Annotated in this window: 44 protein-coding genes and 1 pseudogene (2 of these 45 running past the window's edge); 25 read left to right on the plus strand and 20 right to left on the minus strand. The window is 54.5% G+C overall.

Going from position 1 to position 57,671, the window contains the following annotated elements:
- From AC0JZ1_RS16710 to coxB, 9 genes are all read right to left on the minus strand, one after another.
- Window positions 1-153: the start of a DUF1304 domain-containing protein gene (locus AC0JZ1_RS16710; protein WP_471883580.1), read on the minus strand. It extends 213 nt beyond the left edge of the window; only the first 153 of its 366 coding nucleotides appear in the window; its start codon is at window positions 151-153; the stop codon falls past the left edge of the window.
- Between the two features lie 48 nt (window positions 154-201).
- Window positions 202-963, minus strand: a complete 762-nt coding sequence (locus AC0JZ1_RS16715; RefSeq protein WP_471883581.1) for an SURF1 family protein — start codon at window positions 961-963, stop codon at window positions 202-204.
- The gene (locus AC0JZ1_RS16720) at window positions 932-1,312 is read right to left on the minus strand and encodes a DUF983 domain-containing protein (RefSeq protein ID WP_471883582.1); all 381 of its coding nucleotides are present in this window, start codon (window positions 1,310-1,312) and stop codon (window positions 932-934) included. The genes AC0JZ1_RS16715 and AC0JZ1_RS16720 overlap by 32 nt, the downstream gene beginning before the upstream one ends.
- 61 nt (window positions 1,313-1,373) lie before the next feature.
- Window positions 1,374-2,252, minus strand: coding sequence for a cytochrome c oxidase subunit 3 (locus AC0JZ1_RS16725; protein WP_471883583.1), 879 nt, complete (start codon window positions 2,250-2,252; stop codon window positions 1,374-1,376).
- 55 nt (window positions 2,253-2,307) lie between these two features.
- Entirely contained in the window at window positions 2,308-2,922 is a 615-nt protein-coding gene (locus tag AC0JZ1_RS16730; protein WP_471883584.1) for a cytochrome c oxidase assembly protein, read from the minus strand.
- A gap of 25 nt (window positions 2,923-2,947) precedes the next feature.
- On the minus strand, window positions 2,948-3,082 hold the full coding sequence (locus AC0JZ1_RS16735; protein WP_471883585.1) for a hypothetical protein: 135 nt from the start codon (window positions 3,080-3,082) through the stop codon (window positions 2,948-2,950).
- Window positions 3,082-4,038: a heme o synthase gene (locus AC0JZ1_RS16740; protein WP_471883586.1), complete on the minus strand. Its 957-nt coding sequence runs from the start codon at window positions 4,036-4,038 to the stop codon at window positions 3,082-3,084. Before AC0JZ1_RS16740 ends, AC0JZ1_RS16735 begins: the two co-directional genes overlap by 1 nt.
- Before the next feature lie 63 nt (window positions 4,039-4,101).
- A complete protein-coding gene (ctaD, locus tag AC0JZ1_RS16745; RefSeq protein WP_471883587.1) occupies window positions 4,102-5,787 on the minus strand; it encodes a cytochrome c oxidase subunit I in 1,686 nt (561 codons plus the stop codon).
- A 15-nt stretch (window positions 5,788-5,802) separates the two neighbouring features.
- Window positions 5,803-6,687, minus strand: a complete 885-nt coding sequence (gene coxB / locus AC0JZ1_RS16750; protein ID WP_471883588.1) for a cytochrome c oxidase subunit II — start codon at window positions 6,685-6,687, stop codon at window positions 5,803-5,805.
- 295 nt (window positions 6,688-6,982) lie between these two features.
- Here coxB and AC0JZ1_RS16755 point away from each other — a divergent pair, with 295 nt between their 5' ends.
- The 6 genes from AC0JZ1_RS16755 (at window position 6,983) to AC0JZ1_RS16780 (ending at window position 12,192) form a co-directional block, all read left to right on the plus strand.
- A complete protein-coding gene (locus AC0JZ1_RS16755; protein WP_471883589.1) occupies window positions 6,983-7,573 on the plus strand; it encodes an invasion associated locus B family protein in 591 nt (196 codons plus the stop codon).
- A 111-nt stretch (window positions 7,574-7,684) separates the two neighbouring features.
- Entirely contained in the window at window positions 7,685-9,100 is a 1,416-nt protein-coding gene (gene tldD / locus AC0JZ1_RS16760) for a metalloprotease TldD (protein ID WP_471883590.1), read from the plus strand.
- The gene (locus AC0JZ1_RS16765; RefSeq protein WP_471883716.1) at window positions 9,100-9,516 is read left to right on the plus strand and encodes a bleomycin resistance protein; all 417 of its coding nucleotides are present in this window, start codon (window positions 9,100-9,102) and stop codon (window positions 9,514-9,516) included. The genes tldD and AC0JZ1_RS16765 overlap by 1 nt, the downstream gene beginning before the upstream one ends.
- A gap of 12 nt (window positions 9,517-9,528) precedes the next feature.
- Window positions 9,529-10,209, plus strand: coding sequence for an HAD family hydrolase (locus tag AC0JZ1_RS16770; RefSeq protein WP_471883591.1), 681 nt, complete (start codon window positions 9,529-9,531; stop codon window positions 10,207-10,209).
- Between the two features lie 49 nt (window positions 10,210-10,258).
- On the plus strand, window positions 10,259-11,032 hold the full coding sequence (locus tag AC0JZ1_RS16775; RefSeq protein WP_471883592.1) for a sulfite exporter TauE/SafE family protein: 774 nt from the start codon (window positions 10,259-10,261) through the stop codon (window positions 11,030-11,032).
- 104 nt (window positions 11,033-11,136) lie between these two features.
- Window positions 11,137-12,192 (plus strand): polysaccharide deacetylase family protein, encoded by a 1,056-nt coding sequence (locus AC0JZ1_RS16780; RefSeq protein WP_471883593.1) that lies wholly within the window; start codon window positions 11,137-11,139, stop codon window positions 12,190-12,192.
- On the opposite strand, the gene AC0JZ1_RS16785 is transcribed toward AC0JZ1_RS16780, so the two are convergent.
- Window positions 12,179-12,946 carry a 4'-phosphopantetheinyl transferase family protein gene (locus tag AC0JZ1_RS16785; RefSeq protein ID WP_471883594.1) on the minus strand — a complete coding sequence of 256 codons (768 nt, stop codon included), beginning with the start codon at window positions 12,944-12,946 and terminating at the stop codon, window positions 12,179-12,181. The two genes, AC0JZ1_RS16780 and AC0JZ1_RS16785, sit on opposite strands and share 14 nt — an antisense overlap.
- A 220-nt stretch (window positions 12,947-13,166) precedes the next feature.
- Window positions 13,167-25,598 (minus strand): T1SS-143 repeat domain-containing protein, encoded by a 12,432-nt coding sequence (locus tag AC0JZ1_RS16790; RefSeq protein ID WP_471883595.1) that lies wholly within the window; start codon window positions 25,596-25,598, stop codon window positions 13,167-13,169.
- 394 nt (window positions 25,599-25,992) lie between these two features.
- On the opposite strand from AC0JZ1_RS16790, the gene AC0JZ1_RS16795 reads away from it, so the two are divergent.
- From AC0JZ1_RS16795 to AC0JZ1_RS16830, 8 genes are all read left to right on the plus strand, one after another.
- On the plus strand, window positions 25,993-27,225 hold the full coding sequence (locus AC0JZ1_RS16795) for a type 1 periplasmic-binding domain-containing protein (protein ID WP_471883596.1): 1,233 nt from the start codon (window positions 25,993-25,995) through the stop codon (window positions 27,223-27,225).
- A gap of 269 nt (window positions 27,226-27,494) precedes the next feature.
- Window positions 27,495-28,748 (plus strand): NRAMP family divalent metal transporter, encoded by a 1,254-nt coding sequence (locus tag AC0JZ1_RS16800; protein WP_471883597.1) that lies wholly within the window; start codon window positions 27,495-27,497, stop codon window positions 28,746-28,748.
- Between the two features lie 14 nt (window positions 28,749-28,762).
- Window positions 28,763-29,536, plus strand: coding sequence for a LamB/YcsF family protein (locus AC0JZ1_RS16805; protein WP_471883598.1), 774 nt, complete (start codon window positions 28,763-28,765; stop codon window positions 29,534-29,536).
- A gap of 3 nt (window positions 29,537-29,539) precedes the next feature.
- Window positions 29,540-30,346 (plus strand): putative hydro-lyase, encoded by an 807-nt coding sequence (locus AC0JZ1_RS16810; RefSeq protein ID WP_471883599.1) that lies wholly within the window; start codon window positions 29,540-29,542, stop codon window positions 30,344-30,346.
- A 6-nt stretch (window positions 30,347-30,352) separates the two neighbouring features.
- On the plus strand, window positions 30,353-31,960 hold the full coding sequence (locus AC0JZ1_RS16815) for a 5-oxoprolinase subunit B/C family protein (protein WP_471883600.1): 1,608 nt from the start codon (window positions 30,353-30,355) through the stop codon (window positions 31,958-31,960).
- Between the two features lie 18 nt (window positions 31,961-31,978).
- Window positions 31,979-33,706 carry an acetyl/propionyl/methylcrotonyl-CoA carboxylase subunit alpha gene (locus AC0JZ1_RS16820; protein ID WP_471883601.1) on the plus strand — a complete coding sequence of 576 codons (1,728 nt, stop codon included), beginning with the start codon at window positions 31,979-31,981 and terminating at the stop codon, window positions 33,704-33,706.
- Between the two features lie 321 nt (window positions 33,707-34,027).
- Window positions 34,028-34,828: a WecB/TagA/CpsF family glycosyltransferase gene (locus AC0JZ1_RS16825; protein WP_471883602.1), complete on the plus strand. Its 801-nt coding sequence runs from the start codon at window positions 34,028-34,030 to the stop codon at window positions 34,826-34,828.
- Window positions 34,803-35,933, plus strand: coding sequence for a glycoside hydrolase family 5 protein (locus AC0JZ1_RS16830; RefSeq protein WP_471883603.1), 1,131 nt, complete (start codon window positions 34,803-34,805; stop codon window positions 35,931-35,933). Before AC0JZ1_RS16825 ends, AC0JZ1_RS16830 begins: the two co-directional genes overlap by 26 nt.
- A 50-nt stretch (window positions 35,934-35,983) precedes the next feature.
- On the opposite strand, the gene aztC is transcribed toward AC0JZ1_RS16830, so the two are convergent.
- Genes aztC through aztA form a run of 3 tightly spaced genes read right to left on the minus strand, consistent with a single transcriptional unit; the run spans window position 35,984 to window position 38,612 of the window.
- The gene (gene aztC, locus AC0JZ1_RS16835) at window positions 35,984-36,934 is read right to left on the minus strand and encodes a zinc ABC transporter substrate-binding protein AztC (RefSeq protein ID WP_471883604.1); all 951 of its coding nucleotides are present in this window, start codon (window positions 36,932-36,934) and stop codon (window positions 35,984-35,986) included.
- Between the two features lie 18 nt (window positions 36,935-36,952).
- Window positions 36,953-37,819: a zinc ABC transporter permease AztB gene (aztB, locus tag AC0JZ1_RS16840; RefSeq protein WP_471883605.1), complete on the minus strand. Its 867-nt coding sequence runs from the start codon at window positions 37,817-37,819 to the stop codon at window positions 36,953-36,955.
- Window positions 37,812-38,612 carry a zinc ABC transporter ATP-binding protein AztA gene (gene aztA, locus AC0JZ1_RS16845; protein WP_471883606.1) on the minus strand — a complete coding sequence of 267 codons (801 nt, stop codon included), beginning with the start codon at window positions 38,610-38,612 and terminating at the stop codon, window positions 37,812-37,814. Before aztA ends, aztB begins: the two co-directional genes overlap by 8 nt.
- A 135-nt stretch (window positions 38,613-38,747) precedes the next feature.
- On the opposite strand from aztA, the gene zigA reads away from it, so the two are divergent.
- The 4 genes from zigA (at window position 38,748) to nrdF (ending at window position 43,756) form a co-directional block, all read left to right on the plus strand.
- On the plus strand, window positions 38,748-39,953 hold the full coding sequence (gene zigA / locus AC0JZ1_RS16850; RefSeq protein WP_471883607.1) for a zinc metallochaperone GTPase ZigA: 1,206 nt from the start codon (window positions 38,748-38,750) through the stop codon (window positions 39,951-39,953).
- A 271-nt stretch (window positions 39,954-40,224) separates the two neighbouring features.
- Window positions 40,225-40,623 carry a class Ib ribonucleoside-diphosphate reductase assembly flavoprotein NrdI gene (gene nrdI, locus AC0JZ1_RS16855; protein WP_471883608.1) on the plus strand — a complete coding sequence of 133 codons (399 nt, stop codon included), beginning with the start codon at window positions 40,225-40,227 and terminating at the stop codon, window positions 40,621-40,623.
- Window positions 40,611-42,764: a class 1b ribonucleoside-diphosphate reductase subunit alpha gene (nrdE, locus tag AC0JZ1_RS16860; RefSeq protein ID WP_471883609.1), complete on the plus strand. Its 2,154-nt coding sequence runs from the start codon at window positions 40,611-40,613 to the stop codon at window positions 42,762-42,764. The genes nrdI and nrdE overlap by 13 nt, the downstream gene beginning before the upstream one ends.
- A gap of 17 nt (window positions 42,765-42,781) precedes the next feature.
- Entirely contained in the window at window positions 42,782-43,756 is a 975-nt protein-coding gene (gene nrdF, locus AC0JZ1_RS16865; RefSeq protein ID WP_471883610.1) for a class 1b ribonucleoside-diphosphate reductase subunit beta, read from the plus strand.
- A gap of 12 nt (window positions 43,757-43,768) precedes the next feature.
- Here the strand turns inward: nrdF and AC0JZ1_RS16870 are convergent, their stop codons facing one another.
- Together AC0JZ1_RS16870 and AC0JZ1_RS16875 are read right to left on the minus strand one after the other, a co-directional pair.
- Complete coding sequence (locus AC0JZ1_RS16870) at window positions 43,769-45,130, minus strand: amidase (protein ID WP_471883611.1); 1,362 nt, start codon at window positions 45,128-45,130, stop codon at window positions 43,769-43,771.
- Window positions 45,131-45,217: 87 nt separating this feature from the next.
- On the minus strand, window positions 45,218-45,973 hold the full coding sequence (locus tag AC0JZ1_RS16875) for an IclR family transcriptional regulator (protein WP_471883612.1): 756 nt from the start codon (window positions 45,971-45,973) through the stop codon (window positions 45,218-45,220).
- Window positions 45,974-46,098: 125 nt separating this feature from the next.
- Between AC0JZ1_RS16875 and AC0JZ1_RS16880 the strand changes: the two genes are divergently transcribed.
- From AC0JZ1_RS16880 to pcaF, 3 genes are read left to right on the plus strand one after another with little or no spacing between them, the layout of a single operon-like run.
- Window positions 46,099-46,806 carry a 3-oxoacid CoA-transferase subunit A gene (locus tag AC0JZ1_RS16880; protein WP_471883613.1) on the plus strand — a complete coding sequence of 236 codons (708 nt, stop codon included), beginning with the start codon at window positions 46,099-46,101 and terminating at the stop codon, window positions 46,804-46,806.
- Entirely contained in the window at window positions 46,803-47,492 is a 690-nt protein-coding gene (locus AC0JZ1_RS16885) for a CoA transferase subunit B (RefSeq protein ID WP_471883614.1), read from the plus strand. The genes AC0JZ1_RS16880 and AC0JZ1_RS16885 overlap by 4 nt, the downstream gene beginning before the upstream one ends.
- 12 nt (window positions 47,493-47,504) lie before the next feature.
- Window positions 47,505-48,710, plus strand: coding sequence for a 3-oxoadipyl-CoA thiolase (pcaF, locus tag AC0JZ1_RS16890; RefSeq protein ID WP_471883615.1), 1,206 nt, complete (start codon window positions 47,505-47,507; stop codon window positions 48,708-48,710).
- Window position 48,711: 1 nt separating this feature from the next.
- On the opposite strand, the pseudogene AC0JZ1_RS16895 reads toward pcaF, so the two are convergent.
- The 4 genes and pseudogenes from AC0JZ1_RS16895 to AC0JZ1_RS16910 form a co-directional block, all read right to left on the minus strand.
- Window positions 48,712-50,235, minus strand: a pseudogene (locus AC0JZ1_RS16895) (S10 family peptidase).
- A gap of 60 nt (window positions 50,236-50,295) precedes the next feature.
- The gene (locus AC0JZ1_RS16900; RefSeq protein WP_471883616.1) at window positions 50,296-50,454 is read right to left on the minus strand and encodes a YqaE/Pmp3 family membrane protein; all 159 of its coding nucleotides are present in this window, start codon (window positions 50,452-50,454) and stop codon (window positions 50,296-50,298) included.
- A gap of 58 nt (window positions 50,455-50,512) precedes the next feature.
- Window positions 50,513-51,565, minus strand: a complete 1,053-nt coding sequence (locus tag AC0JZ1_RS16905) for a Gfo/Idh/MocA family protein (RefSeq protein WP_471883617.1) — start codon at window positions 51,563-51,565, stop codon at window positions 50,513-50,515.
- Window positions 51,562-52,548, minus strand: a complete 987-nt coding sequence (locus tag AC0JZ1_RS16910; RefSeq protein WP_471883618.1) for an MDR/zinc-dependent alcohol dehydrogenase-like family protein — start codon at window positions 52,546-52,548, stop codon at window positions 51,562-51,564. The genes AC0JZ1_RS16905 and AC0JZ1_RS16910 overlap by 4 nt, the downstream gene beginning before the upstream one ends.
- A gap of 243 nt (window positions 52,549-52,791) precedes the next feature.
- On the opposite strand from AC0JZ1_RS16910, the gene AC0JZ1_RS16915 reads away from it, so the two are divergent.
- The 4 genes in view from AC0JZ1_RS16915 to AC0JZ1_RS16930 are tightly spaced (at most 29 nt apart) and all read left to right on the plus strand, a layout consistent with a single transcriptional unit that may run on beyond the window.
- Window positions 52,792-53,901: an NAD-dependent epimerase/dehydratase family protein gene (locus tag AC0JZ1_RS16915; protein ID WP_471883619.1), complete on the plus strand. Its 1,110-nt coding sequence runs from the start codon at window positions 52,792-52,794 to the stop codon at window positions 53,899-53,901.
- Entirely contained in the window at window positions 53,898-55,925 is a 2,028-nt protein-coding gene (locus AC0JZ1_RS16920) for an NAD-dependent epimerase/dehydratase family protein (RefSeq protein ID WP_471883620.1), read from the plus strand. The genes AC0JZ1_RS16915 and AC0JZ1_RS16920 overlap by 4 nt, the downstream gene beginning before the upstream one ends.
- Before the next feature lie 29 nt (window positions 55,926-55,954).
- Complete coding sequence (locus tag AC0JZ1_RS16925; protein ID WP_471883621.1) at window positions 55,955-57,028, plus strand: glycosyltransferase family 4 protein; 1,074 nt, start codon at window positions 55,955-55,957, stop codon at window positions 57,026-57,028.
- 2 nt (window positions 57,029-57,030) lie between these two features.
- Window positions 57,031-57,671, plus strand: partial view of a CgeB family protein gene (locus tag AC0JZ1_RS16930; RefSeq protein WP_471883622.1) — the 5' portion only. 490 nt of this gene lie beyond the right edge of the window; 641 of the gene's 1,131 nt are visible here — the first part of the coding sequence; it begins with the start codon at window positions 57,031-57,033; its stop codon lies beyond the right edge, outside the window.

The raw sequence follows: 57,671 nt of genomic DNA on the forward strand, positions 1-57,671 counted from the left end.
AGCAGCCATGACCCGAGTGAGTTCAGCCCTATCTGCCGACATACCAAAGGCCTTACGCCCAGCGGGCTTTGTCCAAAGAAACATTTCAAGGACCAGAATATAAATATGTTCAATTGCAACAAGTGCCACGAGTATAGAGGAAATTTGGCTCACTTAGCCGCTCCAATAGGTAGATTTGAAAACGTGTTATGATGTCCGGTGTTATTTATTCTGACGTCTAGAAAACGCAATGACGACGATGATGAGAGCCGCCGCCAGCCCGTACCATGTGACCGCGTATTGCAAATGATTATTGGGCAGCTCGAACTGCGTGACGCCTGCCTGCGGCCACCCACCCGGCACGTGCACATTCTCATCTGCATCGATGAAGAAGGGTAGAACCTGAGCAGGTTGAAGACCCACGGAAGAAACCATAAGCCCCCAGTCTTTCCAATAAAAAATATTCTTGCCTGCATCGTTATCCGGCACCAACCAGGAAGGCTTTGCCGCAAGTTGACGACGAAAATAGCCCGTCAGCATCACTTCGCCATCAACCTGTCCCGCAGCGCGGCTGGTCGGGTCCTTCAATTCATAGGGCACAAAACCGCGGTTAACGAGGACGTATCTCAGATCGTGCAACTGAAGTGGTGTGTAGACATAAAAGCCGGTGCGGCCGTTAAACGTTGCGAAGAAATGCCGCTCACGACTATGGTCAAACCGACCTGTCAATTGGACACGCAGATATTCCTCGTCCCCACCCTCTCCATTAAGCTTTTCCACTTCGGTGATCGCAACAGGTTCTGCATTTCGGCGGGCGTCGATCTGTTCCAGCAGCGATTCTTTCCAATGTAGCCGCTCCACCTGCCATGTTCCCAGAGACAACAGCGCAACAAGAAGTGCGGTGACCAAGGAAATGCTGATGACCGCCTTCTTACGGGACATCGGCTGAGGATCAGTCAAGGTCCAGCCGCCCTTCACGCGCATTATGCTTATATTGCAGGGCAATCAGTACGCCCTTGATCTCCCTGAGTGCAGCAAGGCAGACGATGGCAGCAAAGGGAACTGTAACAAAGAAGTGTACCCAGATCGGCGGATGGAATGTGAACTCCAGCCACAGCGCGAAACCGACCACAAGAAAACCGAGAAACAGCATCACGAAGACCGCTGGGCCGTCGCCAGCGTCAGCGAACTGGTAGTCCAAGCCACAAGCCTGACACGCAGGTCGCACCTTTAACAGTCCATCAAAAAGCTTCCCTTGCGCGCAGCGCGGGCAGGTACCTGCCAATCCTGTCCTGAGGGAATCCTGCGGCGGATATTGTGCCTCGTCCTGCATACGGCGTCCAATGCTGTCCTTGGCTTGAAAGGGGGCGGACCAGCCGCCCCTATTGGAATTGTCAGCCGTGATGCAGAGGCGCGCCCCAGCCACCCCAGATGTAGATGGCAAAGAAGAGGAACAGCCATACCACATCCACGAAATGCCAGTACCAGGCTGCCGCCTCAAAGCCAAAATGCTTTTGTGGCGTGAAGCCGCCGTTCATGGCTCGGATCAGGCAAACGAGCAGGAAAATCGTGCCGACAAACACATGGAAGCCATGGAAGCCCGTCGCCATGAAGAAGGTTGCGCCATAGATCGAGTTTTTGAAATCGAACGGTGCATGTGCATATTCATAGGCTTGCACGAACGAGAAGAATATCCCGAGCGCCACCGTCAAAGCCAAACCGTTGATGAGGCCCTTACGATCATTATGCAAAAGCGCGTGGTGAGCCCAGGTTACGCAGGTGCCAGACAGAAGCAGGATGATCGTATTGTAAAGCGGCAGGTGCCAAGGATCCAGCACCTCGATACCCTTCGGCGGCCACTGACCACCAGTCGCTGTAACGCGGCTAGCCTGAATGGCCTCATTGGCAAAGAGGCTGGCATCAAAAAACGCCCAGAACCAGGCAACGAAGAACATCACTTCGGAAGCGATGAACATGATCATGCCATAGCGCAGATGTAGGGATACGACACGCGTGTGGTGACCCTCGCGACCTTCCTTGATGGTGTCCGCCCACCATCCAATCATCGTGTAGATGACGATCGCCAAACCGATAAAGAAAAGCCAAGGCGTGGCAAGGTTAAGTCCGAAAATCTTGAACTCACCGCCATGCAAATAGCGCATGTAGCCGACACCACCAAAGGTGAGAATGAAAGCACCGACGGAAGCCAACAGTGGCCACGGGCTAGGGTCTATGATGTGGTAATCGTGTTTCTTTTGATGCGCTTCTGCCATGTCAACAGTCCCCAGTCTCTCCTCAAACCTCAGCCGATGGCGGAGGATGCCACTCTCACAGTTTCTTCCCTTCATCCTGACCTTTATCCTGCAAACCGGCTACCGGCTTGGCCCCCTGGCTTGGATAGAAGGTATAGGACAAAGTGATGGTTCGAATATTCTTAGTTTCTTCGGCCTTGGTGATCTCCGGATCAATAAAAAACACCACCGGCATATCGAGGCTTTCGCCTGGCTTCAGCTTCGTTTCGGTAAAACAGAAGCACTGCACCTTGTTGAAATACGCTCCCGCCTCCATCGGCGTCACGTTGAAGATGGCTGTTCCCGTTGTTTCATAGGGAGAGCGATTTTCCGCTTTGAACGCGATTTGGGTCGTCTCCCCGATGCGCAACTCCACCGACTTCTGAACAGGGGCAAACGCCCAATTCAGACCGGGCGACACATTCGCATCGAATGTTACCTTCATCTTCTGATCGAGAATGGTCTCAGAAAACTGTTCGACGCGTTGAGTCGTGCCATTATAGCCAGTCACCTGGCAAAACAAACGATAAAGCGGAACGGAAGCATAGGCAGCGCCGACCATACCGAAAACGAACATAACACAGCCAACCAAGATCGACGTGTTGTTGACCCGTTTAGCTCCGGCTTGGCTTTTGCTCTCTTGTGTACTCATCGGCTCCCCTCCCTTGCCAATCCGATCAGCCCGTTCCGCCGATTTTGATCAGCGTCACGATATAAAACAGGATGACCAATCCACCCAGAACAAGGCCTAAAGCAATATTGCGTCCGCGCCGGGATTTCTGTTGTTTCTCGTTGAGCTTGACCGTCTCCATTATAGCAAGCCTCCCAAGTGACCAAAGAGGTTACTACCAGCATGCGACACGAGAAGCGCGCAGAAGATGACGAAAAGGTACAGAACCGAATAGGCAAACATCCGCTTGGCCTGCACCATCTTCTCATCGCCATCTGGCATTCGCCAGACGGCGATAGAACAGAGAATGAAAATGATGCCCAACGCGCCGCTGAATATGCCGTAGGCAAGGCCAGCAAGACCGGTAAAGGTCGGCACCACAGCAATGAGTGCTGTTAGCACTGCATAGGCAACGATCTGATGCTTGGTAGCACGTTCGCCAGCCACATTCGGCAGCATCGGAACACCAACAGAACCGTAGTCACGCATCTTGAAGAGGGCGAGTGCCCAAAAATGCGCGGGCGTCCAAAGAAAGATAATAAGAAACAGAACGATGCTGTCCAGTGACACGCCGCCGGTCACGCAAGCCCAACCAATCATCGGCGGAAAAGCGCCAGATGCGCCTCCAATAACGATATTCTGTGGCGTCGAGCGCTTGAGCCACATCGTATAAACGACGGCATAAAAGAAGATTGTGAAGGCAAGCAGAGCTGCGGCAAACCAATTCACTGCCAATCCGAGAATAGCTACCGAGAAAGTGGATAGGGTAAGGCCGAAAGCCAGAGCTTCACGCGGCTGAATACGCCCGGCTGGAATTGGCCGCCGCGCAGTTCTGGTCATCACTGCATCAATATCAGCATCATACCACATGTTCAGGGCGCCAGAAGCACCAGCACCAACTGCAATACAAAGAATGGCAATAGCACCGAGTACAGGGTTGATCGTGCCTGGGGCCAGAATGAGGCCAGCGAACGCTGTAAAAACAACGAGAGACATGACACGCGGCTTCAGAAGCTCGAAAAAATCCCGCGCGCCAGCTTCAGAAAGAAGAAGTTCGCCTTCCTCTCCGAGATTCGCTTGGGTGTCGATTGCAGCCATGTCCAGATCCTGATTTTGAGCCGAGCGGCGCATCGAGATGCGCCGCTCCTTGTGTTCTTGCGCTTACTTGATGCGCGGCAGCTCTTCCCACTGGTGGAATGGCGGAGGCGAAGACAGCTGCCACTCCAGCGTGGTTGCACCTTCACCCCAGGGGTTATCACCTGCCACCCGCTTGCGGGCAAATGCTTCCCAGACGCCGTAGAGGAAGATCAGCACGCCGACGAATGAAATGTAGGAACCGATGGAGGATACGTAGTTCCAGCCAGCGAAAGCGTCCGGATAGTCAATGTATCGACGCGGCATACCGGCCAATCCGAGGAAATGCTGCGGGAAGAACACGAGGTTAACACCTACGAACATAACCCAGAAGTGCAAGTTCGCAATCGCTTCCGAGTACATGTAGCCGCTCATCTTCGGGAACCAGTAATACCAGCCCGCAAAAATTGCGAACACTGCGCCGAGCGAGAGGACGTAGTGGAAGTGCGCCACGACATAATAGGTATCGTGCAGCGAACGGTCGAGACCTGCATTCGCCAGTTGAACGCCCGTCACGCCACCGACCGTGAAGAGGAAGATGAATCCGATTGCCCAGATCATCGGCGTGCGGAAGCTTAAGGAGCCACCCCACATTGTCGCGATCCAAGAAAAAATCTTCACGCCTGTCGGCACCGCAATAACCATTGTCGCGAAGACGAAGTAGCGCTGCGCATCCAGTGACAGACCGACAGTATACATATGGTGAGCCCACACGATAAAGCCGACCGCACCAATGGCAACCATCGCATAGGCCATTCCCAGATAGCCGAATACTGGCTTCTTGGAGAATGTTGACACGATATGGCTAATGATACCGAAACCGGGAAGGATCAGAATGTAGACTTCAGGGTGACCGAAGAACCAGAAAAGGTGCTGGTACAGGATCGGATCGCCACCGCCTTCAGGCGCGAAGAAGGTCGTGCCAAAGTTACGGTCTGTCAGAAGCATGGTAATGCCACCGGCCAAAACTGGCAGAGACAAGAGCAACAGGAACGCAGTCACGAGAACCGACCAGGCAAACAGCGGCATCTTGTGCAGGGTCATGCCCGGCGCGCGCATGTTGAGGATCGTCGTGATGAAGTTGATCGCGCCCAAGATCGAAGACGCACCAGAAACGTGAAGTGCAAATATGGCAAGATCAACTGCCGGCCCCGGCTGACCGGAGGTGGCCAATGGCGGATACATCGTCCAGCCGCCCCCAGCACCATAGGCACCTGCCGGACCTTCTACAAACATGGAAAGAACGAGCAGCAGGAACGCCGGCACAATGAGCCAGAACGAAATGTTGTTGAGCCTAGGAAAAGCCATGTCTGGCGCTCCGATCATGATCGGAATCATCCAGTTGGCAAATCCACCGATAAGAGCTGGCATGACCATGAAGAAGATCATGATGAGAGCGTGCGCGGTGGTGAACACATTGTACATGTGCTTGCCACCATCAATAGCGGCATCACCTTCAAAGCCGTAAACCATCGAAGCGAGGCCATGGAAAATCTGGATTCCCGGCTCCTGAAGCTCCATACGCATGGCGACGGACATAAGTCCACCTACGATACCGGCCATGATCGCGAAGATCAGGTAAAGCGTGCCGATATCCTTGTGGTTCGTCGAAAATAGCCAACGGGCTACGAAGCCGGGCTTGTGATGATCGTCATGCACATGCGCATCGTGAGCGGCATGGTGATGACTGTCGTGTGCTGATGGTCCAGCCATTGTCCCCAATCCCTCTTATTTCGCTTCAGCCGAGGCCAACTTTACGCCGTCCTTGGCGTCGACAGCAGCCATCAAGGCCTTGTTGGCGCCTGGTAAGTCCTTGGAGGCACCTGCAAGCCAAGCCTGATACTGCTGTTCCGAAACAATGCGGATCGCAATTGGCATAAAGGCATGATCCTTGCCGCACAACTCAGAGCATTGTCCGTAATAGAGGCCTTCCTTTTCCGCACGGAACCACGTCTCATTGAGACGACCCGGAACCGCATCAATCTTCACGCCAAACGCTGGCATGGCAAAAGCATGGATTACATCAGTCGGCGCAGCCGTTACGAGTACGCGAACCGTCTTGTTAACCGGTAAAACCAGTTCGTTATCGACGGCAAGCAGATGAGGATAGGTCTTGCGGTCTTCCTTCCCCAAGGAAGCCCGGTCCGTATCTTTCAACAGATAGCTATCATAGGAGACAGCATTCTCCACAGCTTCGTACTCATAGGACCAAAGCCACTGTGTGGCTGTCGCCTTGACGGTCACATCCGGGTTTTCCGGCATTGTGAGCTGTGCGTTCAACAGGTTAAACGAGGGGATGGCGAGGAACAGAAGGATCACTACGGGTCCGAGCGTCCACACCACCTCAATCGCGGTATTGTGGCTCGTCCTCGACGGCACTGGGTTTGCGCTCGCTCTGAACTTTAGAACGACCCACACCAAAAGCGCCAGCACAAAGAGCGTGATCGGCACGATAAACCAGAGGCTGTAATGCGAAAACCAGCGGATCTCATGCATAATCGGTGTTACTGCCTGCTGCAGATCCATCTGCCACGGCACTGGTTGATCCGCCCCCGCCGTGGAGGCGAAGAGCAGACAGATCGTCGCAGCCAAGGCTGCACAAGCTCTGTTCATCGATTTCTCTCCCCTTGCGTTTGATCCAGATCAGATCGCAACGCAACTTCCCTATCTATAGATGGTTGTTTCAACCACAGAATCTTCGGAGTCGCAATATGCCGGAAGACGTCTGTGACTGCTTGTGCGTGCGGCATTTTTGCCGAATGCCAACAATCTAGCCGAAAGCGGCGGTTTTCCGGGCCCTCTCTCCGAACCCTATTTTTGCCGCACTCGATTGAAATGAGGTGAGGGCTTTCATTCCCGCTCCCGAGCGACAAGAATAGCGCGACTGATTCGTATAACAGAGGTATCCATGCGTTTTCCCTCCCTGTGCGCCGCTGCTGTGGCAGCACTGTTGCCGGTTGCACTCGCAGTGTCTCCGGCGCTGTCTCAGACCCCGCAGACGGGAGATAAACAACCGCGGCAAACTGGGCAGGCTCCCGCTCCTGGTCAGCAAAGCTCTCCCGCAGCGCCTGGCACTGTGCGTGAAAGCCATGGGGCGTGGTCTATTCTATGTGACAAGCCTGCCGGCTCCAGCGTTGAGCAGTGCGCCATGATGCAGAACGTTATTGCGGATGATCGGCCAGAAGTGGGCTTGTCTGTTGTTGTTCTCAAAACGGTTGATCGCAAGGCGCGTATTCTTCGTATTCTTGCTCCTCTCGGTGTTCTGCTGAAAGACGGCATGGACCTCTTTGTCGACGGCAATAACATTGGCCGTGCATATTTCACACGTTGCTTCTCCGAAGGATGCTATGTCGAAGTGGAAATTGACGACGAGCTTTTGAAGATTCTACGTGCTGGCAGGAATGCTGTCTTCGCTCTGCGAGAAGCGGTCGATCAGGATCGGGTCGGTATCCCCATTGAGCTGAATGGTTTTGCCCAGGGCTACGACGCGCTACCCTGAACCTGCCATCACTACCGTATCCCTTGCGCCTATGCCGCACTCGGCCTACATCCGCTACAAGGATAAGGGAGTGAACACTCTCCCTTGGCCAGAGCGAAGGAGTTTTGCCGCATGAACACCGATCTGTTGAACCTGTTTGACTGCGACGAAGCACGCCTTCGCACAATGCTGGCGCAGGCGCTTGAAGGTGCAGATGACGGCGAATTGTTCATCGAGCATGCACAGGCAGAGGCGCTAACGTTTGACAATGGCCGCCTGAAGGGCGGTTCATTCAATACGGATCAGGGATTTGGTCTTCGTTCCGTCGCTGGCGAAGCGGTAGGCTACGCCCATGCAGGCGAGCTGTCAGCAGCGGCGCTGGATCGAGCATCAGATGCAGTGCGAGCTGTAACAAGAGGCTATTCCGGCACTTACGCAGCGGCCCCTCAGCGAACCAACAAGAAATTCTACGGAGACGAAAATCCTATCGGCTCCCCGAGTTTTGAAGAAAAAGTCGCTCTACTGACGGAAATTGACGCTTACCTCAGAGCAAAAGATCCTAAAGTGCGTCAGGTAACGGCCTCTGTCGCTGCAAGCTGGCAGGTTGTGAATATTCTGCGGGCCGATGGTCATCTTGTCACGGATGTTCGGCCTATGACGCGCTTGAATATTTCCGTGGTTGTGGGTCAAGGCGATCGGCAGGAAAGCGGTACATCCGGCAAAGGCGGACGCGTTGGTCTTGCCGAATTCATTGTGAACGGCAATTGGCAGAGCGGCGCTGACGAAGCGCTTCGGCAAGCGCTCATCAATTTGGAAGCCATGGAAGCGCCCGCAGGCACCTTCGATGTCGTGCTGAGTTCAGGTTGGCCCGGCGTCATGCTGCACGAGGCAGTAGGCCATGGTTTGGAGGGGGATTTCAACCGAAAGAAAACCTCGGCCTTTGCTGGTCTTCTAGGCGAAATGGTTGCAGCACCGGGCGTAACGGTGGTGGATGACGGCACGATGGATAATCGCCGTGGGTCTATCACCGTCGATGACGAAGGAACACCTTCGGCCTACAATGTTCTGATCGAGAACGGTAAGCTCGTCGGCTATATGCAAGACCGCCAGAATGCCCGCCTCATGGGAATGAAGCCAACCGGCAATGGTCGCCGTCAAGGCTATGCCTATCAGCCCATGCCACGCATGACGAACACCTACATGCTCGGTGGTGACAAAACGCCTGAGGAAATTATCGCTTCCGTGAAAAAGGGCATCTATGCAGTTTCCTTTGGCGGAGGTCAGGTCGATATAACTTCTGGCAAATTCGTCTTCGATTGCACGGAAGCTTACATGATCGAGAACGGCAAAGTCACCGCCCCGATCAAGGGTGCGATGCTGATTGGAAACGGCCCAGATGCGATGAAACGCGTCTCCATGGTTGGCAATGATATGGCTCTCGATACGGGCATCGGCAACTGCGGCAAAGCGGGCCAGTGGGTGCCGGTCGGCGTCGGACAGCCGCACTTGCGCATGGATCAGGTTACGGTTGGTGGCACCAAGGCGTGATCACCAACACCCTCATCCCGGAACTTGCCGTTTCCGATTGGAGACGGAGCCGCAGTTTTTATTGCGAGTTGATAGGGTTTGCCACTGTGTATGAGCGACCGGAGGAGGGTTTCAGCTTTCTCGCGCTGAACGGTGCACAATTGATGATCGATCAAATTGGAGTTGGTCGAACCTTTGATAGCGACATACCACTGACCCCGCCCCTCGGACGAGGTATTAACCTTCAATTTAGAGTTCCAGACCTTTCGTCTCTGGTTGAGCGCCTTTCTTGTGCCGGTCATGCCTTGCTCCTGCCAGCGGAAGATAAGTGGTATCGCCGGGGTGATCATAAGGTGGGAAATCGGCAATGTATCGTAGCCGATCCCGATGGCTATCTCTTGCGACCATCTGAGGATTTAGGTATTCGGCCTTTTTGAAGGCAGAAAATCATGTTCAAGCTTCCTCGCCAGCCTAAGGCCGTCATCTTCGATATGGACGGCCTGCTGCTCGACACCGAGATCCTGCACCGCCAATCCATCATATCCGCCGCCGGTACGCTTAATCTACCCATCGGCCCCTCAATTTATGAGGGAATGCTTGGCCGGCCTTGGGTCAGCATTGCCGAGCTTCTTCGCGAGCATTACGGTGATGAATTCGATGCTGATGCGTTTCGTCAGATTTGGATCGACCACTTTCACGTTTTGGCTGAAGAGAGGCTTTCGCCCAAGCCTGGCGCTCTTGAAATGTTGGAGCTGATGGAAGCCTTGGGCGTACCTCGGGCTTTGTGCACATCCTCCGCGCATTTTCAGGTTGATCATCATCTGGGAAAGCTGGGCATCAAAAGCAGCTTTACACACATCCTTGCCCATGGCGATTACGAGCGCGGCAAACCGCACCCTGATCCTTATCTGGCAGCAGCTAAGCGCCTGGGCGTCGACCCTGCCGACTGCCTGGCGCTGGAAGATTCCTTTAACGGCATTCGAAGCGCTTCCGCCGCTGGGACTATGGCTGTGATGGTTCCGGATATGCTTCAGCCGACTGATGAAATTCGCGCTCTTTGTACGCTTGTAGTGGACAGTCTGCATATCTGCTGCGACTGGTTCAAGGAAAGCGTCACCAAAACAGCTTGAAGTTTCGCGCGATTAGCCGTGATCTGAGTTTTCCAAAGGTGTTTCGGCGATGTTTCCTTCGTTTTCAGATTTACTTGCGTCGTACTCAACGCAACAGCTTGTTTTCCTTATCATTGCAGCATTGGTCGGAGGCTTGGCGCGCGGCTTTTCAGGTTTTGGCGGAGCGCTTATCTTTGTGCCGCTGGCGGGTGCCGTGGCAGATCCTAAGATCGCCCCTCCATTGCTCCTCATTATCGATGGGATCATGACACTGGGTCTACTGCCTGATGCCATTCGACGTTCGAACAAGAGCGAGGTGGGTGTGGTTGTCATGGGTGCTCTGGTCGGCGTTCCGGTTGGAACCGTTCTTCTGGCCTTCGCACCCCCTATTGTGCTTCGCTGGTCCATTGCAGCAATCGTGTTTGGCCTCCTGATTTTCCTGATCAGCGGCTGGCGCTATAACGGACGTCCTACGCATGTTTTGAGTGTCACCACCGGCCTCGTTGCCGGGGTTTTTGGAGGTGTAGCGCAGCTTTCAGGTCCGCCTGTCGTTGCCTATTGGCTCGGTGGAGCAATTCCGGCCGCGCGCGTAAGAGCAAACCTCGTCACCTATTTTGCGATATCAACAATTATAACCACGATGTCCTATCTTGGGGCGGGCCTTCTGACTGGCAGGACGTTGCTGTTGGCCCTTCTCGTCGGCCCCGGCTACGGTATTGGAATTTATTTCGGTTCACGGATGTTTGGCCTCGCCTCGGATGTCACATTCCGTCGCATATGCTTTGCTCTCATCGCGGGTGCCGGGCTTGTCAGCCTGCCTGTTCTGGACGGTTTGATAAGGTAATCACAACTAGCGCCAGTTCGCCGCACGCTTTAGGAGTGATTAAGACTGGCTTGTTATCCTACTCCCCGGGTAGCGTCGGGCCGGGATAGGAAAGTCAGTCTGGTATGAGTGGAGCTTTCGGTGGCCTGTGGCGCAGACGCGTCAAACGCGGCCTCATTTCAGGCGGCCTGAAGACTGCCAATATCATCTCTAAATTAGGCGCTATGCCTGCGGCGCGCGGCTTTGGCGCTATATTCACGCTCCATCATGTGCGGCCACATCGGCCACAGATTGTCGAACCCAATGCGCATCTGGAAATCACCCCCGAATTTCTGGATGCGGCCATCCTCCAGTTGGCAGATCAAGGCTATGAGTTCTTGGCATTGGAAGATATTCCCAAGCGCCTATGCCAAGACACTTCTCGCCCATTTGCCTGTTTCACGCTGGATGATGGTTACAGGAATAATCGTCAGTATGCACTGCCGGTATTTGAGCGGCACGGAGTTCCTTTCACGATTTTTGTCACCAAAGGTTTTGCAGAGAGAACGCACACGATCTGGTGGGAGACGGTTGCCAAGCTTCTAGCGAATGTGGATGAGCTTGAATTCGACTTCGGTGAGGGCCGTGAGCACATTGACCTGCGAACGCCGCTCAACAAGCTGAACGGGTTTGATCGCTTCGCGCGCTTCGTAGAGCATGGAGATGAGGCGGAAAAAGTCGCGGCTCTTGATAATGCAGTACAGAGCCTGGGCATTGAGCCGCTGGACATTACAGCTGACTTGACGATGGATACGCAGGAACTCGTTGAGCTTTCCAGACACTCTCTCGTGTCATTAGGCGGCCACACGATCAGCCATCGTGCACTAGCACGGCTTTCCGCGTCCGCAGCGATGCATGAGATGCAACACTCCATCAATTGGCTGGAAAACGTGACGGGTGAACGTCCCTGCACCTTCGCCTATCCTTACGGAAATTCGATTTCGGTTTCGGAGAGGGAAGAACAAATTTCCAGAGAGCTGGGTATGCGGGTGGCGGTTACGACCCAGCCCGGGACAATTTGCGAACATTCAAAACTGCGGCCAACTGTCTTGCCGCGTATTTCGCTGAACGGTTACTTCCAGAAGGCACAATATGTTTCTGCTCTGGCCTCCGGCATACCGTTCTCACTCATGCGTAGGTGAAAATATACTCATCAAACTGAGGCAAGCTCCATCGGCAAAGCACATCCAGTTCCGAGCTGTCTAAATGTGCGGCAATTGCCATTCTGTGGCTTGATGTCGGCGCAAACTGCCGAAACTGCCATGTTGCCTTACGATTCTCAGGCTCCGAAGCAAATATGATCTGTGGATAGTCTCCACCAAGCTCAAACCAGAAATCGGTCAGAGGCATTGAGAGACCTATACCTTTTGCCTTGATAAAAGCCTCCTTCAATGTCCAGTAGTCAAAGAAGCGTTTCAGACACTCCTGCGAAGATAATGATGTTAGGCTAGCCCTCTCCTGCTTCGCTAAGACGCTCCTTGCCAGGGTCAGGGAATCAATCTCGTGCCTGATCCGCTCAACATCCAGGCCGATGGTAAAGCCTTGAGAGAACGCGCAAGCGATAAGGCCATCCGTATGAGACAGATTGAACTGGATATGCACAAATGGCGAATTCGCGATGTGAGGTTTCCCATATTCATTATAGGCAAAGCGCCATGCTTCCGCTTGCTCTCCCGTGTATCTTGCGAGGCAGGTCCGCACCAAAGCTCGTGCCGCAATAAATTGCGTTCTGGCGTGTTCTACCTTGAAACGCTGCGCACGTTCCCTTTCCTCAAGAGATAACAGCTTCTGACAATTCGATAATAGGTCGGTTGAAACCGCCGACAAATCCAGAAGCCAAACATGCACCTGACCGAGGGACGGAAGCGCCTCGCCTAGTTCGCCAACACTTCTCATGACTATCAAAATTTCAAAAGCGATACATCGACTGACTTCAACAGCTAAAGACGGATCTGTTTAGTCACCCAGATCCTCCTCCTAAAGCGCAAACTGTCAACCCAATAGCTCGATGAGAAGAATTGAACGTCATCCCGCTTGCCAAATAACGCAAAAACCCGCCGGATACCCGGCGGGCTTGGTCAGAAGAGGAGCCTTTGGCCCCTCACCTTTGCAAAGTTTAGCTGTGGATGTTGATGCTGTCGTGCTTGTCGTCGAACAGTATTTTCACGGCTGTCGTATGATCCTGCAGAACCGCAACATCCTTCCAGTTGTCACCGCCCGTGTTCACGCTCAGCGTAGTGTTGCTGCCATCGGTGACCGCACGCACTGCTGAAGCTGCGCTCTCCGCATTGAGCTCTGGTCCAAGGATCTTGTCCAGGAGCGCCGATACATCAACCGCATCCCCCTGTTCGGAGCGATAATCGGTAATGACGTCGGCCACATCCATCTCATGCAAAGCAGACGCATCGAACACGAAGGTGTCAGCACCGGCACCACCTGTCATAATCGAATGGCCGGAGCCCGCATTCAGAACGTCATTGCCATCGGTACCGAAGATCTCGGTGGAGAACTTGTCTTCACCAAATACGGTGTCGAAGCCCATTTCCACGAGATCACCATGCGAACCATCGGTGAAGGTGAAGCTACCATGCGCCAGCACATCCTGACCGTCGATAGTATCTCCGCCAGCCGTGGAAGCAAGCGAGATGCTTTCCACGCCGTGAGAGGCAAGTGAGGAAACCTCGCCAGTATCACTCACGCCATTGTGGTTCGCATCTTCCCAGATCGAAAGTTTGGAGAAGGCGTCGTCCTTGGCGTCGATCTTGCCATCACCATTGCTGTCGAGCGTAGCGAGTGCCGCCAGACCGCCAGCATGGTTGCCACCTGCGAAGCTCGGCGTGAAAATTTCCGAGCCGTTATCGATCTTCCCGTTTCCGTTCACATCGAAAGCCAGAATGCCGTTCTTGCTGGTCCAAGCGACCTGATCCGCTTTTCCATCGGCATTGATGTCGAAGGACACGCCGTCATGCGCACCAGAGAAATGGAAGCCGGTGTGATGAAGATCGAGAACAATCGGATCTGCGCCCGTCACAGGCTTGATGGAGTATGATTTACCATCTGCAATGATCTCCACTGATTTAATTATTGAATTCCCGTTACTCGATACGAGATCTTTCAAAGTATAGATAGCGACGAAGTGGTTGCTTCCGGTCGGATCGACTTTCACGATGAGGTCAGTGCCGTTGTTCACGACCTTAACAAAATTTTCGATGCGATCATTTTTGCTCAGGTTGAGGAGAGTCGACAGATCGATTTTATCAGACGTTCTATAATCGAAGATTATGTCGGCGTTTTCAGGAGACGCGGCCTCAGTATCCCAAGCAAATACGTCATTACCATCACCACCAGAAAGTCGATCCTTGCCGGCACCGCCAATGATAAGATCGTCGCCACTGCCGCCGCTTAAATAATCATCGCCGGTGCCACCGACAAGAATATCGCTTTTGCTGCCGCCCCAGATTGTGTCGTTTCCGGCACCGCCAAGAAGAACATCATTTCCTTGGAAGGGGTCGTCGTTCCCATGTCCATATATGGTATCGTTTCCGGAACCACCATCGATGAAATCGCTATTGCCACCACCGACAAGAACGTCGTCTCCGCCCATACCGTAAATCGCGTCATCGCCTTCACGTCCGTTTAGAGAGTTTTCTTTCAGGTCCGAACCAATCAATACATCGTCGGTCGTGCCAGCTACCTTCAAGCCACCATTAACCTGAACGACCATGCCAGCGGTTACCGCGCTGAACGAAACATAGGTGCTGGAAGAGACACCGCCCTCAGTCGCAGTTACCTTGTAGATATAGAGACCAGCCTCGTTCGGCCACAACTCGCTTGAAACCCCATGCGAAGGATCGCCGGTGACCTTCCCATCCTTGCCGAAATTCAGCCAGCCCGTCGACCAATTATTGGACACTTTCTGGAAGTCGAATTCTGCATTTTTTGTCAATCCTGTGAACAGAGACGCAGCATCGAAGTTCAGTGTCCACGGTGTCTTACCGTCTTCCGTGTACACATATCGACCTACAGGCGAGGTATTTTCATTGACCTCTGGCCGCATGATATCCGTCGCGCCGTTGATGGTGACCGTAACATCCTTGGAGGTGCCATCGATGGTCTTAACCGTGAATGTGTCAGACAGCGTCTTGCCTGAGTTCAGTGCCTCGACATCTTTGTTGTTGTTGTCGAGCTTATAGGTCCACTGGCCATTCTCTGTGATGGAGAACGAACCATATTTAGTCGCTACGTTGCCGACTGCCTGCCATTTATCCGTGTCGTCACGATCAATTGACGTCAGTTGGCCAGTCACCGTATCGGAAACGACGCTGGTCTTGGTAGACTCGGTCACGGAACCGTTTGCGGTACCGGTAATCATTGCCGGATCATTGGTTGCCGTGAGGTTGATGCTCAGCGTCTGCTTTGCCGTCGCGCCAGATTGATCGCGAACGGTCAGCTCAAAGCTTTCCGACGCGCCAGCCTTCAGCGCCTGAATAGCAGCGTTGTTCGGATCGTACTTATAGTCTCCCGAAGTACTATTCAGATAAAGCGTACCATAAGTGCCGGTCTTCACCAGGTTGAAGCCTTCAGCACCCGTCACAGATTTGCCGTCTGTCACGGAATATACAAGCACGCTTCCCGCATCCCGGTCAGTACCTACCAGCTTCCCGGTCTGCGGGAGGAAGGTGTCATTTGCAGCAGTGTCTTGGAGCGTGATCGGAGAGATAACACCAAGTGTAGGCGTATCGTTGGCACCATCGACGACCACTGTCAGTGTCTGGACTGCGGCCACACCATGTTCATCAGTCACAGCGAGCGTGAAGAGCTCACTCTTGCTAGATGTCAGCGCCTGAATGGCGACTGCGTTCGGCACGTATTCGTACTGGCCAGTGATGCTGTTGAGGTAGAGTTTACCATATAGCCCTTCCCTGACCACGTCGAATTTAGATGAATCTGCCGAAGTCTTGCCGCCATCAACACTGAACTTAAGCAAAGCGCCAGCATCGACATCATTTGCGACCAACTGACCAGTTTGGGCTGGCAGCCTGTCGTCTGCGGCCGTGTCCTGGAAGGTCAGCGTGTTAACCGGCTGCAGCGTCGGTGCATCATTGCTGCCTGTGATATTGATCGTTAGGCTCGCTGTGGACGTCATGCCAGCGTGGTCTGTTACCGTGTACGTAAAGACTTCCGCTGCCTTGTCGCCCTGGTTCAACCCATCGCTCTTGGCCGCATCCAGTTTATAGGTGTAAAATCCACCCGACATGATGAAGAGTTTGCCATAAGTTCCTACAAGCTCTGTTCCTGTAGAACTTACGGGCGTTGCAGCATTGAACGGATCGGGTGTTCCGGCAACAACATTTAGGACAACAAGCGTATCGACTATTTTCCCATTGATGTCGACGTTCCCGTCTGTATCGTTGAGGAACACATTGCCCCCGGTTTCCGGGTTGCTGTTCATTGAGTTGTTGAAGCCGCCGGCTTCAACCACGCTTTTTATATCGTCGCCGAGACTTGGTGCCACGTTGACGACGTTATCTGCAAGCATCGTATAGCCTGCAACACCATCTCTACCCGTGAATTCAAACTTTTCCACCTGGCTAGTCGAGCCAAGTAGTTTTCCGCCTTTATCATAGACGGTGTAAGACCCTTGTGCGTCGCCAGCTTGGAACTTGTAATCGATCCAAAGGCCGGAAAGGCGAACCGTATCCGATCCATCCTTGCCGCTTATCGCAAAAATTGTTCCTTTTGCTTCCGACAGGTCAATTACGTCATCACCTGCCCCACCAACTACAGAGAGAAGAGGACCAGACGCCCCTGTCGTATTCTTGACCGTCAGGGAGCTGCCGCCATCACCCAGATTGAAGTTGAAGCCCTCAACCCCGGTTGCCGTAACGTAGCCATCCCCAACCAATGCTTGGGCTACAGTTTCGGAAGGTGAGCCAACCGCAGCGCCAATGGTCAAGCCCATGGCCTGTGCACGACCACCCTCTACGACAACCCAGTCAATCCCCGCACCGCCGGACACAACGTCGCGACCATCGCCTGAAGCATAGACGAAGGTGTCGCTGCCTTCACCGCCTTCAATGCGGTCGTCGCCCGCGCCAGCTTGGATGAAATCATCGCCAGCGCCACCAGAGATGATGTCGTTACCGACGCCGCCATAAATCTCGTCGTTGCCGTCACCGCCCCAGATCGTGTCGTTACCATCTTCGCCGTAGATAATATCATTGCCGCCGAGGCCGGAGATTTTGTCATCTCCGCTACCCCCGTGCAGTTGATCGGAAGCAGCATTGGAGCCCTGAATAACGTCGTTACCCGAACCACCTTCAATGATGGTCCCCTCTACGCCGTATCCGGTGGGTAACAGGATAACGTCATTGCCGTCGGTGCCGACGATTTTTTCCAAACCGTCAAGCGTCATGCCTGATGCATTGGCACGGTCGAAAACGAAGCCGTTTGCGGTCGAATCCTTGATCAGTTGGACGGCATCAAAGCCTGTTCCGCCAATCAGGTTATCGCTTTCACCAGACAAACCGTTGATGCTGACCAGCTCGCTTGTTCCGTCTCCATGCTGGAAGAGACGATCACCAGAGCCTGTGACATCGGCAACAACCTGCAGAATGTCATTGCCGGAGCCGCCATCGAGCGTATCCGCACCCGTGCCGCCGATGAGGATATCGTTGCCTTCGCCGCCTCTCAGCACATCATTGCCAGCGCCGCCCTCAAGCGTGTCGTTACCGCCCATGCCGTTAAGTTCGTCGTCTCCGGCGCCGCCCTTGAGGACGTTGTTTTCCGTGCCGCCGTAGATCACGTCATTACCGGAACCACCGATCACATTGACGATGCCCTGGAGGCTGTCGTGGCCGACGACTTTATGGCTGTCTATATTGGACGGACGATCCATAGCTCTGTCCGAGCTCATCAGAACGCTGCCCTCCACGCCATTGCTGGAAAGGTTAATCGCCACAGGTGCAGACAGGGATTCGTAGCTCAGCGTGCCATCGGGCAGGAGAGTACCAGCCGCATCTACACGGATAGTGAAATTCTGGCTTGCGGGATCCCCATCGGCATCGGTGGCAATCGCCTTGAAAGTCAGATCGAGGAAAGGATTGCTGCCCTGCGGCGCTGTATGGTCGAGCGGCTGCAACAGATGGAAATCATAGCTCGCCGTGGACGCATCTGCCTTCAATGTCATTACAACATTGGAAGCTTCCGCATTTGCTGGCTTTGCGCCTACATAACCCACCAGCATGCCGTTGATCCAGGCGAAGTTAACAGCCTGCGAGAAGGAGCTCAAAGTCACAGCCTGCCCACGATGATCGACCACGCTCACTGGCTTGTCAGCGAAGGTCAAGGTCTTGGACGCGCCGTTATCGGCACCCCAACTCAAGCCGTTGAGGCTCTTGGTTATGGATGTCTGGCCTTCCTCGGAAATCTCGGCTCGCGTGTTCGCATTGAAGACTGGCGTATCGTCGTTGATGGTGACCTTGAAGGTGCCGTTCTGAACCTTGTCGTCACGGTTACCAGCCGCATCGCCATCGGCATCGAAGGCAACGAACTTGAAGTTGAGATCAAGATTGTTCTCGATGCTCTGCTGCACGCCTTTCACAAGTGACTCGGAATGGTCGATACCAGCCAGAAGCTTGAAGCTGTAGGATCCATTCTGGGATGTCGGATCAAGCGTGACCTTGAACACATCGATATGGCTGCCTTGCGTGCTGGCAGTCAGCACGTAGCCGCCGTTCCATGCGCCGTTTTCGCCCGTCGACTTACTGATCGTGTAGACTAGCTTCTCGCCGCCGGACGTCAAATTGCCAAGCCCCAGCTGTTCAGCCGTAACCAGACCGACAGAAAGTGCCTTACCCTCGCCAGCATTTTTGCTGCTGTCGGCAAACGCAACACTGCGACCGAATGTGTCATTGGCCGTGGTGCCCATGACATCACGATCAACACCCCACTCTATACCAAGGGATTTGCCACTGACCTCGCTTGGAGCATTGACATCGCCGGATGCGGCGTTGTCGTTGCTGCCCGCGATCTTCGGGGCACCATCTTCATCCACAACCGAGGTTTCGCTCGTGCCCAACCGAGGCGCATCGTCATTCACGACAACTTTGAAGCCACCATTGGCCGTGTCGCCATCGCTGTCTGTCGCCGTGAACTTGAAGTTCAGGCTGATATTGTCTTCGACGTTCTTGACGGGGTGATCGAGATTGCCGAGCAGCTTGAAGTCATAACGGCCGTGGTCGTCATCGCTCAGCGAAACGCTGAAGATCTTGTTGGACGGAGCTGCGGAGCCTGTCGGATTGTTGCCAACATAACCATAAAGCATGGTGCCATCGGCACTCACCCAAACCTTCACGGGCTGACCGTTAGAGTTCAGACCTTCGGCAAAAACCTCGCCATTTTTATAGCCGTCGAAGGCAACGGAACGGTTGTTGGTGCGGCCGGAGTCGTTGTCGTCTGCACCCCAATTGATGTTCAGGCTATTATTGGTCTGAACATCGCCCTGGATGTCGCCCTTGTAGTCGTGCTCGCGTTCGGTATTGCCGTAGCCGTTGAGGTTTTCCTCATCGACGCTTCTATCGGCAATAGAACCAATCGTCGGCTGGTCGTCCATGATGGTAACGCTGAACGAGCTCGTTGCAGTGTCTCCATCGGAGTCTTTGGCGACAAAGCCGAAGTCCAGCTTCATGGAGTCGCTGTTCGGCGCATGATCGATGTTGCCGTTGAGTGAGAAAGCGTAACCGCCCTTACCGTCATCTGTCAGGGTGACCGTGAAGACGACGCGTTCGCCAGCCAGCGCAACAAGGGTCTTATCGTTATCAAACACCTTGTAGGTGATCTGTTCGCCATCCGAGGTGAGCCCCATGGGAGCCTTCAGGCCGGACAGGAAACCAACGCTGCGGTCTGCTGTTCCGAAGCCATCGCGATTATCGGCACCCCAGTTGATGTCCAGCGAACCCAGCTTCACAGCGGAATCCGGGTGATCGGCAAAGAAGACATCGGCAAGGTTGAGCGGCAATGCAGCTTCGTTGACGGATTCCGCCTCTGGCGAGCCAATAAACGGTGCATCGTCATTGATGGAAATCGAAACGGAGCCATTGGCAGTGTCGCCATCGCCATCCTTGATCGTGAAGCCGAAGTCGATCTTGATATTGTCTTCCGTGTTCTTGACCGGATGATCCAGGGAACGGAGCAGATTGAACTCGAAAGCACCGCTTGCAACATCGGTGACCTTCAAGGTGAAGACCGCCTCTTTACCTGCCATCGCCGTCAGCGTGTTGGTCGAAGCGTTCCAGCTGTAGGAAAGCGATACGCCGTCAGACTTCAGAGCTGGCAGATTCTTCGTGTCGAAGGCGATAGCGCCACTGGCCGCCTGACCGTCTGTGCCGAAATTGTAGCTTAGATGCCCAGTCGCCGTGGCAGACGTCGCAGCTGCATCTCCCGCATAGGCGTTGAATGCACCGTTACCGTCCTTCAAACCGTCTTCGTCAACTGTCTGGGAAGACTGTTCCGCTCCAACCGTCGGACCGTCATCCACGATCTTGATGGCAAGCTGTGTCGAAGTAACGGCTTCCTTCATGTCGCCGTCGAAGTCAACAATCGTGACCTTGGCGAAGACACCATCAATGGTATCGATGCTATTATGGTCGTTCACGCCAGCAGCATCGACATGCTTGACCGGCTGGTATTGAACGATGGAAACCGTGCCGTCGTTGCCAATCGTCAGGGCGAAGACAGCCTTTTCGCGAGCCATACCGATGATAACACCGCTTTTCATAGTGAAAAGCTGGACCTTATCCCCAGACAGCGTGAGAACACCGGAATCTTCGCCCCTGAAGGCATTACCCTCAGCATTCACCAATGTCAGGCTGCGTGTACCTCGGCCATCTGCCCCGAAGCTGCTGGTGGCTTTCACCATGCCAACTTCGCGTGCCCAGCCAATTGCGGTGCCATAGCTCATCAGATTTTCGGGGATGGCCGATGATCTGTCATCCGAACCGATGTCCACGCCCCGTGTTTCATCGTGAATGAGTTCAGCTTTGGCAGAAATTGCAATAGAAGCCGTCGGTGCGTCGTCGTTAACGGCTACGGCAAAGGTGCCAGCATTGGTCGCATCGCCGTCCGCGTCAATCGCCTTGAAGCTGAAGGTAAGATCGATATTGTCTTCCTGGTTCTTCACAGAATGATCAAGCACATCCTTCAGATCAAAGGTGTAGCTGCCATTCTGGCTGGTCGGATCCAGTGTTACGGTAAAGACAACGCGCCCTGCGCTATCCCCTGCATTGGCTGTCAGCACGTAGCCGCCATTCCATACGCCATCCGACGTAGAAAGGCTGATGCTGTAGAAAAGTGAGTCGCCGTTGGACGTCAAATCGGCAAATTTCTGGCCGAGTAGTTCAGAAACCTTGTCACTGTCCATGTGACCGACTTCAAGAATGGCTCCGGTCGTGGCGTTGACGAAGGCAACCTGACGACCAATCGGATCGTCCACATTGCCGATCATGCCATCCGCATCCAACTTTTCGGCTTTTAAGTCGGAATCCGAACCCCAATTGATACCGAGAGACTTAGCTCCGGTAGAAGCTTCGCCTGCAGACTGAGCGTCTGTCCCTGTAGCGGCGTAGCTGTCGCCGATATTGCCGATCTCGCCCAGCTTCTCCTCATCGACGATTCCGCCCTGCGCCGTTCCGAGCGTCGGCAGATCGTCCTGCACGAAGACAGAGAAGGTATCGGTAACGGAATCGCCGTCGCTATCGGTAGCCGTGTAGCTGAAGGTCAGGCTTAATGAACTCGTGCCATTACCGTCGTTGTGATCGAGCGGCTGCAACAGATGAATGTTGTAGGAACCAATGCCTTCATTGGAGAGTGTAGCGAACAATACGATATTGCTTGCCTGCTTTCCGGCTGAAGCATCGAAACTTTCCGGTGCTTGACCTGTATAGCCGACCATCACGCCGTTGATGACCGCGAAATGCACTTCCGCGCCAGCCGACGTCAGAAGCGAGCCGCCTTCGCCTGCATGAGCTGCTTCAACCGTAACGCCTGCATCCTGCGTGAAAACCACGGAGCGGCCAGTCTTTGCGCCATCCTCAACGCGAGCATTATCAGCGCCCCAGCTAATGTTGAGAACGCCATTTCCAACGACAGGGGTCAATGATCCACCGACCTGCGGCAGCAGATTGTGCTCATTGATGCCAACATTCTCGCCGCCGAATGACTCCGGGCTGTCGTCGTTCACAGTGACAGTGAAGCTGCCATCGAGCTTGTCGCCATCGGCATCGCTCGCTGTGAACTTGAACTCGATATTGATATCGTCTTCCGTCATCGCAACCGGATGATCCAACGCACCAACGAGATTGAATACGTAAGAGCCCGCGCCCTTGTCACTGAGCGAAATCGTAAAGACGGTGTCGCCGTAGACGGGCTCAACGCCATCGCTTCCAACCGAGATCAGCTGGCGCGCTTCAAGCTTTGTCCCCGTTTCATCCAAAACATAAGCCAGAGAATAACCGGCCGACGTGAGGTTCAAACCCTCAAGGTGGGAAATGGTGGCAGGTGTGAACGCAACGCCACGATCGCCTGCGATGCCGGTCAGGCCGCCATCCACCACTTCGCGAGCGCCTTCGCCGCGGTCTGCACCCCAATTGATGTTGAGGCTGCCCTCGGACTGGTCAGAAACCTGCTTGGCATCCGGGCCTGGTTCACTGAATTCCTCACCATCCCCTTCGCGGAATACCAACTCCTTCGGGCCGGGCTCGTGAATTTCGCCGCCATTGCCACCCGGAATGAAGTCTTCATCGACATTCGAGTTGACCGGATCGGCGCTGAATGAAGGCCGATCGTCTCCGATGTTCACCGTGAACGTGCTAGATGACTGGTCGCCATCGCTATCGGTTGCTGTGTAGCCGAACTGCAGCGAAAGGGTCGCGTTGCCGGTCGCGCCATTGCCAGCGGCATGGTCCAGCACCTGCACCTGCGTGAAGGTGTAGTCACCACCCTGGCTTGCATCCGATAGCGTAACGTAGAATACCACATTGCCGCCTTCGAGGCCCCCACCAAGGGACGTGGGCTTGTTCTCGGGGCCGCCGGTATAACCTACCAGCGTACCATCTTCCAAAACGGTGGTGAAAACAGTTTGGCCGTTCGAGGTGAGAATGCTGCCATTCTCGCCTTCATGGGCTCCGGCAACCATCACAGCCGAAGAGGTAAATGCAACGCTTCGGTCGCCTGTTGTAGCGCCGGAATTGGAGTTGAACGAATCCGCACCCCAGGAAATGTTGAGCGTGCCATTGGCTACAGTTCGTAGCGCATCGGGTTGGGTGCCGGACGACAGAGCCTCATCACGCACGATGCCCTCTGCGCCTGGAACGGCAATCGGTGAATCATCGTTGACGGTTACCGTAAAGCTGCTGTTGAGCTTGTCACCATCGGCATCGCTGGCCGTGAACTTGAATTCAAGCTTGAGGTCGTCTTCTTTCGTTGTGTCGGGGTGATCCAGCGCACCGACAAGGTTGAAGACGTAAGAACCAGCCCCCTTATCACTGAGCGCTACTGTGAAGACAACATCTCCCAGTTTTGCTTCATTGCCATCGCCCGCAGGAGAAATCACCTGACGCGCTTCCAGCTTTGTTCCGGTTTCATCCAGTATGAAGGTAAGTGGGAAGCCGCCTGAGGTGAGCTTCATACCATCAAGCTGAGTGACGGTAGCAGATGTGAAGGCAACTCCGCGGTCTCCGGCGATACCAGTCAGGCCGCCGTCGGCAACTTCCCGAATGCCTTCACCCTTGTCGGCACCCCAGTTGATGTGAAGGCTGCCTTCGGAATTGGCGGAAGTAGAAGAAGCTTCTGCGCTTGCTTCACCTTCGCGCAATTCAGGCGAGGCTTCGCCGCCATTTCCGTCCTTGATGAAATCTTCATCGACACTGGAGTTATCTTGATTGGCGCTAAACGAAGGCCGGTCGTCGCCGATATTCACCGTGAAGGTGCTGGAGGCCTTGTCTCCATCGCTATCGGTGGCAGTATAACCGAACTGCAAGGAAAGGCTTGCATTGCCATTCGTGCCATCGCCAGCGGCGTGATCAAGCGGCTTGACCTGCGTGAACGTGTAGTCACCGCCCTGGCTTGCATCTGACAGAGTGACGAAGAAGACGACGTTTGCACCTTGGATCGACGTTGGCGCATTTTCCGCACTGCCGGTGTAGCCAACAAGCGTGCCGTCCTGCAGGATTACTGTAGATACAACCTCACCGTTTGAGGTTAGAACGCTGCCGTTCACACCATCATGGGCTCCGGTGACCACCACAGCCGAAGAGGTAAATGCAACGCTTCGGTCGCCCGTAGCAGCGCCAGAATTCGAATTGAAGGAATCCGCACCCCAGGAAATGTTGAGCGTGCCGTTCGCTACGGTTTGCGCGGCGTTTGGTTGAGTGCCGATTGAAAGCGCTTCGTCACGCACGATGCTTTCTGCGCCTGGAGCGGCAATTGGAGCATCGTCTGCAATATCGATACCAAAGTTGCCGGTTACGAAATCGCCATCCTTGTCTGTCACGGTGAATGTGAAGTTGAGACGCAGAAGATCGTTGAGGCCGGAGCGCAGTACGTCTGGATTATCCAGTGCCTGGAACACCTGGAAAGTGAAGGTACCTGTTTCAACATTCGTGACTGTCAGGCGGAAAACTTCAACGCCATTGGCGAAACCGGAAATACCTACGCCAGAAGCAAGAGCCTGCGTGGTGATCGGGAAACCGCCCGAGGTCAAGGCAACAGAATTGCCTGCAAGGCCAGCGGCTTCAGTCACATCACTCGCACCGGTTAATCCAATGGCAGTGACTACGCCGAAGTCCGCACCAGGTGTAAAGTTCAAACGACCCACAATAGTTTCATTGCCAACAGTTGCGTCTGACAGCGTGGCTTCAACAAAACTAAAGGGACCGGAACTGATCTGGATGGATGGCGTATCGTCAAACAGCGTGCTGTTGATGCCCGCATCTCCATCCGCCTGATCCGTCCCGGCAAGCAGGGAAGCAAGCTGGAAGTTCTCAGGTCCATTATTCTGCGGGCCATCATCGAAGTTCTGGCCATTGCTGTTTGAACCGTTGCTTGCGGAATAGGTGCCATCAGGACCCGCAGCGATGTTGATGCCGTTGTCCGTCAACGCAGCAAACAGGACCTGCTGGGGAAGCTCGACCTGATCGATAATGACAGCAGGAATGTGCGAGGCGCCGTTGACGATGACGATTTCCGTTCCGTCCGCCTGCACCAGCACAAGATTGTTTCCCTCAACCCGGATATCGTCAATCGATGTACCAGCAGGGAGGGTGACAGCGTTGTTTTGATCTGGAACAACCTGTTGAATTGCAACCTTTTGTGGAGCTGCAGCCTGTTGAGGCTGTGCGTCGCTTTGCGATGTATTGGTTTGCGCTTGCGCCACCTCGTAAGAAGTAACGTTTGCAGTATCTTGCCGATTATTCGACACAATATCAGATTCGAACTCGACGTTGGAAGCATCGTTTTCAATGACGGACACGCGCGGATCTTCAATCGACATGGTTACTCATCCCCTAAAAAACATGAGGGACTTAAAGCACAGTCTTCGGCAACTGCAACCTTCCATTAACCCTGCCGATATAGCGGGTTATGCATCCAGCATCCGGAATCTGCATTTAGGTTAACGTGCAGAGGGTGCGCGCAATGAAGCGAATCAACAATCAAGAGCTGCGCGCCAGAAATCCCATGTTTTCAGTGGGTTGATTATCAACAGCGGTTGAAAATCGCTCTTGCTGCTTACTAACCGGGGGCGAATCACGCCAAAGCCTGGCTCAGTCTTCGCAACCTATTGCAGCACTGGCTTGCCATCATGCGAGATAAGTACGAGACTTTTCTAGGCGAATGCTGTGACGACTGCTATCGAGTTGTCGGGATGGGGTTGGGGATCATACTTGATGCTACGATTGGTGCAGCATTTGCGCGCGTCTTTGACCTCGCTTGCCTTGGGCATACTTAGCCTTCTTCTCGTTTCTTGCCAAACCGATGACGGGATTGTTGGCCAGACAGAGCTTGAGCAGAAAGCAAAGACCAATCAGCCGGCGCAGTTGAGCACATCTGCCCCGGCGCAAGCAGCGACCACCACGTCTTCAGCCAGCTTTTACAATATGACAGCGGGTAATGGGCCTATCTCGGTCGGCTATCTTGGTATCCGCCGCAACGATACACCCGGACGGCAAGCTGATGCCGATTATCGCAATGGCGCGCTGATGGCGGTCAACTTGCGGGGAAATAGCATCTTAACCTTGCATATGCTTGAGACCTCGGACCGCCCGGACGAAATCGTCAAGTCGCTACGCGCGCTGCAACAAAAGAACATCGGTATTCTCATCACCAGCGGTCGTGGCCCAGAATTGGCTAGCTTACGCTCTGTCCTTGGGACTTCGGTTCCAGTGATCGCTTTCGTGCCCAACCATGAGACAGCGGGACTCGGAGAGAACTTCTATCCATTCCTCTCTCGTCCCAGTGACAGCCTGCTTGAAGCAACAAGCTATGCCGTTGCGGAGGGTGGGCGCAGACCGGTTATTTTGGCCGCCTCCCCGTCCGATCGAAGCGAGGGTGAGCGATTGTCTGCGAAGATAAAGGCAATGGGGCTTGCGGCCCCCGTTGTGATCGATCTCGCAACCGGGCTAAAACAGGCAAAACTCGCCAAGGCTTGGAACGAGGCGGATCTGGCCGTGATCATGCCACAAGTTCGCAATCCTGCCGCTGCGATCAAGGCACTGAATGCTGCATCAGGCTCAGCCGCCACTGCGCACAAACGCTATGTTGTCAGCACGGCACAAACCTCAGCAGAACTTGCCGATCCCTTGTTAGCTGGCAGCAATGTCTGTCGATACGACCACAATATCGGCGAGAGAATTGGCCAAAAGCATCTGTCGACCTATGGAATGCCCGCATCCGAGGCGTCAGCCTATGGCTACGACGCGATGTCGACAATCATTGGCTTGGCGGACAAATATGGCGGGGCAGGCTTTGCCAAACCCTATCTCGCACAGGAATCCGGTTTTTCCGGAGCGATGGGCCTTTTTCGTTTCAACGGCGATAACAGTGTGCAACGCAACTGTGACATCTTCAAAGTCGCCAACGGTCGCTTCGTTTTCATCCAACGAGCCCCTCCAACCTTCTGAGCCATCTCTATCATCTGACAAGTTCTTCTGCAGCGCCGTTCACTGCGAGGCAGGATAACACCGTCGGGATGAAGCTCGTCTCGGCTTTCCTGGTCTAATCCGAGCCAGACGCCGGTTGCGCCTGCGCAAGATTTCGCCGCGCAAAACAGATTTTGGATATTATCGTTCAACAATCTTGACGAAATCGTAAAACGATATAACCCTATGAGCGCCGAACAATGACGGCCAAGGTCAAATAATAGGCCGTATGCTCCAGAGAGAGGGACAACATGAACCAGCCAGCGTCCACCGAAACGGGCGATAGCACAGGTGTAAGCTCTGTGCGCTCCCGCCGCGCCGCATTGACAGCGGCAATTTTCCTGATGGCAACCTCTGCCATCGGCCCGGGCTTCATCACTCAGACAGCCACCTTCACCACTAAGCTCGGATCAGCCTTCGCGTTCGCAATCCTTGCTTCCATTCTCATCGACTTCGTCGTTCAGCTGAACATCTGGCGCATTGTCACGCTCACACGTATGCGCGCCTCCGATATTGCCAATGCCGCTATTCCCGGTACCGGCTATTTGCTGGCAGTCCTGGTGATCGGCGGAGGTCTATTCTTCAATATCGGAAATATCGGCGGAGCAGGCCTCGGCCTCAATGCGCTGCTGGGACTTGATCCCAAATGGGGCGGCGCGATCAGCGCGCTGATCGCAATTGGTATCTTCAGTTCAAAACGCGCTGGCATGGCGGTCGATCGCGCCATTATCGGCGCAGGCGTCCTGATGATCGTGTTGACGCTTTACGTTGCCATCGTCTCACAGCCGCCGGTTGGAGAAGCAATTTTCCAAACCTTCCTTCCATCCACGATAGATTTCGCGACGATCACGACCATCGTTGGCGGCACTGTTGGTGGCTATATCACCTATTCAGGTGCACATCGCCTACTCGACAAAGGCCAGACAGGCATTGAAAATCTCGGTGCCGTCAACCGTGCGGCTCTTTCAGGCATCGCGGTGACAGGCCTGATGCGCTATGTTCTGTTCCTCGCAATCCTTGGCGTCGTCGCTGCTGGCGTGGCCATTGATGTTTCCGGCAAGGGCGCAAACCCAGCCGCCCAGGCCTTCCAGGCCGCTGCTGGCGATGTTGGGATGCGTATTTTTGGTGCCGTCTTATGGTTTGCGGCAATCACGTCCGTCATCGGCGCTGCCTACACCTCGATTTCTTTCATCACGGTCTTCAAGCAGGATATCAGCGATCGCAGCCGCGATATCGCCACCATCATCTTCATCGCCGTTTCTCTCTTTTTCTATGTGGTTATTACAACGCCGCCCGCACAGATGCTGGTGTTTGTGGGCGGCTTGAACGGCCTCATCCTCCCTATCGGTCTTTCCATCTTCGTCTATGCGGCTTGGGCACGATCTGACCTGATGGGCGGCTATCGCTATCCTAGATGGTTGCTCCTGCTTGGCGTGCTTGCGTGTGCGCTGACCTGGTACATGGGTTACAAATCTATCGGGCCCATTTTCGCGTTGCTCGGCTAAGGAGGAGAAAAAACATGAGTGCAATCGATCTGAATAGCGATCTCGGCGAAAGCTACGGCGCTTGGAAAATGGGAGACGATGCGGCGATGTTGTCCATCGTATCCAGCGCCAACATCGCTTGCGGCTTCCATGCTGGCGATCCGCTTGGCATTCGCAAAACAGTGGAAGCCGCCGCCAAAAGGGGCGTTTCGATCGGCGCTCATGTTTCCTACCCGGATCGTGTCGGCTTTGGCCGACGCGATATGGATGTCACGCATGATGAACTTGCGGCAGACGTGATCTATCAGATCGGTGCCTTGCAGGGTCTGGCGCGTGCCGCCGGAACCACGGTGTCCTATGTGAAGCCGCATGGCGCGCTTTACAATTGCATTGCCAATGATGCGAAACAGGGGCAAGCCGTGATCGACGGGATCAAGTCGGTCGATCCCAACTTGATCCTCATGGGCCTTGCTGGGACGTCCATTCTAGAATTGGCGAAGGCATCTGGACTGGCGACTGTGGCAGAAGCTTTCGCTGATCGTGCCTATACGCGGGAGGGCCATCTCGTTTCGCGCCGCGAGGCAGGTTCCGTGCTGCACGATACCAACCTCATTGGACAACGCATGTTGCGGCTGGCCAAAGAAGGAACACTGGAAGCCATCGATGGCTCGATCATCAAGATCGATGCACAATCTATCTGTGTTCACGGCGATAGCCCGGGTGCTGTGGCAATTGCTCAGGCCGTCAGGCAGACACTGGAAGCAGACGGTATCCAGGTCCGCTCTTTCCTTACAAGGCGGGAGGCCTGAGATATGGTGACGCTTCAACAATTTTCTCATGTGGATGCTACTGCGGCAAGGCAGGCGCGAGAGCGCTACCGGTCAGGCAGTGTTGAACCAACCGCCGGTGTGGCGCGCGGCTTCACACAAGCCAACATGATTGTTCTGCCACGCGACTGGGCCTTCGACTTCCTGCTCTATGCGCAGCGCAATCCGAAAGCCTGCCCGGTCCTTGATGTGTCAGATCCAGGTTCGCACACCACGGTTCTGGCAAAGGATGCGGATCTGCGACGCGACGTGCCGCTTTACCGCATCTGGCGCGATGGCAAGCTTGCAGAAGAAACACCGGATGCTTCCTCTGCCTGGGAAGAGCATCCTGATCTTGTCAGCTTTCTGATTGGCTGCAGCTTCACCTTTGAAACGCCCATGGCGGAAGCAGGTATCGATATTCGACATATTACCGACCGTTCGAATGTGCCGATGTACCTGACGAACACCCCATGCCGGCCAGCTGGACGCCTACATGGCAACATGGTCGTTTCCATGCGTCCAATCCCGGCCAATCGTGTTGCGGATGCCGCTATGATTTCCGGTCGCTTTCCCTCAGTCCATGGTTCACCAGTTCATGTCGGCGCACCGGAAGCCATCGGCATATCGGATTTGGCACAACCCGATTTTGGTGATGCTGTTCGCATTGAACCCGGTGAGGTTCCGGTTTTCTGGGCCTGTGGCGTCACCCCCCAGGCTGCCGTCATGGCCTCAGGTGTACCGTTCGCCATTACACATGCACCAGGTTACATGTTCATCACCGATATTCCCGATTCCGCCTATCACGTCTGAGGTTTCATGCGCTTCCTGCCCGTCAGCCTCACCACGTTATTGGTAGAGCTTAACAATCTTGAAGAAACGCTTTCGCTGTTTGCCTCGCTTGAGGCAGAACCTCTGAATGGCATTGAAGACATGGTGCCTGCTGCGCGCACGGTGATGATCCGTTTCCGGCCAGATATGGTGTCAGCGCAGGCGCTGGTGAACGAAATCGCCAAGCGGGATATTTCCCGCCCGCCGCAAATCGACGCGCAACTGGTCGAAATACCCGTTCACTATGACGGCGAGGACTTGGACGATGTTGCCGAACTGACAGGTCTTTCCGCAGATGAGGTCGTGCGCCGGCATACCGAAAGCACTTTCACCGTAGCGTTTTGCGGTTTTGCGCCGGGCTTTGGTTATCTCGTCGGCGGCGATCCGGCGCTTCATGTACCGCGGCGCAAAAGTCCGAGAACACGCATTCCCGCCGGTTCTGTTGCGCTTGCGGGGGAATTTTCCGGCATTTACCCGCAAAACAGTCCCGGCGGCTGGCAGATCATTGGCACGACGCCACTCCAGATGTGGGATATGGAGAGAACGCCTCCTGCCCTCTTCCAGCCGGGCTACCGGGTACGCTTTATCAATTTAGCCAGCCAGAAGCGGCCTGTCGAAATTGGGCAAACGCGCTCGATGAAAACTAAAACATCTCAGCGCCCTCAAGCTGGCGTGAGTTTTGAGGTCATGGAAGCGCCAGTGCCAGCGCTGTTTCAGGATCTCGGCCGCTTTGGTCAAACCGGTCAGGGGGTGTCCGCATCTGGTGCGTTAGATCAAGGAGCGTTCAAGGCGGCGAACCGTATTGTCGGAAACCCAATCACAAGCCCCGCTCTCGAAATCGCCATGGGTGGGCTGGTTCTCAAAGCCCATGCGGATGGGGTGATTGCGATCACAGGTGCTGCCTGCCCTATCGAAATAGAAACATTGTCCGGCTCACTCATCCAGGGCGAAACCTACCGTCCCATACGATTGGAAAGCGGCGATCTTCTGCGCATCGGCTTTGCCGCTAAGGGCGCTCGTAGCTATCTCGCGGTCCGGGGTGGATTCTTTGTCGAGCCGGTTCTAGGCAGTGCTGCAACAGATACGCTGGCCGTTGTTGGGCCTGATCCTGTCGTCTCCGGCTCCATCCTGCCCTTTTCGCCTGACACACCGGGCCTGATACCGGTTGCAACGGAAGAGCTAGCACCTTTCGAATTGCCTGGCCCGGATGAGGAAGTCGTTCTTGATGTAGTGATGGGTCCGCGCACGGATTGGTTCACACAGCAGGGCATTGCCACACTAACCAGCCAGACCTGGAAGGTAACCCCGCAATCAAACCGCGTTGGCCTTCGCCTGCAGGGCGACGTGTCGATTGAGCGAACGGACGCTCGGGAATTATCCAGCGAAGGCACGGCGACGGGTGCCATTCAAGTGCCGCATAGTGGTCAGCCCGTTCTATTTCTCGCAGATCATCCTTTAACCGGAGGATACCCGGTCATTGCGACGATCGCCGAGCATCATCTCGATCTTGCAGGGCAACTGCCAGTGAACGCCAAGATCCGCTTCCGGCCAGTCAAACAATTTTCTCAGCTAAGGCCAGCAGCAGCTAAACTATAATAAAAAGAGGGAACGTCGATGAAGAAAGTGCTTATAGCAAATCGCGGTGAAATCGCCGTTCGCATTATTCGCGCCTGTCGTGATCACGGCCTTCAGGCCGTTGCGGTCTATGCTGACCCGGACGCTGATGCGGTGTTCACATCCCTTGCAGACGAAGCATACGCTTTGAACGGTGCACGTCCTGCTGAAACCTATCTGAACATCGAGAAGTTGATCGATATTGCCAAACGGTCTGGCGCTGATGCCGTGCATCCCGGCTACGGCTTCCTGTCCGAACGCTCGGAGTTTGCAAGGGCGGTTCAGGAGGCAGGGCTGATCTGGATCGGGCCAGACCCGCATGTCATTGAAGCTTTGGGCGACAAGGTCGAGGCGCGGCGGATAGCGCAATCGGTCGGCGCCCCCTTGGTGGCAGGCAGCGATGGGCCCGTAGAGACAGCCGCCGAAGTGATGGAATTTGCCGAGGCGCATGGGTTGCCGGTGGCCATCAAGGCAGCACATGGCGGTGGCGGACGCGGCCTGAAGGTCGCATGGAAAATGGAAGAAGTGGCTGAACTTTACGAGTCTGCTGTGCGTGAAGCGCAAGCCGCCTTCGGTCGCGGAGAGTGCTTTCTAGAGCGGTTTCTTGATCGGCCACGCCACATCGAGGCGCAGATTCTGGCAGACAAGCATGGCAATGTTCTGGTGCTTGGCACGAGAGACTGCTCTCTCCAACGGCGAAACCAAAAGCTGGTCGAAGAAGCACCAGCTCCGTTCCTGACGGATGAGCAGCGCCAGTCTATTCATGATGCGGCACGCAAAATCTGTGCAGCCGCAGGCTATTCCGGTGCGGGCACCGTTGAATTTCTGCTCGGCATAGATGGCACGATCTCATTCCTGGAGGTCAATACGCGCCTGCAGGTGGAACACCCTGTGACCGAGGAAACCACGGGCATTGATTTGGTCATCGAACAATTCCGTATTGCAGATGGCGAGACATTGCGCGTCACGGAGACCCCGCAGCCCCGCGGCCACTCCATTGAATTCCGCATCAATGCGGAAGATCCGGCCCTTGGGTTTCTGCCGACACCTGGCAAGATCACCCGTTTCGATGCACCATCTGGTCCCGGTATTCGTCTCGATAGCGGTGTCGTTAGCGGTTCGATCATACCTGGCACGTTCGATTCCCTAACGGCCAAACTGATAGTGACCGGCTCCACCCGCGAACAGGCGATTGCCCGTGCGCGGCGCGCGTTGAAAGAGTTCGTCATCGAAGGCATTGCTACCGTCCTACCCTTCCAGCGCAGTGTTTTGGAAGAGCCGGATTTTACAGCCACGGATGGCTTCAAGGTTCATACCCGCTGGATAGAAACCGATTTTGCCGGGAAGCTGGACAAAGCACCTCGTCCTGAACCAGTTGCAGATGGAGGCTTGATCCGTACTGCCGTTGAAATTGACGGGAAGCGGCATGTTCTTGGCATCCCAGCCGTGCTGCTAAGCGGATTCCAGACCGGCAATATCAGTGTACAACCCGCTGAAACGGCTGGAAAGCCTGATGCAGCCACAATCACGGCGCCGATCTCAGGCACACTTCAAAGCTTCAAGGTTGAGGACGGCGCAGAGGTGAAGGAAGGGGATCTTATTGCCGTGATGGAGGCCATGAAGATGGAAACCCAGGTTCTTGCAAAGCGGTCAGGTCGGGTGGCCTTGAAGGCGGAAATTGGCGCTTATCTACCAAGCGGAACGGTGATTGCTCGCTTCGATGACTGAGGCGCTTTCAGCCTGAGTGCGTAAGTGATCGTGCCTTCGCACTGTCAAAATCAAATAGAGACACCAATCTTCGATACGCCGCCCGACCAACCGGGCGGCGTCTTCTCATACGGTCGTACCGTGCAATAAAAGATCATATCCTTTCGCTTTTTAAGGATTGCCTAAACCATTCGGTGAACATCGGCAGCTATAGCTAACATAAGACTTTTATAATCTTATGGAGTACGGACGCGATGTTCGCGGCATTCCTCGCACTTATTCCGCTGAAAGCGTGGCCTCTGCCGTATATACAGCCTAACGCAAAGCGTCGCGGAGGACTGTATGCAGCAACCTGACAAGGCTGCGGTTGCAGTGACCTCCGACATGCGACACTGGCCAAAGGTTTGCCTGGGCGGCCTTCCCATCACCCGAACCACCATGGAGCAGACTGCCCTGTCCTTCGTCGCACACGCGCTGGAAGCACGCGAGCGTCAAGCGCTGCCGTTCTACTCCACCTCGGCGAACGGCCAGGTTTTGGCAGTCTGCGCCAAACAGCCGGAGCTGCAAAAACTGATCATGAAGGCAGACCAGATCCATGCGGACGGAATGCCAATGGTGCTCTATTCGAAGCTGTTCTCGTACCAGCCGGTTAACGAGCGCGTCGCGACAACAGATCTCGTTCATGCCGTCGCGAACCATGCGCAAAAGGCTGGTATTCGCTTCTATTTTCTGGGCGGAAGTGAAGAGGTGAATGCACGAGCTGTGGCCGCCATGCAAGCGCTTTACCCTGACTTGATTTTTGCCGGGCGGCGCAATGGGTACTTCTGCGCGGCGGAAGAAAAGACGGTGGTAGAGCAAATTGTGGCGGCAAAGACAGATATCCTCTGGGTCGGCCTTGGATTTCCGCTAGAACAAGCTTTCACTTTACGTAATCTGGAGCGACTGCGAGGGGTGGGTATTGTCAAAACCTCCGGTGGGCTGTTTGATTTTCTATCTGGCAAAAATAAGCGGGCTCCGCAATGGATGCAGAATGCCGGGCTTGAATGGGCGTTCCGGCTGTGGCTGGAACCTCGCCGCCTTTTCATGCGCTATCTCGTAACGAACCCGGTGGCGTTGCATGTCCTTTTTCGACGCTCGCGATAGGAAATTAAATCGTCGAGCACTCTTCAAAGCCTTTGCAGCCGCCGCAGTGCTTTCTCAAAAACCAGCGCTTGCGGCAGGCTCGATATGTCCTGCCTTCCCAAATCCCACTTTTCTGCAGGCAACGAAACGCGGTGTAAACCTGACGGGCTGGGATGTGGCTGACACTGCGTTACGGCCTCAACCCAAGCAACTTGAAGCGCTTCGCAAATATGATTTTACGCATATTCGCCTGCCAGTCGACAATCGACGGCTGGAAGAGGATGCCTCCTATACCAGAGTGCTTCGAGACCAGATTGACCAATTGGTATCTCAAGACTTTGCAGTCTCCGTTGACCTTCATGCAGATAAGAAAGTTGGCGAGTTCTTTCGGAAAGACGCAAGGCAGGGAGAAGCTTATCTGACAGGTCTATGGAACCATCTGACAGCTCAACTTGAGACGACAAACCCTCAAAAAGTAGCGATCGAACTGCTGAACGAACCGCAATTAGAACAAGCACTCTGGGAAGACGTTGCGGGACGGCTGATCCTAAAGATAAGGAAGAAGCTGCCGGACACCACTATGATTGTTGGGCCTTCTGGACCGCAGCGTCATGAAACATTGGCTGATATGGTTCCGTTTTCTGACCCCAATATCATCTATGCCATTCACTATTATGATCCCGTGCTTTTCACCCATCAGGGTGCAAACTGGGGCGAGCCAGATGATCCCGCTCGCTTCGTGCGAGGGGCACCATTTCCTGCCAGGCTATCAGACCGGCAGGTCGGCGTGCTGTTAGATGCCCTGTCAAAGCAAGGTCAGCAAGCAGCGGCAGATGAACTCAAGACGAGTCTGAGTGATGGGTGGAATGAAGATTCTATCAAGGATGCCTTCGATCTCATTGCCCAATGGTCGAGGCGGCATCAGTGCCCGGTCATCATCAACGAATTTGGCGTGCTTTCCTTTGTCGCTCCGAGAAAGTCACGCCTCAGATGGCTAGCCGCAGTCAACAGGCACGCCCGTGAGCGCTGCCTTGGCTGGGCGCATTGGGACTTCCAGGATGGATTTGGCCTCATCGACAAGCATACCGGCATGCCCGATGTAGATATTATGAAAGCATTATCATGACGAGTGAAACGCCCGTGCCTCGACGCGCAAGCACGGGCGGTCCGGTGTGCTTAGCTGCCGAGTATAGCCGTCTTCATGGTTTTTACATTGTGCTGAAACATGTCGATATAGGTGGCGGCAGGTCCATCAGCTGGTGAAAGCGCATCCGAATACAGCGTGCCGCCAACATTTAAACCCGTTTCCTTGGCGATCTGCTCGATCAGGCGCGGGTTGCTGATGTTTTCCATAAACACGGCAGAGGCTTTGTCATGCTTTACCTGATCCACCAACTTGGCAACATCAGCAGCAGATGCCTCAGCTTCGGTTGAGATACCTTCAGGGGCGACGAACTCCAATCCATAAGCTTTGGAGAAATAGCCAAACGCATCATGTGTCGTGATAATCGTACGCTTGCTCTGCGGAATGGCGGCAATTTCTGCCTTCACCTCCTTGTCCAACTGGGCAAGCTTTTTCAAATAGAGTTCCGAATTCTGCGTGTAGGTTGGGCAACCGGCCTTGTCCGCCTCGCAAAATGCTTTTGTGATGTTCTTCACATAGATTTCACCGTTCTGCACTGATTGCCATGCATGTGGATCATACGCGCCATGATGATGTCCTTCATGGGCATCCGGTGCCTCGCCATTGCCATGGTCATGATCGTGCTCTTCTTCCTCAGCCTTGATGGGCTTTACGCCTTTGCTGACTTCAACAACCGGAGCTTTGGTTTCGCTCGTATCGATCAGACGAGACATGAAGCCTTCCAGACCAAGACCGTTGACGAGAACCACGTTGGCCTTCTGAAGGGCCGCAGCATCAGCAGGCTTTGGCTCATATACATGGGCGTCACCATCCACCGGAACCAGCATTTGCACATCAACCCTATCGCCGCCCACGTTTTTCGCCAGGTCAGCGATGATGGAAAAGCTTGCGACAACCTTTAGATCTGCCGCTGAGGCAGTTGATGCAAAACCGCAGAGCGCGACGGTGCTGGCATAGGCAGCAAGACGGAATGCCTTGTACATGAAAATCTCCTTTAGTGTTCAAGCAGTTTTGTGGCGTTGCCTTGGGAGGAGGCTAACAAGAAGGCCCCGACGTCCGAAAACGGCGGAGAACAGGTAGGCCGCACCCGCCAGCATGATGATGGCCGGGCCGGAAGGCATGGAAGCGTGGTAGGATAGAAGCAGCCCGCCCACAGAGGAGCCGAGCGCAATGGCAACCGCAATCAGGCAAAGTGAGCGCACATCATTGGACCAGAAGCGGGATGCCACGGCGGGAAGCATCATCAGGCCAACGGAGAGAAGCGTACCGAGCGCCTGAAATCCACTAACAAGGTTGAGTACGACTATCACCAGGAAAAGCACATGCGTGATGGAGCCGATGCTGCTGACCGATCTCAGGAAGAGTGGATCGAGGCATTCCGCCACCAGCGCCCGCCAAAACACGGTCAGGGTGACAAAACTGATGATGGCGACTGAAACTATCAACAACAGGGCGTCGTTGTTCAATGCAAGAACCGATCCGAACAAGACATGCATGAGATCGACGCTCGAGCCATGCCAGGAAACAAGCAAAACGCCAACAGCAAGCGACATAAGATAGAAAGCGGCCATGGAGGCATCTTCCTTCTGCACCGTGAAGCGGGAAACGAGCCCCGAGCCTAGCGCAACGACCAGACCGACAATCAAGCCGCCAATCGTCATCGGCATGATATCCAGGCCGAAGAACAAAAAACCCAAGGCTGCACCGGGAAGAATTGCGTGTGACATGGCATCGCCCGTTAAACTCATGCGCCGCAGCATGAGAAAAACGCCGACCGGGGCGCAGCTTACTGACAGTACAATGGCGCCAAACAGCGCTCTCTGCATGAAGCCATATTGAAGGAATGGCGCGAAGATAAATTCAAACATGCGCGGCTACCTTCAGATGAGGCGCATGATGATGGCCATCATCTTTCAGCGAGCCAGATTGTACATCGTCCTTGCACCATTGCGCTTCTTCATCCCACGTTTCATGAAACGCTTGTGCACGGCGAAGATTTTCCGGGATCAAAACATCTTTCGTCGGTCCGAAGGCCACCGCTCGCCTTGCCAGCAACAATGTCTGCGGAAAATGCCGACGGACCAGTGCCTGATCGTGCAGCACGCAGAGAACGGTGCGTCCCTCTGCCACCCATTGTTCGACAAGAGCAATCAAATCCCGAATGGTTCGCTGATCGACCGCATTGAAGGGCTCATCCAGAAGAATAAGATCTGCATCCTGAAGCATGGTGCGCGCAAACAGCGCGCGCTGCATCTGCCCGCCAGAGAGGCTATCGAGCGGTCTCTTCTCAAATCCCTTCAGCCCGACAGCTGCCAAACACTGTTCCAGGCGTTCGCAATCAGCGCTACTTCTTCGCCCTAACAGCCCCGTCTTTTGCCAGAAGCCGAGCGAGACAAGATCAATTACTCGTGCCGGAAAGGTTCGGTCTATCTCTGTCTGCTGAGGTAGATAAGCGAGCCTTTTCGCCAGAATGGTGCACTTCCCCCCCAAGGGCCGAAGAATGTTGGCGATGCCCTTCATCAATGTGCTTTTACCAGAGCCATTGGCACCGATCACTGCCGTCAGCGTGCCTTCAAGGATCTGCCCATTCAAATGGTGAACGGCCGCGTGGCCTGAATAGCCAAGCGTTAAATCAGAAAATGTGAGGCAAGTGTTCGGCATGAAGAACTCGATGGGTTGGGCATTGACAGGAATTGGATATGTAATGTTATTACGTCCGTCAATCTCAATGTTACGTAATAACGTTAATTCCGCGTAATCTTGATCGATACTGAACAACGCGACCGAGGATATATGATGCAGAAAAAGCTGCCTGTGACAGTGCTTTCCGGCTTTCTGGGAGCTGGTAAAACCACGCTGCTTAACCACATTCTGGCCAACCGTGAGGGATTAAGGGTTGCGCTCATTGTCAACGATATGAGCGAGGTCAATATCGATGCAGCACTGGTGCGTGATGGCGGAGCCAACCTATCCCGTACACAAGAACAATTGGTGGAAATGACCAATGGCTGCATCTGTTGCACACTCCGCGATGACCTGCTGAAGGAAGTGCGCGATCTCGCGGAACAGGGTCGCTTCGACTATCTGATAATAGAGTCAACCGGCATCGCAGAGCCACTTCCAGTGGCGGCGACTTTTGATTTTCGTGACGAAGACGGGCAGAGCCTCTCCGATGTCGCACGCTTGGATACAATGGTAACCGTGGTTGACGCGGCCAACCTGCTCAACGACTATTCTTCATCCGATTTTCTCTCAGACCGCGGGGAAACGGCGGGCGAAGGCGACAATAGAACCCTGGTTGACCTTCTCGTTGAACAGATCGAGTTCGCGGATGTGGTTGTGCTTAACAAGATCAACACCGCAAACCCAGCGCAGCGGGACGCAGCGCGGCAGATCATCGCAGCCCTGAACCCTGATGCAAAGCTGATAGAGGCCGATTTTGGCCGCATTGCCTTAAAAGAGATCCTCGGCACCGGACGGTTCGATTTCGCCAAGGCGGAAACACATCCCCTTTGGTTCAAGGAATTATACGGCTTTAAGGATCACGTGCCGGAAACAGATGAATACGGTATTCGCTCCTTCGTTTACAGGGCACGACAACCTTTCGATCCAGCCCTTTTCCAGAACTTCATCAATCAATCCTGGCCAGGTGTTGTGCGGGCTAAAGGCTTCTTTTGGCTGGCGACACGCCCTCACCACGTGGGAGAAATCAGTCAGGCGGGAGCTTTAGTTCGAACTGGCAAAAAGGGGTTGTGGTGGGCATCCGTACCAAAACAGCAATGGCCGCAGGAGCCCGGGTTTCTGAACCTGATGGCACCCTATCTCGATGAGATATGGGGTGATCGGCGTCAAGAAATCGTGTTTATCGGTTCGAATGCAATGGACGAAGAAGCCCTGAGGACCGATCTGGATGCCTGCCTCGTAGGCTGTCAAACTTTCACGCCCGACAAGTGGAAAAACATGCATGATCCCTTTGCCAATTGGTCTACAAAGGCTGCGTGACAACAAATTTTGCGCGCTGCGCAATACGCTTTGTAATAAAAAAATATCTTACTAAAATAGAGTGCCTGAATGATTTTAATTATCATTCAGGCATATTTTTATAATCCACTCAAAATGCGAACTGTATACACATAAAAAATTTTGACCGCACCTCTACATATATACCATTGCTATACATTAAATTGCAGGATAGGCTTTTAGGAATGTAATCTATAGATAATTTGCAATCAATATTGTATATCAGTAAAATTTATAGCATCTGAGGCTTAATATGAGCGAGCTCGTCTATTACTCAAGTCGCTCAGAAAACTCACATCGCTTCATCAAAAAGCTCGGTTCATCGGCTGTACGGTTACCTTTTGATGCACAGCAAGCGCCTCCTTCAGTGGATAGACCATTCGTTCTGCTGACACCCACCTATGGCGGCGGAGCGGGAACGAATGCTGTGCCCAAGCCCGTGATCAGGTTTCTGAATTGCCCGCGTAATCGCAGCCTCATTCGGGGTGTTATTGCATCTGGTAATACAAATTTCGGCGAAGCTTACGGGCTGGCAGGCAGAATAGTTGCCGCCAAATGCGGCGTTCCTCTTCTTTACCGTTTCGAGCTCTTGGGCACTGAAGAGGATGTGACCAACGTCAAGCAGGGATTGAAACGATTGTGGACACGCTAATCTCTCACCGCCAGCACGGCTCAACAATCGCCCAACCCGATTATCATGCATTGAACGCGATGCTAAATCTCTACGATGAAGAGGGGCGTATCCAATTCGAGCAGGATCGCGAAGCAACGCGCCAATTCTTTATCCAACACGTTAATCCGAACTTAGTCCCTTTTGGTAGCTTGTTTGAAAAGCTCGATTACCTGATGGAGAATGGCTACTACCAACCTGAGATATTGAACAGGTACGGGAGAGAGTTTCTCCAGAGGGCTTTTGAGCATGCCCACACCAAACGCTTCCGTTTCCCCACATTTTTGGGCGCGTTTAAATACTATAGCAGCTATACATTGAAGACTTTCGATGGCAGACGCTATCTGGAACGATACGAAGATCGCGTCTCCATGGTCGCGCTGACGCTAGCACGAGGTGACGAACAATTCGCGTTCGACCTAATCGACGAGATTATTTCAGGACGCTTCCAGCCAGCCACACCAGTCTTTATGAACGCAGGAAAAAAGCAAGGCGGCGAACTGACATCCTGCTGCCTGTTGCGCGTGGAGGACAATCTGGAAAGCGTTGGTCGCGCCATAAACTCGGCCCTACAGCTTTCCAAACGGGGTGCGGGCGTATCGCTCTCACTCACAAACCTTCGGGAAATGGGTTCTCCTATCAAGCAGATGGAAAACCAGTCATCAGGGGTCGTGCCCGTGATGAAGTTGTTGGAAGATGCTTTTTCCTATGCGTTTCAACTGGGATTCAGACAAGGTGCAGGCGCAGCCTACCTCCATGCCCACCACCCTGACATCATGCGCTTTCTTGATACAAAACGCGAAAACGCCGATGAGAAAGTGCGCATAAAGTCACTTTCTCTTGGAATTGTGGTTCCCGACATCACGTTCGAATTGGCAAAGAACAACGAAGACATGCACCTCTTTTCCCCTATGGATGTGGCAAGCGTCTACGGTGTTCCGTTCAGCGAAATATCGGTTACGGAAAAGTATCGCGAGTTGGTTGCAGATGATCGCATTCGCAAACGGAAGATCAAGGCGCGTGACTTCTTTCAAGCAGTTGCGGAAATCCAGTTTGAAAGCGGTTATCCTTATATTCTATTCGAAGATACCGCTAATCGCGGAAATCCAGTGGCCGGCCGGATCTCCATGAGCAACCTCTGCTCGGAAATCCTTCAGGTCAGCGAGCCCAGCCAATTCGAACCCGATCTCTCCTATGCCCATATCGGCAAGGATATCTCCTGCAATCTCGGATCTCTCAATATCGCCAAAGCGATGGATAGCCCAGATTTTGCGAGGACTGTCGAACGATCAGTACGCGCACTGACGGCAGTGTCAGACCTCAGTCACATTGCTTGTGCTCCCACTGTTGTCAGAGGCAATTCAGAGAGCCACGCGATCGGATTGGGCCAGATGAATCTCCATGGCTACCTTGCCCGAGAGAAAATTCATTATGGGTCCGAAGAAGGTTTGGATTTCACCAACATCTATTTTTATATCGTCACCTTTCACGCCCTCAAGGCGTCTAACCAGCTGGCGATTGAACGCGGAGAGAGCTTCTCGGGCTTCGAAAAATCGAAATACGCCAGCGGCGAATATTTTGACAAATATACGATGACAGAATGGAAGCCTGCGACGGAGAAGGTGGCACGCCTTTTTCGTGAAGCAGGTATCGCAGTGCCAACGCAAGCAGACTGGGTGGAACTGAAAGCCTCTGTGATGCAGTATGGCATCTACAACCAGAACCTGCAGGCCGTGGCCCCGACTGGATCAATCTCCTACATCAATCACTCTACCTCATCCATTCACCCCATCGTATCCAAGATAGAAATCCGCAAAGAAAGCACAACCGGTCGCGTTTACTATCCGGCAGCCTATCTAACCAACGAGAATTTGGATTATTTCCAGGATGCCTATGAGATTGGGCCAGACAAGATCATCGATACCTATGCAGCAGCCACACAGCATGTGGATCAAGGACTTTCGATGACCCTGTTCTTCCGCGATACGGCCACGACGCGAGATATCAACCGGGCGCAGATCTATGCATGGAAGAAAGGCATCAAGTCGATCTACTATGTTCGCCTGAGACAAATGGCTCTGGAAGGCACGCAAATCCAAGGCTGCGTTTCCAGCACGGTTTAAGCACGATTGAGGTTGCGATGAACATCCACGCCAAGACTGATAATCGTATCAGAGCGATCAATTGGAACCGGATCGAGGATGAAAAAGATCTGGAAGTCTGGAACCGACTAACTGCCAATTTTTGGCTGCCAGAGAAGGTTCCGCTTTCGAACGATATTCCTTCTTGGGCAACACTAACACCTGCTGAACAACAGCTGGCGATCAGAGTGTTTACAGGGCTGACGCTGCTTGACACCATTCAGAACGCGGTTGGCGCCATCCGGTTGATGGAACACAGTCAGACGCCGCATGAAGAGGCCGTACTTTCCAATGTATCCTTTATGGAAGCCGTTCATGCACGCTCCTATTCTTCCATTTTTTCGACCCTGTGCCTTACGCCCGATGTGGATGAGGCTTACAGGTGGTCAGACGAGAATGTGGCCCTGCAGCGTAAGTCCGCGCTCATCATGCAACAATATGACAGCGGCGATCCATTGAAGATAAAGGTCGCCTCTGTTTTCTTGGAAAGCTTTCTCTTCTATTCGGGCTTTTACTTGCCCATGTATTGGTCGAGCCGAGCAAAACTGACCAATACCGCTGACATGATCCGGCTCATCATTCGGGATGAGGCGGTCCACGGCTACTATATTGGCTACAAATTTCAGCGGACACTGGAGCGAGAAAACGTCGAGCGCCAGCTAGCCATCAAGACATATGCAAAGGACTTGATGCAGCAGCTATACGACAACGAAGTTTGCTATACCCAAGACCTCTATGAAGAGGTTGGCCTGACGGAGGATGTTACCAAATTTCTTCGTTATAACGCCAACAAGGCCCTTATGAATTTGGGTTACGAAGGCATATTCGCTACAGATAGCTGCAAGGTGAACCCCGCAATCCTTTCAGCACTCTCGCCGAATGCCGATGAAAATCACGACTTCTTTTCAGGGGCTGGATCTTCCTACGTGATTGGAAAAGCCGTCGCCACCGAGGATGAAGATTGGGATTTTTGATGAACGGCCGCCTCAGGATATCACGCCAGTGAGAACCTGCTCGATACAAAGTCCAATGGACAGGATTTCCTGATCGCGCATCTCGGTACCTGCAATCATTAGGCCAACGGGCGCTTCGCCTGTTGCATGCATGGGCACAGAAAGACCACATCCGTTAAGGAAATTAATCATGGTTGGGTTACGCAGAATGAGGCCGTTGGCTGCGAAGAATCTCGCATCATCCTCAATGAGCGGCTGCAACTCTGGCGCAATGACCGGAACCGTTGGCATGATCAGCGCATCGAATGCTCGCACCTTGCCCAGCACGCGCCGCTTCCAGCTTTTTCTCGCTTCCAGCGTCCGGATGTAGTCGGCAGCGGATAGTTGACCGCCCTTCTCGATCCGGGCTCTCACGCGCGGATCGTACTCGCCCCCCTTGGCAGAGACCAACTCGCGGTGCCAGGCAAAGGCTTCGGCAGCGACCATGTTGCCTCGTGCATAAATCTCGGCAACCTCCGAGAACTCCTCAAGCGCGATGTCTGTGATGATGGCACCGGCCTCTGAAAGCCGGGAAAGAGTGCGAGAGAAGGCACGTGCGACTGTAGCATCCATGCCTTCCAACACGATGCTTTGTGGCACTGCAAGGCGCAAGCCGTTGATCTGTGCAGGCTGCGGCACCGAATATCCCTCCCCGGAAATTATGCTGTCGAGAATGGCGCAGCATGTCACGGTCGGTGCGAGAGGCCCGATGGAATCGAGGGACGTTGAGAGCGGCACGACGCCCTCGGCGCTCACCCGGCGCGCAGTTGGCTTGAAGCCAGTAAGCCCGCAGAGTGCGGACGGAATACGAATAGAGCCGCCGGTGTCAGTGCCGATCGCAGCAACTGCCATGCCATCGGTGACAGATACCGCCGCACCGGATGATGAGCCGCCTGGCACGCGGCCTGTCGTACGATCATACGGATTGAGGGGTGTTCCATAGTGGGGATTGATTCCAATACCGGAAAAAGCGAACTCACTCATATTGGTCGTGCCGGTGATAACAGCACCTGCGGCAATCAGCCTTTTAATTACGGTAGCATTTTTCGATGCAGGAGAATGTCCTTTCAAGGCCGTGCTTCCCGCGAGTGTCGTTTCTCCTTTGAGATCAAACAAGTCTTTGACCGAGATCGTCACACCTTCCAGCGGGGAGCGTTTTTGACCGGCCTGTCGCATGAGATCGGATGCTTCGGCGAGCTTTAAGGCACGCTCGTCATTACGGCGAATGATAACACGCGCACCCTCACCTCTCGGATCATCCATGCAGGCAATGGCTGCCTGCGTGAGGTGAACGGATGAGACCGAATTGCGGTCCAGAAGTTCAGCCGCTTCGAGGACACTTGGGAAACTGCGCATAAACAACTCTGCCTGAGCTAAAATCGAAATTGAGCGCCATGTTCGTGATTTCGACTGCAGATGCAAGCCTCATGCTGTCCCGACTATTTAGCGCAATAGCGGGCGAAGCTGTTTAGCCACCGACTGGAGAGGTGTGAGAAAGCGAGCCGCAAGCTCAGAGGCTGGCATCTGTGCTGCAGGCGCACCGATATTGAGTGCGGCGACCGTTCTGCCCCGCGCATCCACCAGTGGCACAGCGATGGAACAAAGCCCAAGCTCCAGTTCCTGATCGATGACCGCATAGCCGAGTGCACGAACCCGGGAAAGTTCCGCCATAATCTCCTCAATGCCCACCTTGGTGAAAGGCGTCGTCTTCTCGCGCACGCTACCCTCAATCAACCGGCGCGCATCGCTCTCCGGCAAGGACGCCAGCAACACCCGTCCCATCGATGCGCAGTAGGCGGGCAAGCGGCTACCCGGCATCAAGTTGATTGACATGACACGTCGCTGCGAGGCGCGGGCCACATAGACGATCTCACGTCCATCCAGAACACTGAGGGAGGCACTTTGCCCCACGTCCTCCGACAGGCGGTCCAGAATAGGCTGCACGATTTGCGGTAGTGGCGTCGCAGAGAGATAACTATGGCCGAGCCGCAGAATTTTAGGCGTCAGTGAAAAGAACTTGCCGTCGTAATCAGCATAGCCAAGCTCCGCCAAAGTCAGCAGGCACCGCCGCGCCGTGGCTCGGTCGAGTCCAGTCGATTTTGCAACATCAGCAATCGAGAGTCGCGGCTGAGCCTCGGCAAATGCCTCGATCACGCGAAGCCCCTTTGCAAAACCACCCATAAAATCTGTTTCAGCCATAAGTCCCCTCACCTACAAATTTTGTGCGTTATTCGAACAAATGTCAATTATCGCACAAATGCGTTGACCCTTTTTGCACGGAAGCGCTTATTGACCGTATCGAATGTCATTGGGAGAGACTGTAGATGGATAAGACCATCAAGAGCGCTGCAGAGGCCGTCTCCGCAATCGGAGACGGCTCCACCGTGATGATTGGTGGATTTGGCGGTTCCGGCGCGCCGATAGAACTCATTCACGCATTGATTGATCACGGCCCAAGGAACCTCACCGTCATCAACAACAATGCCGGGAATGGCCGGATCGGCATTGCCGCGATGATCGATGCAGGCATGGTTCGCAGGATGATTTGCTCCTTTCCGCGGTCTTCCGATCCACGTGCATTCACAGATCGTTATCTGGCAGGTGAAATCGAGCTTGAGCTCGTGCCGCAAGGCACATTGGCCGAACGCATTCGCGCAGGCGGCTCCGGCATTCCAGCTTTCTACACACCCACGGGTTACGGTACCGAACTTGCAGAAGGTAAAGTCATCGCAGAATTCGATGGCCGCCACTATGTGCAGGAACGCTGGCTGAAAGCGGATTTTGCGATCGTTAAAGCTCATCTAGGCGATACTTACGGCAACCTGACCTACAACAAGGCAGGCCGCAATTTTAACCCGCTGATGTGCATGGCCGCAAAAACGACGATTGCACAAGTTTCGCACATCGTGCCGGCCGGGAAAATCGATCCCGAGCAGGTTGTAACGCCCGGCATTTTCGTCAACGGCGTCGTCGAAATTAGCAATCCGCAGCAGGAAGAAGAGCTCATTCGAGCCGGAGTGGCCTACGCATGACAGTCAACACTCGTGAAGACATCAAGCTTTCCAACGCGCAGATTGCATGGCGGGCCGCACAGGACATTGAGGACGGTGCCTATGTGAACCTCGGCATCGGCTTCCCGGAAATGGTCGCCCGCTTTCAGCCTCCAGGCAGACAAGCGATATTCCACACGGAAAACGGCATCCTGAATTTCGGTGAGGCTCCGGCAGAGGGTGAAGAAGACTGGGACCTGATCAATGCAGGCAAGAAGGCAGTGACGCTGAAGCCGGGGGCGGCCTTTTTCCACCATGCGGATAGTTTTGCCATGGTGCGCGGCGGGCATCTGGATGTTGCAATCCTCGGTGCCTATCAGGTGGCCCAGAATGGCGATCTCGCCAATTGGCGGGTCGGCTCCAAAGGGGTGCCCGCCGTCGGTGGTGCTATGGATTTGGTTCACGGTGCCAAGCAGGTCTTCGTCATAACTGAACATGTGACAAAGGACGGCAAGCCGAAACTGGTGGAAGCCTGCACGTTCCCGCTCACCGGGGTCGGCTGCATCACACGAGTCTATACCAGCCACGCTGTCATCGATATCAAGGACAAGCGCTTCGTAGTTCGTGAAATGCTGGTGGATATGACCCTTGAGGAATTGCAAGCCATGACCGGCGCACCGCTGCACACGGAAGGCGAAGTGGCGGCGCTTGCCGTCCCGAAGCTCTAAAGGAAAAGTTTGATGACCGATGCCTATATCTGCGATTACATTCGCACACCGATTGGACGCTTCGGCGGCGCACTTTCCAGCGTCCGTGCCGATGATCTGGGAGCAATCCCGCTCAAGGCGCTGATGCGTCGAAACAGCAATATTGACTGGGAAGCCGTTGACGATGTGATTTTCGGGTGCGCCAACCAGGCTGGAGAAGACAACCGCAATGTTGCCCGCATGTCTCTTTTGCTGGCAGGGCTGCCCGTCAGTGTGACGGGCACCACGATCAACCGTCTTTGCGGTTCAGGTATGGATGCCGTGATCGCCGCCGCGCGGGCCATCAAGTCCGGTGAAGCAGATCTGATGATTGCGGGTGGCGTGGAAAGCATGAGCCGCGCGCCCTTCGTCATGCCAAAGGCGGAAACCGCGTTTTCCCGCAGCGCCGAAATCTACGATACGACGATCGGCTGGCGCTTCATCAATCCGCTGATGAAGAAACAGTACGGTGTGGATTCCATGCCGGAAACCGGCGAAAATGTTGCGGCAGATTTCAAGATCAGCCGTGAGGAGCAGGATGCCTTCGCCCTGCGCAGCCAGAACAAGGCAGCGGAAGCGCAAGGCAATGGGCGACTGGAACTGGAAATCGAGCCCGTTACCATTCCGCAGCGGAAAGGTGATCCGGTTGTGGTATCGAAGGATGAGCATCCTCGGGCGACCACGCTTGAAGCACTCGCCAAACTGCCAACCCCTTTCAAGAAGGAAGGTGGAACGGTAACAGCAGGCAACGCATCCGGCGTCAATGATGGGGCAGCCGCGCTCATCATCGCCTCGGAAGCTGCGGCAAAGAAGCATGGCCTTGCTCCGATCGCTCGCATTGTCGGCGGGGCAACAGCTGGCGTGGAACCCCGCATCATGGGGTTTGGGCCTGCACCCGCGTCTCATAAGCTTCTCAAGCGGCTTGGGCTCACCCAGCAGCAGATAGATGTGATTGAGTTGAACGAGGCTTTTGCCTCCCAGGGAATTGCGACCCTGCGCGATCTGGGCATTGCTGACGACGATCCCCGCGTCAACCGCAATGGCGGTGCAATCGCCTTGGGTCATCCACTAGGAATGTCCGGCGCCCGCATCACCGGCACAGCCGCTTTGGAGCTACAAAAGACTGGCGGACGATATTCTCTGTCCACCATGTGCATTGGCGTGGGCCAGGGCATTTCCGTGGTTCTGGAGCGAGTTTGAACTATCTCGGCTCGTAAAAGATCTTGGCGTCCTGATACATAGCCTTACGCTCACCGTCGCGGGTGTAGAACATATGCCCGCCACGATAGAGTTTGAGCGAAGTCCTTCCTTTGCTCAGCGTTTCGGGAATGTGGTCGATGACGTAACGGCTTGCTCCGTACGGCGTCAGGATATCGCTATAGCCATGCACGACCAGAAGGCGGAATGACGGGATTGTCGAGAGCAAATCACGAAGATCGGTGGAAATACTGGCGGACATTCGCCCCTCGCTACCGCGATTACCATTCCATTCCCACTTGCGGTTCACCTCCTCATTTAAAAGCGAGTAGGTCATTTCCGTCTTGAAGCCGAGATCCTGGCGGGCATAGCTCGCGAATGCGGCAGCGTATGCCCGTGTGTAGCCCTCCAGAACCGGGTCATCATTGCGGCTATAGCTTGCTTCGGGGTATGCGTCGGGCACAGAGACCCCTGCATCATAAGGGCTTACGATCCGCCCGGCCCCTGCGGCCTGCTTTGCATAAGCACTACCGACAAAGCCTCCGGCCTGGCGCACTGTTTCAACGTTCAGCCCGGTCATCTCACTCAAACGGCTGTAAAACGTAGCTGCTGCCTGCCCTTCGGTTGGGGGATCGACCAGTCCTGGAAGAAATTCACGCAATGCAAATGCTTCGGCATCGGTCACAGCCTGATCGGTGAACTTGCCGCTGCGTTCCAGGTGCGCAGAAACAAGCGAAGGAAGTTGCAGGGCAGCGGCAAGCGGGTCATCATCGCCTTGAAACACGAAGCGACCTTCCATCAGGGGTGATACCATGATGATGCCCTTAGTCAGCATTCCTTGATTATTCTTCAGCGCCAGTGCCACCTTCGGTGCGCGAAAGCCACCATAGCTCTCACCCAGAAGATATTTCGGCGCATCCAGCAATCGATGTTCGAGAACATAAAGCGAGACCGCCTTAGCCAGTGACTCCGCATCCTGGCGAACGCCATAAAAGCGTGAAGCAGCCTCCTCGTTGACGGCACGGCTCCATCCCGTTCCAACCGGATCGATCAGCACCAAATCCGTAAACTGAAGCCAACTTTCGGGATTATCCTCAAGCCTTGGTTCTGTTCCGTCTTCATTTGCACCGGTAAAGGGCAGAATTTTCGGCCCGACAAGCCCCAAATGCAGATAGGCGGAAGCAGCCCCTGGACCGCCATTAAAAGCGAACGTGACGGGACGATCGGGCTTACGATCTTTTGCGCGATAGGCAGTGTAGAAAATTTTGGCTGTAACTTATCCATCCTGTCCACGCAGTGAAAGGGTCCCAGCTGTAGCCGTATAAAGGAGCGGCCCAGTCTCCGTTTGCAGACTATGCTCTGAAACGGAATCGGCAGGTAGAAGTGCCAAAATGCCAGTTTCTGCGGGCGAGGATTTATCAGAGGTAGAAGTTTGATCGGACTCTGCATGAGCAGGCGTCATCGCTATCAGAGCCAAAGTCAAACCGGAAAAGATAAAATGCTTCATGAAAGCCTCCCGCACTCTCAACCTAGTTAGGACAGGTGAGAGGGCGGGAAAAGCTGATCTTTAATCAAAATCGCGTTGGCGCTACTTCTTCACGATAACCCAGATCGCGTGAATGATGCCCGGCACATAGCCGCAGATCGTCAAAAGCAGGTTCAGCCAGAAATGCAGCCCAAGGCCTACCTGCAGGAAAACGCCGAGCGGCGGAACAAGGATAGCAAGAAGAATACGAATGACGTCCACAGTAGCAACCTCGAATGGTGTTTAATCCGGCCCTTAACGCGAAGACAGCCTGATTGGTTCACACAGTAGATAGTGAGGTGGGAGTGTATCTGCCATAGATCCGATCCAGAACCTCGGCCACATCTGCCAGACGTTCCGCATCCGGGTCGAAGCACGGATTGAGGGCGAGCTGCCTTGCCCAGTCGGCTGCGGCCCTGCCACCCCATTCATCTGGAGGAGCAACCAGTTCCTCTCTAGCAGTTCCCCGGAAGAGGTCAGCGCGAAAATCATAGAAGGAACCGTCAACATTGCGCATGCTTGCGCCACCGCCTGTGCCATAGAAGTCAGCGGAGATCACAGCATCCTGACCGGCAGGCAATCGCCATGAACAAGCCAAGCGAATGACGGCTCCACTCTCCAGCTTGAGCGTTGCAACCGCGTAATCCTCGATCTTGTCGCTCTCGCCACCAATTGGCAGTCCACCGCTCATCAGATGGCTTTCCACCTCGAGGACCGGCGGAAATCCAAGCGACCAGAGTGCGGCATCGACCAGATGAACGCCCAGATCCATTACACAACCGCCGCCCGATTGTGCCTTATCGTAGAACCAGGGCTTGTCCGGCCCATAGGCATTATGAAAAACGAGATCGACCGCGAAAACCTCCCCCAAGGTGCCGGCAGTGATTTGTTCTCTCACCTTTTGCAGAGCTTCCGTGAAACGATAGGACAGGTCTACAGCCAGTAATCGATCAGCAGTACGTGCCGCTTGAATGACCTCGGACACTTCCGCAGCTGTACGACCAAGAGGCTTTTGGCAAAACACCGCCTTGCCGCTTTGCAGGACGCGTATCGATTGTTCGGCATGAAGCGCACTGGGTGTGGCGATGACGACCCCATCCAGATCCAGGGACAGAAGTGCATCTAGATCAGCTACTTGCACAGCATTGGGTGCTAGCGTGAGTGCCTCGGCCATCATGTCCGGATGAGGCTCCGCGATAGCTGCAGCCTGCGCCACGCCCGTTTGCAGGATGGCATTCATGCGATGTCTACCAATCCAGCCCACTCCAAGAAACCCTAGGCGAACCGGGCGGGATGCAGCTAGCAATTCGGATTGCTTGATCACTTCGTTCATTTGTAGACCACCAAAGCCTTGAGGAAACCATCGGGGCGATCGCGGGTTGCGTTGAGAGCATCGCCTAGATCTTCAATCGCGAAGTGGTGAGTGTAGAGCGCTGAAGGGTCCAGCCTGCCACTGGCTACGGCATAGATGGCTTCCCGGATACCGTGAACATAAACCTCTGGGTCTCGCTCGTGCGCATTGATGACATCCAGCCCACGCCAGTTCCATAGCTGCATATTGATTTGTCGCGGACCATCCTGATGATAGCCGGCAATGACAAGGCGGCCTCTTTCTCGCGTCAGTTCAGCGGCTAAATCAAGTGGCCATTGTTTTCCAACAGCCTCGATGACCCGGTCGCAGAACTGGCCGTCGGTCAGCGACCTGACCTCCTCGATAATCTTCCAGTGGTCCTCCATCGGGATCATCTCATCGGCCCCCATGCGACCGGCAAGTTCCAGCGAGAAAGGACGTCGCGAAATCGCGATCACGCGCGCACCTGCTTCTTTCGCAAGCTGGATTAACAACGCGCCCAGAAACCCTACACCAATGATAGCGACAGTCTGGTCTGCAGAAATTTCTGCGCGCTTGAAAATATTCATGGCACAGCCAAGCGGCTCACCGGGAAAGGGAATTCCATCGAGTTCTGGGGGAAGCTTCACCACAGCATTCTGCAGTGCAATATCGTGACTCGCATACGCATTATAGGAGAGCGCCGCCACCCGATCGCCAATTGCGAGATTAGAGACTTCGGCACCCACGGCATCGATCACACCCCAACCTTCATGACCAAGGCCACCCGGCTCCGTTGGAAATTGCATCCAATCGGGGCCAGACCAAGGAACGAGGTTGGAAGCGCAGACCCCACAGCCTTCCAGCTTTATGCGCACCTGCCCTGGCCCCGGCTCTGGGAGAGGTAATTGCTGCACTTCGATGCGGCCAGCACCGGTCATGATCGCAGCTTTCATAAGACTAGTTCGCGTGTCCAAGGTATCCATTCCACCGCCTTTTTTGGTTGCTCACGCAAGATCACATGATCTCACGCAACGGCGAACCAGAGAGAAGGGTCAGAGTTCCTGAAGAAGAAGACATTCTTGAAGTCATTCAAGATGTCACTGAGGAAGATGCTGGCGCTAACACCCTCAGGAAAAAAGCGAATTTCATAATTGGAACTATCGCAATTTCCCATTGTTCAGCCGGTCGAAAGCTTCATCTTCCCTCTAACGAACAGGTGAACTCCCTTGGTTCAGAAGGTACTCGTCACAGGCGGCTGTGGATTTATCGGTCGCTACGTCACGCAGGAATTGCTCTCCCACGGCTATCAGGTCCGCATTCTCGATTCACTGATCGAGCAGGTGCACGGCGATACGTCTCCGCCCGTTCCTCAAGGCGTCGAATTTATCCATGCCGATGTGTGCGACAAGCCCAAGGTGGAAGAAGCACTCGAAGGCGTAGACATGGTGGTGCATCTGGCAGCCGAAGTGGGCGTTGGCCAATCCATGTATGAAATTGCCCGCTATGTGGGCGCGAACGATCTCGGTACCGCCGTCCTGCTTGAAGCAATGATCGGCAGACCGATCAAGCGCATCGTGGTTGCATCTTCCATGAGCGTCTATGGCGAGGGCCTGTATCGCGACCAGAATGGCAACCGTCTTGGCCAAGTGCGCCGCAAGACAGACCGTATCAAGGCAGGTCATTGGGAGCCGCTGGGGCCGAACGGAGAAAGCCTTACGCCCGAGCCAACGGATGAGGAAAAGCCAGTCGATCTCGCCTCCATCTATGCGCTAACGAAATATCAGCAAGAAAAGTCCGTTCTCATCTTCGGCGAAGCCTATGGCATTGATGCAGTGGCCCTGCGCCTCTTCAATGTTTTCGGGCCCGGACAAGCACTGTCCAACCCTTATACAGGCGTATTGGCGAATTTTGCCTCGCGCATCGCAAACCGCGAACGTCCCATGATTTTCGAGGACGGAGAGCAGCGTCGCGATTTCGTGCATGTGCGTGATGTAGCGCGAGGTTTTCGTCTGGCTCTCGAAAAAGCCAACGCCGCAGGTCATGTCATCAATATCGGCAGTGGCCAATCCTATTCCGTCGCGCAGGTCGCCTCTCTCCTGGCCGATGCAATGGGCTCTCCTGAGCTTGGACCAGATATCCTGAACAAGTCGCGATCCGGCGATATTCGCAACTGCTTTGCCGACATCTCCAAAGCACATGAATTGCTGGGCTTTGAGCCACAGTACAGGCTGGAAGACATGCTCGGCGAACTTGCAGACTGGGTACGCGGCGTAGGGGCTGTAGACCGGGGCGCACAGATGCGGGCTGAGTTGGAGCAGCGGGGCTTGGTTTCATGATGCAGAATAATACGGCATCAGAAAAACAGTTCGGATTTGTGGAGTGGTTTCGACCGGGTGAGTTCGAGCGTACGGAGCGCATTTTTCCGGACATTCTGGCCAGTGGGGCCAGCTATTTGCGAACGCATTTGTCCTGGGCGGAATATCTGGCACCGGGCGGTGAGGAATGGTTCGACTGGCTGATCCCGAAGCTCGGTGCGGAAATCGACCTTCTGCCTTGCATCCATTACACGCCGCCCTCTCTCTCGCGCACGGGACGCAGCAATGGTGCGCCTGTCGTTCTGAAAGATTACGCGGATTTCGTCGATCACATACTCAGCCGCTATGGCAAGCATTTTCGCTCCATCGAGCTTTGGAACGAACCCAACAACCTTCTGGATTGGGATTGGCGGGAAGATCCGGAGTTCAACCTGTTCTGTGAAATGATCGGTGGAGCAGCCTATTGGGCCAAGCATCGGGGCTGGAGCCCTGTGTTGGGCGGCCCTTGCCCTTTTGATCCGCTCTGGCTGGATCAGATGGGTGAGCGCGGTATTCTATCGGTTGTCGATGCTGTCGGTTTCCATGGTTTCCCCGGCACCTGGGATAGCGAAGAAGGCTCCTGGGGCGGTTGGGATATGCATCTTGGCGAGATGCGCAGCATCATCAACCGACACAACCCTGCTGCCGAAATCTGGATTACCGAAACCGGCTATTCTACATGGCGAAGCGATGAAATGGAGCAGGCGCGCCGTTTCATGAAGGCGCTCCAGGTGCCAGCCGACAGGATGTTCTGGTATTCCTGGGCCGATGTACCGCCGAATGTCGCGGTGCAGGAAGGTTATTGGTTCGATCCGCGCCATTATCATCTCGGAGCTGTCACGCACGACAACCAGCCGAAATTGCTGGCTCGCCTATTGCTGGAAGGCGGGGTCGAGCGCTTGGCACAGGTGACACGTCTTGCTGTACCGCACGTGGCGACGGGAGCAGCACCCATCGTCATTACAGGCGGCAGCGGCTTTATTGGCAGTAATTTGGCGGAAAGCTATCTGGCCGATGGCGAGGATGTCATTATTCTCGACAATTTAAGCCGTCCCGGCGTCGACCAGAACCTGGCGTGGCTTACAGAGCGACATAAGAACCGGGTGCACCCTGTGCTGGCTGATGTGCGCGACCTGCGGGGCATCGAAGATGCTTTCAAGGATGCCAAAGCAGTCTTTCATCTGGCTGCACAGACAGCCGTAACGACCAGTCTCTCCTCGCCTCTGGATGATTTCGAAGCCAATGCGCGCGGCACAATCAATGTGCTGGAAGCTGTGCGGAAGGCGCGCCACAAGGCACCGGTGATTTTTGCCAGCACCAACAAAGTTTATGGCGCGCTGGACGACCTGGAGATGATTGCTGGCGATGATCGCTACGTGCCTGCAGATCTGCATGTTCGCGAACATGGCATTGGCGAAAGCAGGCCTCTCGATTTTTGCACGCCCTATGGCTGTTCAAAAGGCGTGGCCGATCAATATGTGCTGGATTACGCGAAGTCCTTCGACATTCCCACCGCCGTTCTTCGCATGAGCTGCATTTACGGACCAAGACAGTTCGGCACTGAAGATCAGGGCTGGGTTGCGCATTTTCTCATCCGTGCTTTGTCCGGGCAACCAATCAGCGTTTATGGTGACGGAAAGCAGGTTCGCGATATCCTGCATGTGGATGATGCCGTCGCTGCCTACCGCACGGTTCACGCCAATATCGCCAATGTGCGCGGTAAAGTGTTCAATCTCGGCGGCGGACCGGAAAATTGCGTCAGCATTCTTCAGGTTCTTCGTGAGATTGAGAGGCTCACAGGCCAAAAGATCGATCTGTCGTTCGGGGAATGGCGCGCAGGAGATCAATTCTATTTTGTCGCGGATACGCGAAATCTTCAGGAACGACTGGGGTGGCAGCCGCGAATTCGCTGGAAGAGCGGGCTGAACCACCTTTCGGATTGGCTGCTGGAACATCGGTTCGGGCGAAACCTTTCGCAGGCAGCCGGTGCGAGGGCTAGCGCATGATGCTGCCAACACAGTGCCGGAAAATCTTGATGACGGTAGACGCAGTCGGCGGTGTCTGGCGCTACGCGATGGATCTTGCCAGCGCTTTGAAGTCGCTTGGCACGGAAACCGTTTTCTTGGGCTTTGGGCCGGCTCCTGACGAAAGAAAACGGCAAGAGGTTGAGCAGATTGGTAAGCTGCTGTGGAGTGATGCGCCTCTCGATTGGTTGGTGAGTGACCGCAGCCAGCTTGATCGGGTCTCACCGGCCATTGCTCAGGCGGCGGCGGATGAGGGTGTCGATCTCGTCCATCTCAACCTTCCCTCGCAAGCGGCAAACCTTGAGATTTCGATACCCGTTCTCACTGTTGCTCACTCCTGTGTCGTCACGTGGTTTGCAGCTGTTCGCGGTCACGCCGTGCCGCAAGATTGGGCATGGCAGAGGGACATCAACTGGCAAGGCTTTGAGCGCTCCGATGCTGTGGTAGCCCCAAGCCGTGGATTTGCAGCGCTTCTCCAGCAAGCCTACGGAAGGGCTCTCGACGTCCAGGTTATTCACAACGCCAGCCCGCTCGCGGAGCAATTCCCACCAAAAGAGGAGTTCGTTTTTGCCGCTGCACGCTGGTGGGATGATGGGAAAAACGGCACCCTACTTGATAGGGTAGCCAATCAACAGGCTTGGCCTTTGCGCATGGCGGGGCCGGCATCCAGCCCAAACGGCAACAGAGTGACCCTCCAGCATGCGCAGCATTTGGGTGAGCTTGATTACCCCTCAACGCTAGCCTTGATGGAGAATGCTGCCATTTTCGTTTCACCATCGCTTTACGAACCTTTCGGACTGGCGACGCTGGAAGCAGCACGCATGCGGTGTGCGCTCGTGCTGGCAGATATTCCGGTTTATCGTGAACTTTGGGACGGCTGCGCGCTCTTTGCCAACCCACACGACGAACAGGCATTCAGCGATGCAATTTTGCGTCTGATCTGCGATCCGATACTTCGCTTGGAGCTTTCTACGAAAGCGCAAGCAGCTTCCCGCCGATACTCATCTCAGGCGCAGGCAGCAGCCATGAATGCGCTGTATCAGCAGCTGATCCCCCATCCTTTTGTCACCGCAGCCGCGGAGTAATCATGAAGTTTCTCTTTTATACGCACTCGCTTTTATCCGATTGGAACCACGGAAACGCACATTTTCTGCGCGGCATCATGCGTGATCTCATTAGACGAGGCCACGATGCGCAGGCGCTCGAACCGGCCCATGCCTGGAGTCGGGAAAATCTGCTGAAGGATCAAGGCCAGGGAGCGCTGGAGGGGTTTGCCCGCTCCTTCCCGGAGTTGAAATCCAGCGTTTACGATGAGACCTTTGATCACGAGGCAGCTGTCACGAAAGCCGATGTCGTGATCGTCCATGAATGGACGGAGCCGTCTTTGGTCGCCAGGATCGGAAAAGCGCGGCTGAATGGTGGTGCCTTCACCCTGATTTTCCACGATACGCACCATCGTGCGGTCTCGGCTGAAGGCGATATCGCAGGTCTCGATCTCAGCGGTTACGACCTTGTGCTCGCTTTCGGAGAAACGCTTCGCGAGCGCTACCTTTCTGCCGGATGGGGACGTCAGGTGTTTACTTGGCACGAAGCTGCGGACGACTCGATATTTCATCCAATGCCGAATGTCGAAAAAACCGGTGACCTCATCTGGATTGGCAATTGGGGCGATGGTGAGCGCACGGCTGAAATTACCGAGTTCCTTGTCGATCCCGTGAGGGAGCTGAA

This window comes from Affinirhizobium capsici (genome assembly GCF_977018625.1).

What these genes read in the sequence shown, in the direction of transcription:
- AC0JZ1_RS16715 (WP_471883581.1), bottom strand. Translation starts at nt 963, where the DNA reads ATGCGCGTGAAGGGCGGCTGGACCTTGACTGATCCTCAGCCGATGTCC.
- AC0JZ1_RS16720 (WP_471883582.1), bottom strand. Translation starts at nt 1,312, where the DNA reads ATGCAGGACGAGGCACAATATCCGCCGCAGGATTCCCTCAGGACAGGA.
- AC0JZ1_RS16725 (WP_471883583.1), bottom strand. Translation starts at nt 2,252, where the DNA reads ATGGCAGAAGCGCATCAAAAGAAACACGATTACCACATCATAGACCCT.
- AC0JZ1_RS16730 (WP_471883584.1), bottom strand. Translation starts at nt 2,922, where the DNA reads ATGAGTACACAAGAGAGCAAAAGCCAAGCCGGAGCTAAACGGGTCAAC.
- AC0JZ1_RS16735 (WP_471883585.1), bottom strand. Translation starts at nt 3,082, where the DNA reads ATGGAGACGGTCAAGCTCAACGAGAAACAACAGAAATCCCGGCGCGGA.
- AC0JZ1_RS16740 (WP_471883586.1), bottom strand. Translation starts at nt 4,038, where the DNA reads ATGGCTGCAATCGACACCCAAGCGAATCTCGGAGAGGAAGGCGAACTT.
- ctaD (WP_471883587.1), bottom strand. Translation starts at nt 5,787, where the DNA reads ATGGCTGGACCATCAGCACACGACAGTCATCACCATGCCGCTCACGAT.
- coxB (WP_471883588.1), bottom strand. Translation starts at nt 6,687, where the DNA reads ATGAACAGAGCTTGTGCAGCCTTGGCTGCGACGATCTGTCTGCTCTTC.
- AC0JZ1_RS16755 (WP_471883589.1), top strand. Translation starts at nt 6,983, where the DNA reads ATGCGTTTTCCCTCCCTGTGCGCCGCTGCTGTGGCAGCACTGTTGCCG.
- tldD (WP_471883590.1), top strand. Translation starts at nt 7,685, where the DNA reads ATGAACACCGATCTGTTGAACCTGTTTGACTGCGACGAAGCACGCCTT.
- AC0JZ1_RS16770 (WP_471883591.1), top strand. Translation starts at nt 9,529, where the DNA reads ATGTTCAAGCTTCCTCGCCAGCCTAAGGCCGTCATCTTCGATATGGAC.
- AC0JZ1_RS16775 (WP_471883592.1), top strand. Translation starts at nt 10,259, where the DNA reads ATGTTTCCTTCGTTTTCAGATTTACTTGCGTCGTACTCAACGCAACAG.
- AC0JZ1_RS16780 (WP_471883593.1), top strand. Translation starts at nt 11,137, where the DNA reads ATGAGTGGAGCTTTCGGTGGCCTGTGGCGCAGACGCGTCAAACGCGGC.
- AC0JZ1_RS16785 (WP_471883594.1), bottom strand. Translation starts at nt 12,946, where the DNA reads ATGAGAAGTGTTGGCGAACTAGGCGAGGCGCTTCCGTCCCTCGGTCAG.
- AC0JZ1_RS16790 (WP_471883595.1), bottom strand. Translation starts at nt 25,598, where the DNA reads ATGTCGATTGAAGATCCGCGCGTGTCCGTCATTGAAAACGATGCTTCC.
- AC0JZ1_RS16795 (WP_471883596.1), top strand. Translation starts at nt 25,993, where the DNA reads ATGCTACGATTGGTGCAGCATTTGCGCGCGTCTTTGACCTCGCTTGCC.
- AC0JZ1_RS16800 (WP_471883597.1), top strand. Translation starts at nt 27,495, where the DNA reads ATGAACCAGCCAGCGTCCACCGAAACGGGCGATAGCACAGGTGTAAGC.
- AC0JZ1_RS16805 (WP_471883598.1), top strand. Translation starts at nt 28,763, where the DNA reads ATGAGTGCAATCGATCTGAATAGCGATCTCGGCGAAAGCTACGGCGCT.
- AC0JZ1_RS16810 (WP_471883599.1), top strand. Translation starts at nt 29,540, where the DNA reads ATGGTGACGCTTCAACAATTTTCTCATGTGGATGCTACTGCGGCAAGG.
- AC0JZ1_RS16815 (WP_471883600.1), top strand. Translation starts at nt 30,353, where the DNA reads ATGCGCTTCCTGCCCGTCAGCCTCACCACGTTATTGGTAGAGCTTAAC.
- AC0JZ1_RS16820 (WP_471883601.1), top strand. Translation starts at nt 31,979, where the DNA reads ATGAAGAAAGTGCTTATAGCAAATCGCGGTGAAATCGCCGTTCGCATT.
- AC0JZ1_RS16825 (WP_471883602.1), top strand. Translation starts at nt 34,028, where the DNA reads ATGCAGCAACCTGACAAGGCTGCGGTTGCAGTGACCTCCGACATGCGA.
- AC0JZ1_RS16830 (WP_471883603.1), top strand. Translation starts at nt 34,803, where the DNA reads ATGTCCTTTTTCGACGCTCGCGATAGGAAATTAAATCGTCGAGCACTC.
- aztC (WP_471883604.1), bottom strand. Translation starts at nt 36,934, where the DNA reads ATGTACAAGGCATTCCGTCTTGCTGCCTATGCCAGCACCGTCGCGCTC.
- aztB (WP_471883605.1), bottom strand. Translation starts at nt 37,819, where the DNA reads ATGTTTGAATTTATCTTCGCGCCATTCCTTCAATATGGCTTCATGCAG.
- aztA (WP_471883606.1), bottom strand. Translation starts at nt 38,612, where the DNA reads ATGCCGAACACTTGCCTCACATTTTCTGATTTAACGCTTGGCTATTCA.
- zigA (WP_471883607.1), top strand. Translation starts at nt 38,748, where the DNA reads ATGCAGAAAAAGCTGCCTGTGACAGTGCTTTCCGGCTTTCTGGGAGCT.
- nrdI (WP_471883608.1), top strand. Translation starts at nt 40,225, where the DNA reads ATGAGCGAGCTCGTCTATTACTCAAGTCGCTCAGAAAACTCACATCGC.
- nrdF (WP_471883610.1), top strand. Translation starts at nt 42,782, where the DNA reads ATGAACATCCACGCCAAGACTGATAATCGTATCAGAGCGATCAATTGG.
- AC0JZ1_RS16870 (WP_471883611.1), bottom strand. Translation starts at nt 45,130, where the DNA reads ATGCGCAGTTTCCCAAGTGTCCTCGAAGCGGCTGAACTTCTGGACCGC.
- AC0JZ1_RS16875 (WP_471883612.1), bottom strand. Translation starts at nt 45,973, where the DNA reads ATGGCTGAAACAGATTTTATGGGTGGTTTTGCAAAGGGGCTTCGCGTG.
- AC0JZ1_RS16880 (WP_471883613.1), top strand. Translation starts at nt 46,099, where the DNA reads ATGGATAAGACCATCAAGAGCGCTGCAGAGGCCGTCTCCGCAATCGGA.
- AC0JZ1_RS16885 (WP_471883614.1), top strand. Translation starts at nt 46,803, where the DNA reads ATGACAGTCAACACTCGTGAAGACATCAAGCTTTCCAACGCGCAGATT.
- pcaF (WP_471883615.1), top strand. Translation starts at nt 47,505, where the DNA reads ATGACCGATGCCTATATCTGCGATTACATTCGCACACCGATTGGACGC.
- AC0JZ1_RS16905 (WP_471883617.1), bottom strand. Translation starts at nt 51,565, where the DNA reads ATGAACGAAGTGATCAAGCAATCCGAATTGCTAGCTGCATCCCGCCCG.
- AC0JZ1_RS16910 (WP_471883618.1), bottom strand. Translation starts at nt 52,548, where the DNA reads ATGGATACCTTGGACACGCGAACTAGTCTTATGAAAGCTGCGATCATG.
- AC0JZ1_RS16920 (WP_471883620.1), top strand. Translation starts at nt 53,898, where the DNA reads ATGATGCAGAATAATACGGCATCAGAAAAACAGTTCGGATTTGTGGAG.
- AC0JZ1_RS16925 (WP_471883621.1), top strand. Translation starts at nt 55,955, where the DNA reads ATGACGGTAGACGCAGTCGGCGGTGTCTGGCGCTACGCGATGGATCTT.